Raw genomic sequence first — 53712 nt, 5'->3', positions numbered from 1 at the left:
CGCGTCTTGAAAGCGGTTGCAGGCGTGCTACTCACGCCCGGCCTGCGATGGCCGCAGGGTTTCAGGATGCACCGATGAGTGACAAGATTTCTGCCGAACTGTTTCTGGCCGACGAGAAGAAGGCGTGGTTCAAGCACGACCGGTTCGGCATGTTCATCCATTGGGGCATCTACGCGCTCGCGGCCCGGCACGAGTGGGTGAAGAACCGCGAGGAAATCGACGACGCGGGCTACCAGAAGTACTTCGAGAACTTCGATCCCGACCTCTACGACCCGAAGGAATGGGCGCGCCGGGCCCGTGAGGCAGGGATGAAATATGTGGTGCTGACGGCCAAGCACCATGACGGGTTCTGTCTGTGGGACAGCCAGGCGACCGACTACAAGGCGACCAACACGCCTTACGGCAAGGACCTGCTCAAGCCGTTCGTCGAGGCGTTCCGGGCCGAGGGGTTGAAGATCGGCTTCTACTACTCGCTGCCCGACTGGCACCATCCCGACTTCACCATCGACATGTACCATCCGCTGCGCAACCGCGAGGAATGCGGCCGAGCTGAACGCCGGCCGCGACATGACGCGCTATGCCGCCTATCTGCGCCAGCAGGTCACGGAGCTGCTCACCGGCTACGGCAAGATCGACATCATCTGGTTCGACTTCAGCTATCCGGGCCGCACCTACAAGGGACTGCCCGGCAAGGGCCGCGACGACTGGCAGAGCCTCGAGTTGTTGAAGCTGGTGCGAAAGCTGGCGCCCGACATCATCGTCAACAACCGGCTCGATCTCGAGACCGACGTGCCGGACATGATCACGCCCGAGCAGTACACGCCGCGCACCCCGCCGATGGTCAATGGGCGTGAGGTGACGTGGGAGATGTGCCAGACGTTCTCGGGCTCATGGGGCTACTACCGCGACGAGGAGACGTGGAAGAGCCCGGAGCAGCTGATCCAGATCCTGATCGACGGCGTGGCGCTGGGCGGGAACCTCTTGATGAATGTCGGGCCGACCGGGCGCGGCACGTTCGATCACCGCGCCATCGATGCGCTCGACGCCTATGCCGGCTGGATGAAGCTGCACAGCCGCGCCATCTACGGGGCCGGCCGTTCCAGCTACACGGCGCCAGATGGCTGCCGCTATACCCAGCGCGGCAACCGGCTCTATCTCCACATCTACAACTGGCCGAACCGCTACCTGCATCTCGACGGGCTGGCGGGCCGGGTCAAGTTCGCGCAGCTCCTCAATGATGCGAGCGAAGTGCAGTGGATCGGCGCCCACACCGATCCGCATTTCGTCCCGCCGGTCGGCCAGACCACGCTGACGCTCGACCTGCCGGTGAAGAAGCCCAACGTGGTGGTGCCGGTGGTGGAGCTGGTGCTGAAGGAGGACTGATCCGGGCGGAACTTCAGTTGGCCGCTGCAGTTCCTACAGTCCGGGCGCGACGGATGTGACCCAAGGAGAGCAAGATGAAGCGCACTGCCACTGCCAACTGGACCGGGACGCTCAGGGATGGGGCGGGGACCCTGGACGCGCCGAGCGGCGCGTTCACGAGCCTGCCCTATACCTACAAGGGCCGCTTCGTCGATGAGACGGCGCGGTCCGGCACCAATCCGGAGGAGCTGATTGCGGCGGCGCATGCGGGGTGCTTCGCCATGGAGTTTGCGCAGACGCTCGCCGACAACAACACTCCGGCGGAGAACCTCAAGGTCGAAGCCGCGGTCACGCTCATTCCCGGCACCGGCATCACCGGCAGCGCGCTGACGCTGGAGGGCAAGATCCCCGGGATCGACAACGCGACGTTCCAGGAACTGGCCGAGAAGGCCAAGGCGAACTGCCCGGTGTCGAAGGCGCTCGGCGCCATCAACGTCACGCTCGAGGCGCGGCTGGTCTGAGCCTCAGGCGTGGCGCCAGTCGGGCCACGCAGCGACCGAATGGACACGCCGGGTGGTGCGGCTTTCTTCGCCGAAGGGCGCGACCTCCCACTTCCAGCGCAACCCGCTGCGCGGCACCGGCCGGCCATGCAGCAGGTCGGCGCTGTCCAGCACCACGCCGTGGCGGTTGAACACCCGGTAGTCGAGATCGGTGATCAAGGTGACCGGACAGCGGAGGCCGGCCAGCCGGTCAAGGTGGCCGTCGACGACGGCCCGCTGCCGGCCATCGGCTGCGGCGCGCGCCAGCTGGCTGACGAGGCTGATCGAGATGACCCAGTCGAGATCGTCGATCGCATCGAGAAAGCCGAGCGCCTGGGAGTCCCGTTCGGTGGATAGATCGCGCCAGTCGCAGGTGACGTTCGGGTAGCGATCGGTGCGGGGGCGGATGGTCGAGAGGTGGGCCTGGTCCACCAGGATCACCCGCTCGAAGGTGCGCGCCAGGGATTCGACAGGCACATCGAACAGCGGGCCGGAGCCGAGCACCACCACCGTCCGCCGCCGATCGAGATCGTCGATGGTGGTGTCGATCAGGCCGCGCGAGTTCGCGAGGTGCGGGGCCCAGGCGCGGGTCTGGCGCTGGCCGCGCGCCCACAGCCCGATGGCTTCCCCCAGATGGGGGCGGAACGCCGGAGGCGTCGCGCGGTAGCTCGCAGCATAGACCAAGAGTTCGGCGAGCATCGGGTCAGCGTCCGGCAGCAGAATCGGCGTGATCCTAAGGGGAAGTGGCCACGGTGCAACATTCGTTGTTGCTCTGCGACGTTGTGGAAGAATTTCGCCGCAATTTAGTGCAGTTTGCCTTGTCGTCGGATGGGGCCAAATTTGCTTGCCTGGAACGTGCTCAGAATTGCCGCGGCCGCGGTGCTTATCGCCATGCCGCTGAGCACCCTTGCCATGGGTTGCGACGGGCTGGTCGATGGCCCCAAGGGTATCGTCGCGTCGGTTACCGATGGCGATACCGTGGTGCTCGATACCGGCGTAGTGGTTCGCTTGATCGGCACGCAGGCGCCCAAGCTGCCGCTGGGTCGCGAGGATTTCGAGGCCTGGCCAAAGGCCGACGAGTCCCGCGTGGCGCTGGAAAAGCTGACGCTGGGCAAATCGGTGCGGGTGCGCCATGGCGGTGAGCAGGTCGACCGGCACGGCCGGACGCTGGGCCAGCTGTTCGTGCTCGATACGCCCGAGCTCTGGGTGCAGCAGCGGATGATCGCCGACGGCTGGGCTCGGGTCTACTCGTTCCCCGACAATCGTGCATGTCTGCCACAGTTGCTGGCCGCCGAGGGCTCGGCGCGGCTGATGAAGCTTGGCATCTGGGCCGATCCCTACTATCTCGTGCGGCGGGCGGACCGGCCGGCAGATTTGGCCGGGCGCCTGGGCCACTATGAGCTGGTGGAAGGCCGGGTGCTGCTCGCCGACGAGGCACAGGGGCGCATCTACCTGAATTTCGGCCGATCGTGGAAAGAGGACTTCACCGCCGTGATCGACAGGGCGGCGGTCAAGCTCTTCTCGCGTGCCGGTCTCGACCCACTCAAGCTCGAGGGTGCCCTCGTGCGGATCAGAGGCTGGATGGACGACGTTGATGGCCCGCGGGTCGAAGTCACCCATCCTGAGCAGATAGAGGTTCTCCTCGCTCCATGAGCTCGCGTTCGATCATCAGGGTGTTTGGCGTTCCGCTCGCCGCGGTGTTGCTGGCGGTTGTCGCGGCGTGCTCGAGCCTGCCGGGCGTCACGGTCAGCCGCACCGAGGGACAGAACGCGCCGGTCGTCGCCTCGGATGATCCCGAGGAAGATGCGATCGGGGCGCGCGAGCACCCGCGGATCGTCGCCTCCTATGGCGGCATCTATTCGGACCGGCAGGCCGAGATCATGATCGCGCGGATCGTCGGGCGGCTGCTTGCCGCGGCCGATCAGCCGAACCAGAAGTTCACCGTCACCATCCTCGACACCGCCGAGGTCAACGCCTTCGCGCTGCCGGGCGGCTATGTCTATGTGACGCGCGGCATCCTGGCGCTCGCATCGGACACCTCGGAGATCGCGGCCGTGCTGTCGCACGAGATCGCGCACGTGACGCTGAAGCATGCCCGCGCCCGTACCAACCGGGCGCGCACCAACGAGATCGTCGACAAGGTGGTGACGGGTGTGTTCGGCGCCGACAGCGCCACCGACCAGGCTTCGAACCGCTCGAAGATGTCGCTCGCGGCGTTCAGCCAGCAGCAGGAACTGGCTGCCGACAAGGAGGGCATCCTGACCTCCGGCCGCGCCGGGTACGATCCGCATGCGGCGGCCCGCTTCCTCGGCGCCATGGGCCGGTTCGCGCATTTCTCGGCGGGCGACGCGGATCAGGAAGGCGACTTCCTTTCCTCGCACCCCTCGACCCCCGATCGCATCCAGAAGGCGATCGAGACGGCGCGCGCCTTCTTCGGCGCCCCGGGGCTCGGCGAGACCGATCGCGAGGGCTATATGGCCGGCATCGAAGGCCTCGCCTTTGGCGACAGCCCGGCACAGGGCGCGGTGGTCGGCCGCCGCTACATCAATCCGACACTGAAATTCACCTTCGAAGTGCCCTCGAACTACACGCTGCAGATCTCCAAGGGCGCCGTGGTCGGCGTTGCCGGCGAAGGCGAGGCGGTGCGCTTTGACAGTGCCGAAGTGCCGGCCTCGATGGGGCTCGAGGATTATCTCAAGTCGGGCTGGATCGCCGGGCTGCAGCCGACGACGGTGAAGCGCGAAAGCGCCAACGGCTTCGACATGGCGACCGGCGTCGCCGTCACCCCGCAATGGAACTTCCGTGTTGCGGTGGTGCGCAACGATGGCCGGGTCTATCGCTTCATCTTTGCCGCCAAGTTCGACAGCCCGGCCTTCACCCAGGCCGCTGAAGCGACGCTGAAGAGCTTCCGCTCCGCCACTGCCAAGGATCTCGGGCTGGTCAAGAAGCTGGTGGTCCGCACCATCACGGCCGGCAGCGTCGATACGGCGGACTCGCTGGCGCGAAAGATGAACGGTCTCGGCCGCGGCACCGACCTGTTCTACATCCTCAACAACCTCTATCCGGGCGACACCCTGGTCGCCGGACAGAAGTACAAGGTCGTGACCGTCGAATAGCAGGCCGTCGCCGCGGGCGGCGGCGCTCCCTAGATCAATCCGGCATCCCGTGCCGCGGCGCTGGCTTCGGTGCGGGAGTGGGCGCCGAGCTTGCCCAGCATCGCCGCAACGTGGTGGTCGACGGTCTTGGGCGAGATCGCCAGTTGCGCGGCGATGCGCTTGCTGGAGAGGCCGCGGTCGACCAGCAGCAGCACTTCCATCTCGCGCTGCGTCAGCCCCAGCCGGTTGTCGCGGGTCGACTGGCGCGGGCCCTTGCCGACATTGCTGATGCCGCTGCGCCGCATATGGCGACGGGCTTGCTCGGCAAACGGGTTGGCGCCCAGTTGCTCGAAGATCTGCAGCGCCTGCCGCTGCGCCGCCTCATCGCCGCCAAGCAGCGCCAGGGCGCGATCGAATGGTGCGCCGATCTCTGCCCAATAGTCGGCGGCGGCGGCCCAATCGCCCGAAATTTCGGCGCGGAACGGTGCCGCCAGCCCGGTGAGGTCGCCAAGCCGTGCATCGGGCTCGAGCCGCCAGCGCCACAGCAGCAGTTCGCCATGCACCGTGGGTGCCGAGGTCATGCCCAGCGCCTTGTCGAGCAGCGCCAGTGCCTCGGCGCGGTTGCCTCTGCCGAGCCAAGCGCGCTCGGCGAGAATTGCGGCGAAGGGCGCCAGCCGTTGCAGTTCCATATTGGTGTCGAGGAAGCGTCGTGCCTCCTCGAGCAGCGGATCGAGCGCCGGGTCGCCGCGTCTCATCCGCAGCCGCGCCAGTGCCAGCACAGCGGTGATCCGCATCAGCCCCTGCGCCTGCTCGTCGCCGATCACCGGCAGCGCCGCCTCGGCCGCCTCCTCCCACAGGCCCTGGCGCAGCAGCACCTCGGTGAGCCAGCCGCGCATGTAGTAGTGCCAGGTGTCGAGGTCGCGATCGGCGCAATAGACGATGCCGGCCTCGAGCACGCGGCGGGCATTGTCGTAGGCGAGCAGGTTGACCTCCATGCAGCCGAGGTTGGTGTAGGCCCGGGCGGCATGCTCCTGGTAGTTGTGCGCCAGCGCGATATCGAGGCTCTTTTCGAGGTCGGTGCGGCCGATCGCCGGCTCCTGCCAGATACGGGCGGAGCCCATGTTGTTGAGCGCGTGGGAGATGATGTCGGGCCGCCCCAGCACCTGCCCGAGCGCGATGGCGGCACGCCCGTGGCGCAAGGCGCCGTCCAGTTCGTCCGCCAGCATGGCGAGGTGGGCGAGGTTGGAATAGGCCATCGCCAGCTCGGCACCGGGTGTCTCGGTTTCCAAGAGCGCGATGGCCTCATTGCCATAGGCATCGGCCGCGGTGCGGTTGCCGGCGAGATAGCTCAGCCGCGACAGCCAGCGCAGGCTGTCGCCTTCCATCAGCCGGTCACCGAGCTGCCGATAGATGGCGCCGGCCTGCCGTTGCGCTGCGATAGCCTGCTGGATGCGGCCGATCAGCTGGCACTCGAAGGCGTAGCGCCCGTGAATCGCCGCTTGCTCCTCGAGGCTGAACCCGTCGATCAGCCCCATCATTTCCTCGTAGTGCGCCGCCGCCTCGCGATGCGCACCGCTGCGCGAAGCCTCGTGCGCCGCCTTGGGTGCCAACTGGCGCAAGGCAGCTGCGTCGCGCGCCTGGGCGGCGTGGTGGGTGAGCCGGGCGCCCGGAATGTCGTCCCGGCCGCGCAGCAGCGCCAGCACGGCGGCATTGAGGCTTTCCCGCCGGTGCGTGGGGAGCGCCGCCTCGATGGCACGGCGGGCGATCTCGTGGCGGAAGGCGTAGCCATCGCCGCTGCCGTCGAGCATGCCGCCCTCGACGCATTCGGCCAGCGCCTCGCGTCCGCCCGGGCCGAGCAGGTCGACGAGAATTGCGGTCTCGGCGCGTCGAGGAAATACCGAGACGGCGTCGAGCGCCTCGCGGGCGCCGATGCCCAGCCGCTCGGCGCGGGTGAGGGTGGCATCGCGGAGGCTGAGCGACAGCTCGCCACCGGCGCGCAGCAGCTCCGTGACGAAGAAGGCGTTGCCGACAGTGGCGCGATAGATCGGGCCGGGTTCGAGCCCGGTATGCTCGGCCAGCGTCGCCACGGCGGTCTCGCTCAGCAGCGGCACGTCGATGCGGGTGATGTGGTCGGAAGCGATATCGCCGAGTGCGCGGCGCAGACGCCGCTGCCCTTCCACCGCTTCGTTGCGGGCGGTCAGCAGCATCAGGATCGGGCTGCCGGCGATGCGGCGGCCGACGTAGCGCACGAGGTCGAGCGTTGCGTCGTCGGCCCAGTGCAGGTCCTCGATGACGAGGATGGTCGGCTCCATGCCGAACAGCGCCAGTGCTTCGGAGAACAGCGGGACGCGTTCACCCGGCTCGCCCAGCCGATCGAGCGGCCAGTGTGCATCGCGCGCGAGGTCGTAAAGCGGCGCGAGCGGGGCCGGTACCGTGAGGTCCTCGCAGGCGCCGCGCAAGATGCGCGCCGCGCCGCCCGCCGTTTCGATAAAGGCGTTCACGAGGGCGGTCTTTCCGGCCCCGGCCTCGCCGACTGCGGCAACGACGCGGCCTCGTCCGGCCGCGGCTTCCGCCAATTGCTGCCGCAACGCAGCAAGCTGCGCATCACGTTCGAGCAGGATCATCCCTCTAATCCCTCCGGTCGCGATCTTACCCGAAGGGCAGAGTCGTCATACGTCGTATGAATAACACCGCCCGCGGTCAATTATTCCATCGCGTCGAAACGTGGGTAATTGGCGGCGCCAATCTGGGTAATCAAGCCGATAGAGCGATGCCCCGCATGGGGGCATGGTCCGCCACCGGCCGCCGAAGCGGGGGCCGAAACGTGAAGGACCATGAAATGCCGCGCTATGTCGTTGAACGCAGTTTTCCCGAAGGCCTGATCATCCCGATCGATGAATCAGGCGCCACCGCCATGGGCGGTGTGGTTTCCCGTAACGCCGAACGAGGCGTCACCTGGGTGCAGTCGTTCGTCTCGCCGGACAAGAAGCAGAGCTTCTGTATCTATGACGGCCCGTCGCCCGAGGCGATCCGGATGGTGGCGCAGAAGAACGCGCTGCCGGTCGATCGCATTACCGAAGTGCGGGTACTCGACCCCTATTTCTATCGCTGACTGACGCCGGGCACGGAGTTGCCTCCGTGTCTCCGTGCCGGCGTCGCTCGGCGTGTCCTTGGAGCCGGTCTGGCATTCGCCCCCCGGCACATGACCGGCTCCGAGGAGCCAATCCCAACAGGAGCAAGCCGCCGACCGGCTCGACATGTGATGTCGGCCGCCGCCGCCGGTTTGGCCGCATCAGAAGAGACTCAACCATGAAGACATCAACCCTGCTCAAAGCCCTCGCCGTCACCGCGGCGCTCTCGGTCGGCGGCGCCAGCGCCCATCAGTCGGACGGCGGCGGGCTGCTCATCGGCTCCGCCATGGCGCATGAAGCCGCGGCGCATGCCGACCTGCCCAACCCGCTCGCCGACAAGGTGCGCGCCGCCAACGAGCGGTTCCAGGATGTCGCGGTGGCCAAGGGCGAGGGCTACGCGCCGATCCCCTGCGTCAGCGGTATCGAGGGTGGTGCCATGGGCATCCACTTCGTGTCGGAAGCAGCGCTCAAGGACGACGCCATCGACATCGCCCATCCGGAGGCGGTGATGTACGAGCCGCAGGCCGATGGCTCACTGAAGCTGCTCGCCGTCGAGTACATCACCACCAAGGGGCCGGCCAATCTCGGCGGGGAGGGCTGGCTGAGCCCTCCCCGCCTGCCTCAAGCCGCTCAGCGGTCGATGCGCGCCGCGTTTTCCCCCGAGTAGCGAGCGCCCTTCAGGACGATCCCCGAGGTGGCACTCTCGATATCGGCGAGATCAGCGGCGCTCAGTTCGATCGATGCCGCGCCATTGTTCTCGATAAGCCGGTGGAGCTTGGTCGTCCCCGGGATCGGCGCGATCCACGGCTTCTGCGCCAGCAACCAGGCCAGTGCGATCTGCGCCGGTGTGACCTTCCTCGCCGCGGCAACCCGCACCACGGCATCCACCATGGCCTGGTTTGCGGCGCGGTTCTCGGCGTCGAAGCGGGGCACCGTGTTGCGGAAATCGGTGCTGTCGAACTTGGTGCTGGTGTCGATCGCGCCGGTGAGGAAGCCCTTGCCCAGGGGGCTGAACGGCACAAAGCCGATACCCAGTTCCTCGAGCACCGGGATGATCGCCTCTTCAGGCTCCCGCCACCACAGCGAATATTCGCTTTGCAGCGCTGTCACCGGCTGCACCGCATGGGCACGGCGGATGTTCTTCACCCCCGCCTCCGAGAGGCCGAAGTGTTTCACCTTGCCCTCGGCGATCAAGTCCTTGACCGCACCGGCGACGTCCTCCATCGGCACCTCTGGATCGACGCGGTGCTGGTAGAACAGGTCGATGCGGTCGGTGCGCAGCCGCTTCAATGAGGCCTCAGCGACCTCGCGGATATGCGCCGGCCGGCTGTTGAGGCCGCTGCCGCTGCCCGTGCCGTCGAGATCGAAGCCGAACTTGGTGGCAATCACCACCTGATCGCGGATCGGCTCCAGCGCTTCGCCGACCACCAACTCGTTGGCGCGACGCCCATAGACCTCGGCGGTATCGAAGAAGGTGACGCCCTGATCGAACGCCGCCCGGATCAGCTTGATGGCGTCTGGGGTCGGCAGCGGCTGGCCGTAGGACTGGCTGATGCCCATGCAGCCCAGCCCGATGGCCGAGACTTCGAGACCGGCATTTCCAAGTTTGCGCTTCTGCATTTCGTGCTCCTCGTTGCGGGGTTGGGTCAGACGCGCAGCAGCGTCTTGACGATGCGCCGCTCCTCCATGGCTGGCGGCGCGGCCGTGGGCTACTTCAGCCGATTGCCGCTGCTGCCTCGGCGTCAGCTTCGGCCTCAGCCTTGGTCTTGCGGTGCTGCAGATGCGAGTTGACTGCGACCGTCGCGCCCGCAGCGATTACCAGCGCCATGCCGACGAGGCTCCAACTCTCCGGCACGTGGCCGAAGACCAGCCACCCGAGCCCGCTCGCCCAGACCAGGTGCAGATAGTTGACCGGCGCCAGAATCGAGGCCGGCGCTTGCTTGTAGGCGGCGGTGAACAGGAAGTGACCGAGCGTCATCAGTCCGCCCAGCAACACCATCAGCGCGATATCGAGAGCAGCAGGGCTGAACCCACGAATATCGGGCAGGGCCAGCACGCAGAACACCAGCGCGCCCACCCAGGTGGAATGGAACAACATCGAGATCGTCGTCTCGGTCCGGCTGAGATAGCGCGTGAGGAGGTGGTAGCTGGTCGCGAGGCCGGCATTGACCAGCGCCAACGCCACCCCGATGGGATCGAGGCTGCCGCCGGGCCTGACGATCAGCAGTACGCCGAGAAAGCCGATGGCGGCGCCCATCCAGCCGATTGCGCTGACCCGCTCGCCGAGCAGCGGCACCGCCAACAGCATGACGGCAAACGGCGCCAGGTAGATGATCGCCACCGTTTCGCCGACCGGCATCAGCCGCAACGCCCAGCCCAGTGTCAGGGACGCAGCAGCAAGGCAGAGTCCGCGCAGCACGACCAGCCACAGGCGTTCAGCCTGCCACAGGCGCGTGCGAAGGCGGGGCCAGACGATGAGCGCGAGCAGTACGAGATTGACCAGGTACCGCATGGCCATGACCACTGGCACCGGATAGAGCATCGACAGGTGCTTGGTCACGACGTCGCCCACGCCGAACGCCAGGGTGGCGAGAGCCACGAGGCCAATCCCGACAAGCGGCCGTCCCGCAGTGGTAAGATCCGCCATGTGGCTGCCTCTCCATTCGAGAGCCAACGATATCGCTTGAGCCGATAAGCGAAAAGCAGTCATTATTGGCATGATCCCATGAGTGGAACTCATCAATGCCGCGCGAAGACATCAGCGACCTGATCGCCTTCCTCGCCGTCGCGCGAGAGCTGAACTTCACCAAGGCAGCGGCGAAGCTCGGGGTCTCGCAATCGGCGCTCAGCCACACCATCCGCAAACTCGAGACCCGGCTCGGGCTGCGGCTGTTGATGCGTACCACGCGCAGCGTTTCGCCGACCGAGGCCGGCCAGCGCCTGCTGCTCAACGTCGGACCCCGGTTCGAGGAGATCGAGGGGGAACTCGCGGCCCTTAGCGAACTCAGAGAAAGGCCGGCGGGTACGATCCGCATCACCGCCGGCGAGCACGCCGTCAATTCGGTGCTCTGGCCAAAGCTCGCTGCGTTCTTGCCGGCATATCCCGACATCAATGTCGAGGTCAGCACCGACAACAGCCTGATCGACATCGTCGCCCGCCGCTTCGACGCCGGCGTGCGGCTGGGCGAGTCGCTCGCCAAGGACATGATCGCGGTTCGCATCGGCCCCGACTGGCGCTTCGCCGTCGTGGCCGCGCCATCCTACTTTGCAGGGCGCGCGCAGCCCGAGACGCCACAGGAGCTCACCGGACACCGTTGCATCAACCTCAGGCTCCAGACCTATGGCGGGCTCTATGCCTGGGAGTTCGAACGGGATGGGCACAAACTCAGTGTTCGGGTCGAAGGACAGCTGGTGTTCAACAACACCACCCAGATCCTGCCGGTAGCGCTCGTGGGTCTTGGCCTCGCCTGCATCCCCGAGGACCTCGCCGCACCGCATATTGCCGAGGGCCGGCTGGTGCGCGTGCTCGAAGACTGGTGTCCCCCTTGGGGTGGCTACCACCTCTATTACCCGAGCCGGCGGCAGTCCTCGCCGGCCTTCGCGTTGCTTGTCGAGGCTTTGCGGCATCGCGGCTAGCCAGGCGCGCCGGCCGCTGCCGCCGTGAATGTTGATCACCGGCCGCAGCCAATCGCATCTCGCAAGTCTTGCGGCGGCGCCTGTCGTCGCCTACCTGTTGAGTTACGACATCATGTTGGCTTGCAGTGCGCAGGTCGCCACGCCAACCTGTCGCAGCACACGGGACATCACCATGGATATTGATCCGATTCTGCCGTCGATCGTCGCGGTTCGCGCCACGATCCCTGACGATGCCTTCACCGCCGCCGGGCTGGGCACGCTCAGGGAAGGCAGTGGCGTGGTCATTCGCGAGAATGGGCTGGTGCTTACCATCGGCTACCTGATCACCGAGGCCGAAGAAGTCTGGCTGACCACGCAGGATGGGCGGGTCGTGCCCGCCCACGCGCTCGCCTATGACCAGGTAACCGGCTTCGGCCTGGTGCAGGCGCTGGGGCCGCTCAATCTGCCGGCGCTGGAACTGGGCGAGAGCGCCAAGGTGCATCTGGGTGACGCGGTGGTGTTTGCCGATGGCACCGGGCAGTCGATCCGCGCCAGCATCGTCGCCAAGCAGGAATTCGCGGGCTACTGGGAATATCTGCTGGACGAAGCGATCTTCACCTCGCCGGCGCACCCGTCATGGGGTGGGGCGGCGCTGATCGGGGCCGACGGCAAGCTCCTTGGTATCGGCTCGCTGCGGCTGCAGATGATGCGCAGCGGCGAGGCCGCCGAGATCAACATGATCGTGCCGATCGACCTCTTGCCGCCGATCCTCGACGACCTGCTCGCCCGCGGCCAGGCCGACCGGCCGCCGCGCCCATGGCTCGGCGTGTTCTCCGCCGAGGACGATGGCGACGTGGTGGTGATGAGCGTCGCAGAAGGTGGCCCGGCCGCCGAAGCGGGCATTCGCCGCGGCGACATCATCTCCGATGTGCGCGACAGCGAAGTCGAAGGCCTCGCCGACTTCTACCGCAAGCTGTGGAGCAGCGGCCCGGCCGGCGCGGAACTGCCGATGCGTGTCGTCCGCGACGGCCGAGAGACTTGGGTCCGGGTCAAATCCGCCGACCGCAACCTGTTCCTCAAGAAGCCACAGCTGCAGTAGCCAGCGTCAGACGCCCAGGCGGCCGTGGTGGGAACGAAAAAGGCCGGTCTCGCGACCGGCCTTTCCCATTCGATCTGCAGCTGCTGCTTAGGCGGCGGCTTCCTCGGCGTCGGCGGCGTCCGACTTCGGACCGCGGCGCGGCGACTTGGCGAGGTTCTTTTCGATCAGCTGCACTGCCTCGGTGAGGGTGAGCTTGTTGACGGCCGCCACTTCGCGGCTCATCCGGTCCATCGCCTGCTCGAACAGCTGGCGCTCGGAATAGGACTGCTCGGGCTGGTCGTCGGAGCGGAACAGGTCGCGGACGACTTCCGAGATGGCGATCAGGTCGCCCGAATTGATCTTGGCTTCATATTCCTGGGCGCGGCGCGACCACATGGTGCGCTTGACGCGCGCACGGCCAGTGACGGTGTCCAGAGCCTTCTTGACCTCGTCCTCTTCGGCGAGCTTGCGCATGCCGACGGACTTGATCTTGGCGACGGGAACGCGAAGGGTGAGTTTGTCCTGCTCGAAAGAGATGACGAACAGCTCGAGGGTCATGCCCGCGACTTCCTGTTCCTCGATCGAGGTAATCAGACCGACGCCGTGCGCCGGATAGACGATATACTCGCTCGTCTTGAATCCAAGCCGCTGCTGAGGCTTCTTGGTGACCATAAAGGGATACTCCTATTAACGCCGCCGCCGGACTGCTCTTCGCGGAGAGGCTGTCCTGGTTGTTGCTCGTTCGCCCGTCCGAATAGTAAGCAAAGACCCTTCGCGCACTCTGCCGGTCCGCGCGACCGGTTGACTGCGCCCCCATAATTGCTGGTGTCAAAAAAAAGGGTGCCTAGCGGCACGCATTGGATGACGGGCAAGCTCCATTCGTTTGAGGAGCGTAGCACAAAATTTCAGCAAAATCAAAAGTTGCGAATCAAGGCTGCCGGAACCCGTTCAGGTTCGGCTCATAAGCCATTCATCGGCAGGGCAAACCCGGGGCGAAACGGCGGCCAATCGGCCTCGCCGGGCGGCGTTAGTCGCCCTCGCCGGGCTCTTCCGAGAAGTATTTCTCGAACTTGCCCTCGACCCCGTCCCATTCCTTGGCGTCGGCCGGCGCATCGCGCTTTTCAGTGATGTTGGGCCAGGCGGAGGCGTATTTGCTGTTGATCTCCAGCCACTTGTCGAGGCCACCCTCGGTATCGGGCTTGATCGCCTCAGCTGGGCATTCGGGCTCACAGACGCCGCAGTCAATGCACTCGTCGGGGTGGATGACGAGCATGTTCTCGCCTTCATAGAAGCAGTCGACGGGACAAACCTCGACGCAGTCCATGTACTTGCACTTAATGCAGTTGTCCGTGACGATGTAGGTCATTCTTCGCGAGCGTTCCTGCTCAAGTTTCTAGGGCCGCTGGGTCTTTCAGCCGGGCGCGCGCGGCAGGCGCTACGCCTCGGGCCGTGCTAGCCCTTTTTGTCCGCTGCCGCAAGGGACAGGGCTGTCAGGCTTTTGTCGGATCGAACGCCAAGCCATCCACTTATCCCCTCAACCGACGCCAGTGGCATTCTGCCGCTGGCACGGTGGTGAGCACGGGGCGGTCAATTGTGGCAGATGGACGGAAAAACGGAACGAGCTGAAAATGACGAGGAAGTGAACGATCCGAGGCCGGAACGTTCAACCTGCGCCGTCCTCGTCGTCCAGTAGCCGATCGGTTTCGCGGCGCTCCTTCTTGGTCGGCCGCCCGCTACCGGCGTCACGCTCAGCGTGCATGGCGGGCTTTTCCTCGCGCGGTGTCGGCGCGGGCGAAAGGTCTTCGTAGAGCAGGGCGGCTTCTGGGGCTGGGCCGCGGCGGGTGCCGGGGTCGAGGATGCGCCAGACCAAGAGGCGCGTGTGGACCGTCATGGTCAGCACATCGCCAGCCCCGACCTTATGGTCGGAGCGGTCGGTGCGTTCGGAATTGACCCGGATGGCGCCGGTCTCGATCAGCTTTTGCGCCTGGGTGCGGGATTTCACCGCACGCGAGAAGAACAGCCACTTGTCGAGCCGTTGCTTGTCCAATGGCTATTCGGATTTGGGGTTCCGGAGCGCTGCAAGCGCGGCCCAGGGCGAGTTCGGATCGAGCACGGCGGGCTTACGGTCCTCGCGCGGCCGGTGTTCCTTCCAGTCCTCGCGGGGCTTGTCGAAGCGCTTGCCGCCGCCGCTGGGCTTGCCTTTGTTCTCGAACGGCTTGCCGCCATTGCCCGGACGCTGGCCGTCGCGGCGGCCCTCGAAGCGCGGACGGGCCGGCTTGTTGTCGCTTGGGGTAGCGGCGTCGCCACCCTGCGGACGGTCGGGACGGCGGAAGTTGCGCTGCGGGCGCTCAGCCTTCTCGCCACCTTCGGCCGAGGTTTCGGCACCGTCGGCGCGCTGGCCACGACGCGGGCCCGCATGACGGGCATTGTCGGGGCGGCGGCCGGCGGGGAACCAGATCTCGTCGAACTCGGGTTCGGGAGGCTTGGCGTCTTCGGCAGGAGCCGGGGCGCCGAGGTCGGCGGTTGCCGCCTCGACGGCTGCGACTTCGGCTGCGGGCGTGGCTTCGACCGTGGGGGCGCTGCCTTCCACGGCATCGACTGCGGCGGCATTGACCTCGGCATCCACGGCGTCGGCAGCGGCAGGATCGGCCTGCGCCGCGGTCGTAACGGCCTCGACCGTCTCGGACGTGGTTTCGGTGGTCGTCTCGGTGGTCACCGCCTCAAGGGCAGGGGGCGCAACCTTCGGCGTACGGCGGACGCGATAGCCGAGCGAATTGAGAATCGAAGCGAAATCCTCGCCGGCGGTACCGAGCAGCGAGGTCATCTCGACGGTGACGCGGAAGCCGTTGCCCTCGGCGGCGCCCGGAGGCAGTTCGCCCTGGTGGGTGACCGGGTTCAGCGCGATCAGCGGCCGGATGATATCGGCGAGGCGCTCGAGGATATCGACGCGCACCGCGCGGCGACCGGCGACCTTGAAGCCAGCGAGCTCATAGAGCTTGGTGTTCACTTCGGGGTCGATGAGGAACGAGGTACGGCCCGAAAGCACGATCTGCGGGAGGTCGGCGACGCCCGGCTGGCGCACGCCGCCATGCTTCAGCGCATAGAGGATCAGGGCCAGCTCGCGCGGAGCAGGCTTAAGGCTCTGCGGCACGTAGATGTGGTAGGCGCCGAACTTTACACCGAGCTTGCGCAGCTTGCCGCGCACGTCCTGGTCGAGGCCCTTGACCTCTTCGGCCACGGCGCTGCGCGGCAGGATGCCGAGGTTCTCGTAGAGCCGGTAGGCAACGCCGCGAGCCGCGCCCTCGAGGTCGGCCGGGGCTTCCAGCGACAGCACGCTTTCAAGCTGGGTGTTGATCAGGTGGCGGAGCCACAGGTTCAGCCGGTCCTGCACCCGCTCGAGGTCGGGGCCGGAGAGGCTCTCGTCGGCGAGGATGAGCAGGCGCGGGGCGAACAGGTTCTCGCCCTCGGCGAGGTTGGCGACTACCTGGCCGCGCCAGCGCACATAGCCGTCAGTCGCCAGCACGAACTCTTCGTTCGGGGCGCCGGCGACGCGCTCGGCGCGCTTGGCGATCTCGGGGGCCACGACCTGGGCGGCCGCACCGGCCACGCCCTTGGCGTCGCCGCCTTCGGACCGGGCGAGGGTAAAGCGGAAGCCTTCGATGGAGCCGATCAGGTGACCTTCGAGGCTCACTTCGCCGCGGTCGTTAATTTCAGGCGATACCATATGCTTGTCTCTCAGGTGGCGCATCAGCACCGAAGTGCGACGATCGACAAAACGCTGCGTCAGACGCTCGTGCAGGGCGTCGCTCAAGCGGTCCTCGATGTCCCGGGTCTTTTCGCGCCAATGTGCGGGGTCTTCAAGCCAGTTCTTGCGGTTCGCGACGAAGGTCCACGTGCGGATCTGCTTGATCCGGTTGCTCAGCGTGTCGATGTCGCCTGTCACATTGTCGCAGAACCGCACCTGCTCGGCAATCCAATCGGCGTCGACACGGCCGTGCCGCATCAGGTCGGAATAGATCCGGGTGATGATTTCTCCGTGCTGCGCCGGCGAAATATCGCGGTAATCCGGGATGCCGCAGCACTCCCAGAGCAGCCGCACCGCCGCCTCGCCCTTGGCTGAGGCCCCCGCTTCGTTGCGGGCGACGAACTCCAGCGCGTGCTGGTCGGTGGCGATGGGCACGCGGGTCAGGGCCTTCAGCTTTGGCGTCTGGTCGAGGCTGGCACGCAGGTCCTCGATCGAGCGGAAATCCAGCTCGGCGTTGCGCCATTGCACCACTCGTACCGGCTCGAAATCATGGGTTTCGAGCCGCTTGACCAGTTCTTCGTCGAAATCCGGGGCATTGCCGGTCACCCCGAAGGTGCCGTTGTGCATGTGGCGGCCGGCGCGACCGGCGATCTGGCCGAACTCGGCCGGGGTCAACTGGCGGGTCTGGTGGCCGTCGAATTTGTGGTCGTCGGCGAACGCGACGTGGTGCACGTCGAGGTTGAGCCCCATGCCGATGGCGTCGGTGGCGACGAGGAAATCGACGTCGCCGTTCTGGTACATGTCGACCTGGGCATTGCGGGTGCGGGGGCTCAACGCCCCCATCACCACGGCGGCGCCGCCGCGCTCGCGCCGGATCAGCTCGGCGATGGCGTAGACCTGGGTGGCCGAGAAGGCGACGATGGCCGAGCGCTTGGGCTGGCGCGAGATCTTCTTCGAGCCGGCATAGAGCAGCTCGGAGAAGCGCGGCCGGTGGATGATCTCGGCATCGGGCAGCAGCGCGCGGATCAGCGGCGTCATAGTCGCCGCGCCGAGCAGCAGGGTTTCGCTGATGCCGCGGGCGTGCAGCAGGCGGTTGGTGAAGACGTGGCCGCGGTCGAAGTCGGTCGCCACCTGGATCTCGTCGATCGCGACGCATTCGACCGGCACGTCGAGCGGCATTGCCTCGACCGTGCACACCCAATAGCGCGCCTTGGCAGGCACGATCCGCTCCTCGCCGGTCACCAGCGCTACGTGCTGGGCACCGATCCTGTCGACCACCTTGTGGTAGACCTCGCGGGCCAAGAGCCGCAGCGGCAGGCCGATCATCCCCGAGCGGTGCGCCAGCATCCGCTCGATGGCGAAGAAGGTCTTGCCAGTGTTGGTGGGCCCAAGGATCGCCTTGAGCGAGGAGGCGGAAGCGGGAGTCATTGCGCCCTATTTAGGTGATCGAACGCCAACAAACGAGTGTCTCGTGGCGGAACAATATCTCCATCCGGTCGCCCGGCACGTTAACCACTGGCACGAACAGGGAACAAACCGGAAAGGAATCGGTTGCGACTCGGAAATCCGCGTTTGTTCCCCACAGCATATGGTAGGTGTGGCATGGGCTGAACCGCTAGGCGCGCGGCTTTCGTATGGCAGTGGGCGATATCCCCGGAGATCCCGTTCAGGAAGGTTGCGAAAGCGTTAATTCCGACGGTTTTCGAGGCAGAATCAGCCAAGTGTGAACGGGGCGTAAAGCCCTAGGCCGCAAAGATTTTTTGCGGTTTCACAGGTCGGGGTCCGGAATGCCGGGGTGTGTCGCGCCGATCTTGGCAAAATAGCCGTTGACCGTGCCGGAATGACACGCAGATTTTGGTAACCCCCCGTTAACCATGATTTCCGCAGCCCGGCCGGCGACCCCGCTTGGAGGCGTGCCGGCACGAGGGACCACGGTCTGTTGCCGGTGGTCCGGGGCGCGGAAATAACGAGCCGTTGGAGGGAGAATGTGGCAACGCAATTGAACGCGTGCTGAGGCAAGGGTTTAGCTGCCGTTCATCGCCGGGGAGCGGCTTTTCGCCTACTCGGTGAGTTCGGTGAGAACCACCGACAGGTCGCCGGCTTCGGTGGTTACCAGTGCGCGGTAGGGGATGTAGTAGCCCGCGGTTTTCAGCGGCGCGAACCAGATCAGGATGCGCTCGTTCTTGGCCAGGTACGTGGTGATCTCGTTGTTGGTGTAGTGGCCGGAGATCGGGGTGTAGTGGACGCTGCACAGCACCAGCGGACCTTGGTAGCCGGTGCGCTTGGAGGTCGCGCTGTCGTCCTTCACGTATTTCAGGCTGAGGTTGAACCGCTCGACGCCGGTGAAGATCGGCATCTGGCGATTGCACAGTTGCCCGTCGAGCGCCGCGCCCTTCAGCACGAACGGCGCCAGCATGTCGTTGGCGGTGGTGAGGTGTCTCCGCTCGATCGCCACCCGGTCGATATTGTTGACGATCGGCGGGGCGACAATGAACGAGGCGACGGTGCCGCCGGCATAGGTGATGGCGGAGGTGAAATCCTCGCCGCCGGCGCGGGTCAAAAGGTCGAACTTCTGTGACCGGAGGCCCTTGTCGCCAGAGCTGCCTGTCGAGGTGGCCTTGGCCGAGCCGCTCGCCACCAGCTGCGCCAACCCGGTAATCTTGGCGTCGAGCACCAGCGAATAGGCCGAGCCGTCATCGGTGAGGTTGATACGGACATTGGCGACATGCGTGCCGCCCATCGTCACCATATACTCGGCGCGCGCCTTGATCTCGGCGGCAGCGACGGGCAGGGACAGCAGCCCCAGACCGAGGGCGGCAAATCGCAATGCTTGGCGGAAACCGGCGCTCAACACGGGAACGGACCTCTGACGGCGTCGCCAACTAAAGCGAATCAATATCGCGGCCAAAATGCCGAGGGAACGCCGGACTGGCAAGGCGTTCGGCGTTCACAAGCTTGACGAGAGGGGCCTAGTTCTCTATGGAGGCCCCGCAATCAAGAACAGACTCCAGCCCGTTGCGAGGGGAATAATCCCCCGCCGAGGGCCTTTTGACAGGATAACACTATGGCTCGCCGCTGCGAACTCACCGGTAAGGGCGTGATGACCGGGAACAAGGTGAGCCACGCGCTCAACCGTACCCGTCGCCGCTTCCTCCCCAACCTCCTCAACGTTTCGCTTCTGTCGGATACGCTCGGCCGCGCGGTCAAGCTGCGCATCTCGGCGAACGCGCTGCGCACCGTCGAGCACCGCGGGGGCCTCGATGCCTTCCTGCTGAAGGCCAACGATGCCGAGCTGTCGCCGGTGGCGCTGGCCGTCAAGAAGGAAGTCCGCGCCGCTCTCGCAACGGCGTAAGCCGCTTCCAACAGAATTTCGGCCGCGCGCTCCCCGACGGGAACGCGCGGTTTCGTTTTTCCGCCCCGGTCTGATGCCGGCCAGCGGGTTACATAGAGGTGCAGGATATGCTCGCTCGTTTCGTTGCGGCGATTGCCGCCATGGTCGTGGTCGTCACCGCGTCCAATATTCTCGTGCAATACCCGGTGCAGGCCGATCTCGGCCCGATCCATCTGGGCGACCTGCTCACCTGGGGCGCCTTTACCTACCCCTTCGCTTTCCTCGTCACGGACCTGACCAACCGGCATGACGGCCCTAACCGGGCCCGCATGGTGGTGGTGGTCGGCTTCGTCGTGGCGCTGGTGCTGTCGGTGTTCCTCGCGACGCCGCGTATCGCCATTGCTTCGGCCTCGGCGTTCCTCATCGGGCAGCTGCTCGATATCTCGGTGTTCTCGCGTTTGCGGGCCAGCCGCGCCTGGTTCCTGCCGCCGCTCGCCGCTTCGCTGTTCGGCTCGCTGCTCGATACGGCGATCTTCTTCACCATCGCCTTCGCGCCGGCGCTCGGCTTTGTCGACGGTCTGTTCGGCATGAAGGACGGCTCGCTCGGCTTCGGCGCACCATGGCTGGGCATCGGTTCCGAAGTGCCGCTATGGTTCTCGCTGGCGACCGGCGACTTCCTGGTGAAGTTCCTTGCGGCGCTGCTGCTCCTGGCGCCCTATCGGATGCTGATGGGCAAGCTGATGCCGCTGCCGCCGCTGAAAGCAGCGGCCTAGGCCGGCCAGCGGCTCAAGTGTTCGTGGACGATCCACCAGCGGTCGCCCACGCGCCGCAGCACCGTGGTGCCGCGGCCTGAGCCCGAGTCTTGCTTGCCGTCGACCGTGATCTCCCAGTTGAAGCGGTAGATGCAGGCAGCGGCGCTGTCGCCCTCGGCGATCCACTCGAGCTCGTCGAGCCAGTAGTGTTCGTTGGGTCCCATCACCTGCCACGTCGCCTCGAACGCCGCGCGGATGGCGGCGATGCCGCTATGGGTGCCGTTCGAGAACCAGAACGTGGCGTCGGGCGCAATGAGGTCGATCAGGAGATCGAAATCCTGGCGGTTGATGCGGTCTTCGTAAGCCTTGAGCACGTCCCTGGCCGACATCGCATCCTCCTCAGTCCGGCAGGCTGAACTCGAGGAGCAGGTTGCGCTCCCAATCATTGAAGTTGTTGTCTGAGACCAAGGTGATGCGGGTCGAGCCGTCCGGCGCGGCGTGGACGGCAAGCGCTTCCATGTTGTCGATGTCGCCGCCGGCGGCGTGCAGCAGTACTTCGCCCTTCATGTGGGCGCCGGCCTTCACCTCTGCCGCGGGAATGCGGACGAGCCGCATCTGGAAGGCGAGGAGGGCAACGCCGCGCTCGAGTACCAGCAGATCGCCGTTGGGCATGAAGGCGCAGTCGGTCGGGTTGGTGCCGTCGCCGGAGATATAGCTCAGCGGGCCCTTGTCGTTCTGACCCAGCAGGTAGGCCGAGTGCTGGCCGTCATCGTCGATGATGCCTTCGGTCAAGAGCAGGGTCGAACCGGCGATCGGCGAGGTGTCCGGGGCGATGCAGACCGCCTCCAGCGTCTCGTTGGTGCGGGTATCGCTCAGCCACTTGGGGATGGTCACTTCGCGGGCGGCGCCCTGCGGGATGCCGTCGACCAGGGTGAAATCGGCGACGCGTGTGAGATTTTCGAAGCCGACGCGCACCGCGCTCGGCTTGCCCTCGCGGTTGATCACCGCCAGCGCCTCGGCGTCGCGCGTATAGGCGCGGGGCAGTTCAGTGCCCTTGGAGTTCTGGATCGGCTCGACCTTGACGCCAATCAGCCCCATCGGCCGCGCCGCCTCGTCATAGAGCAGTTGGCCGGAAACGAAGTTGCCGCGGTCGGACACCATCACCAGCCGCCCGTCGGGGCCGGTGACGCCAAGACCGGAAAGACCGCCGAAGGTGTCGGTCTGGCTCTGCATCTCGATGCCGCCGCGCCAGATAAGGCCCTGCACGCGCTGGCCGATGCCGGCCCCCATAAAGGTCGAGAGCGGCACCGAGGTGACGGTCTCCTCGTCGGCCCGGGCGCCCAGCCCGGCGGCTGCCAGCAGTGCGGCGCCTGCGCTTGCGATCAGCAGTGCCGCTCCGGCGAGACGCGAGGCACGCCGTGAGCTGGTCATCCGTATCGGCTCTTGCGGAAGGCTCCGGGAGGCTCTTCGTCGAACAGCGAGGCGAGCTCGTCGGTCAGGGCTCCTGCCAGCTCCTCGGCGTCAAGCAGCGTGACGGCGCGGCGATAGTAGCGAGTGACATCGTGGCCGATACCGACCGCCACCAACTGCACGGCGGAGCGGGTCTCGATGTCTTCGATCACCTGGCGCAAGTGGGCCTCGAGATAGTTGCCGGCGTTGACGCTCTGGGTCGAATCATCGACCGGCGCGCCATCCGAGATCACCATCAGGATGCGGCGATTTTCGGTCCGCCCGAGCAGGCGCTTATGCGCCCACTGCAGCGCTTCGCCGTCGATGTTCTCCTTCAGGAGCCCCTCGCGCATCATCAGGCCGAGATTGCGCCGCGCGTGCCGCCAGGGCTCGTCGGCCGCCTTGTAGATGATGTGGCGGATGTCGTTGACGCGGCCGGGATTGGGCGGGCGCCCGGCCTCGAGCCAGGCCTCACGCGACTTGCCGCCCTTCCAGGCGCGGGTGGTGAAGCCGAGGATCTCGACCTTCACGCCGCAACGCTCGAGCGTGCGGGCGAGGATGTCGCCGCAGATCGCCGCGATGGTGATCGGGCGGCCGCGCATCGAGCCGGAATTGTCGAGCAGGAGCGTCACCACGGTGTCGCGGAAATCGGTGTCGCGCTCGACCTTGAAGCTCAGCGCCTGCAGCGGGTCGGTGACCACGCGGGTGAGGCGCGCCGTATCGAGCAGGCCTTCCTCGAGGTCGAACTCCCAGCTGCGGTTCTGTTGCGCCATCAGCCGCCGCTGCAGCTTGTTGGCAAGCCGCGCCACGGCGCCGGCGAGGTTCTCGAGCTGCTTGTCGAGCAGGGCACGCAGCTGATCCAGCTCCTCCGGCGGGCAGAGGTCCTGGGCCCGGACGATCTCGTCGAACTTCTGGGTGAAGATCTTGTAGTTGAAGACGTTCTGGAACTCTTTGGCGTTGGCGCCGGGCGGCGGCGGATTGGGCTGATCCTCGCCCGATTCCGAGCTGTCGTCCTCGTCGGTCTCGGAGAAATCCATCTCCGCGCCTTCGACTTCGCCTTCCTGCTCCGACTGCCCGGGGGTCTGGTCCTCGTCGGCCTCGGCGTCCTCGCTCTCCCCCTCGCCCTGCTCGGGGTTCTTCTCGTCGTCCTGGCCGCGCTCGGGCTCCTGGTCGTCGCCCTGTTCCGAATCGTCACTCTCGCCGTCGTCGAGATCGCTGTCGGGCACGAGGCTCAAATCGCGCAGCAGCTGCCGGGTGGCGCGACTGAACAGGTCCTGGTCCTCGAAGCGGGTGAGGAGCGTGGTCAGCGAGTTGCCGGCGCGCTCCTCGATTTCCTTCTTCCACAACTGGACGATGGCGTTGCCCGAGGGCGGAACCGTCACGCCGGCGACGCGCTCGCGCAGGATCAGCCCCAGCGCCTCGGCGAGCGGGGCGTCGGCCTTGTCGCTGACTTCGGCGAAGTTCTGCCGGAACAGCCGGTCTTCCAGCATCTCGTGGATATTGCCGGTCATGCCGGGCATGCGGATGCAGCCCAGCGCCTCGACGCGCGCCTGCTCCAGCGCGTCATAGGCAGCGCGTGCCTCGGGCTCAGCCGGAGCACGCTTGCGATGGGTCTCGGGGTCGTGGCTGGCGAGCCGCATGGCCATGGCGTCGCCTTGCCCGCGGGCGATGGCGATGTCGCGCTGCGTCGGCAGGCGGGGGAGATTCGCGAGCCGCGCCTTGTCGGCGGTCAGGATCGGGCGGTCGGCCGAGAAGCTCACCTCGAGATCACGCTTGCCGCCAATGGCGCGCACCGCGGCGCCCATCGCCGATTTGAACGGGGCGGTGGTGTCGGGCTTGTTCGGCTTTGAGCGCGGCGGAGGGGCCATGAGACGGGTCCGGATACGGGGCTAGGCGTTGGTAGGGGCGAGGCTGGTCGCGATCAGCAGGAACATTGGCTGATAGCGTTCTTCGGCCCATTCGGGGTGCGCGGCAATATCTGCATCGGTCGCACTCCACTCGTCGATATGGTCGAGCTTGAGGCCGTTGCGCTGCAGGGTGTTGATCGTGGTCGAGATCAGGCGGTGGTATTTGACCACGCCATCGGCGATCCAGTTGGTGAGGCGCTCGCCTTCGCGCAGATAGTCGTCGACGATGCCGAGCAGGTGCCCGTCGGCGTCCTTCATGAAGTCGGGATTGGCACGGGCGGCGAACACCGGGTGCTCCATCGAGAAGACGAAGTGCCCGCCGGGCTTCAGAGCTGACCTCACGCGCGATGCGAACGCGTCGAAATCGGCGAGGTAGTGCACGGCGAGCGAACTGAACACCAGGTCGAACGCGGCACGCGGCGGCTCGTAGCTTTCGAGGTCGGCGCGCTGGTAGCGGATCGGCAGGCCGGGGCCGCGACGCTGCGCGTCCTCAAGCATCTTTTCGGAGAGGTCGACGCCCAGCACACCGGCGGCGCCCTGTTCCACCGCATAGCGGCAGAAGGCCCCGAAACCGCAGCCGAGATCCAGCACCTGCGCGCCCTTGACGGGCGGCAGCATCGCCTTCAGCGACGGCCATTCTCCGGCGCCAGCCAGACCCTCGCGAGAGCGGGGAAACTTGCTGTAGCCTTCGAAGAACGCCGGATCATCATAGATGTTCTGGGCCAAACCGTCCGTCCCGGACCTTAAGCGGTCACCGCCAGGTTGGCTGCCGATTCCGGCAGGTCTTCGCCGAACACGCGCTGGTAGAACTCGGCCACCACGGGGCGTTCGAGCTCGTCGCACTTGTTGAGGAAGGTCAGCCGGAAGGCGAAACCGAGGTCGCCGAAAATCTCGGCATTCTCGGCCCAGGTGATCACCGTACGCGGGCTCATCACCGTCGACAGGTCGCCGTTGATGAAGGCCTGGCGGGTGAGATCGGCAAGCCGGACCATGTTGGACACGACCTTCTTGCCCTTGTCGCCGGTATAGGCCTTGGCCTTGGCGAGCACGATCCCGACTTCCTTGTCGTGCGGCAGGTAGTTCAGCGTGGTGACGATCGACCAGCGGTCCATCTGGCCCTGGTTGATCTGCTGGGTGCCGTGATAGAGGCCCGACGTATCACCCAGACCGATGGTGTTGGTGGTCGAGAACAGCCGGAAGGCCGGGTGCGGGGTGATGACGCGGTTCTGGTCAAGCAGCGTCAGCCGGCCCTGCGTTTCCAAGACGCGCTGGATCACGAACATCACGTCCGGGCGGCCGGCGTCGTATTCGTCGAACACGAGCGCGATGTTGTTCTGCACCGCCCACGGCAGGATGCCGTCGCGGAACTCGGTGATCTGCTTGCCGTCCTTGACCACGATCGCGTCCTTGCCGACGAGATCGATGCGCGAGACGTGCGCGTCGAGATTGACGCGGACCAGCGGCCAGTTCAGCCGCGCCGCGACCTGCTCGATATGAGTCGATTTGCCGGTGCCGTGGTAGCCCTGCACCATGACGCGGCGGTTGAAGGCAAATCCCGCAAGGATCGCCAGCGTGGTGTTGCGGTCGAACAGGTAGTCCGGATCCAGCGGCGGCACATGCGGATCGGTTTCCGCATAGCCCATGACCTTCATGTCGCTGTCGATGCCAAAGGTCTCGCGGACGGAATATTGCTTGTTCGGCAGATTGTTGAATTCAGGCATTTCACGAGGCTCGCGGAAGGAAATAGGTCAAGACGGCTGCCTTGGCGGTTGCCGGCTCTATAGCAGCATCGGGTGCGGCGCGGTAGGGCCGCGCGACAATCTGGCGACGGGCGGCAAGGCGACTGCTGACGCTGATTTGCCCCAAAGCGGCGGGACTTGCCGGTCGCCATTGGCGCGGCAAATACCACCATAACAAACATTCATCCCTCGAAGGGCGTCAGCGCCCGACGAAGCCCTTGGATTTGAGGTGCGAATAGGCGGCGATGATGGCGCGCAGCCGGTCCTCGGAGCTCTTGTCGCCGCCGTTGGCGTCGGGGTGGTGGACCTTCACCAGCGCCTTGTAGGCCGCCTTGATCGCGTCGGCCTTGGCGTAGCCCTTGAAGCCGAGCGTCTCGAGCGAGCGGCGGTCCTGCTCATGCAGCGGTTTCACCCGCTCTTCGGCGGGGGCGCGCTGCTGGTGGCGGGCGTAGCGGGCGAACACGCCAAAGGGGTCGTTTACCCGCTTGGCCGTCGGATCGCGCGGGGCGCCGCGCGGCATGCGCGGGCCGGTGTTGGCGCCGGCCTTGGCGCCGAAGCCCCAGCTCGGACGTCCGTCGGTCTCCTTTTCGCGCGTTACCTGCGCTTCCATTTCCTCGGGCTTCATGCCGGCGAAGAAGTTGAACACCTGGTTGTAGTGGCGCACGTGCTCGAGGCAGAAGTGGTGATACTGCCCCACGGCGCGGTTGCCCTTGGGCGCCTTGTAGAGGCCGGGCTGGTCACACCCCTCCCATCCGCAGGCCGGCACTTCGGCGCGCGCTTCGGGTTCCGGGTGCCGTGATCGGATCCGGATGCGGTCAAAATACTTGGAATCCAGCTTCATCAATCCTAGTTACGGGGCTACGGCCACGCCTCAAACTGAACCGGTATCCATATGTCCGTTCGCGACGCGATTGCAGAAAAACTTTCGGTCAAATTCACGCCGACCCATCTTGAAGTGATCGACGAGAGCGAGAAACATAGGGGTCACGGTGGTTATCGCGAGGGCGGAGAGACGCATTTCCGCGTCCGCATCGCCTCTCCCGAGTTCGCCGGCAAGTCACGCCTCGCACAGCATCGTGCCGTGATGGAGGCGCTCGACGCCGAACTCAAGTCCGGCGTCCATGCGCTGGCCGTCGAGGTAGTCAGCTCCCCGTCCGGCCATCAGTGATCATTTGGATGACGCTGATATGGGTTGCGCGATTGCCGTCTGCAACTCCGGCGATCTGATGGCATCGGCTTAGCCCCCACGCTGCAATCGAAAAGTTCGGCGATTGGAACTTGGCCGGCCGCTTTGCGGCCAAAGCCGGGCGGCGCCGTGGCGAGCCGCCGCTTTGTCTTCGAAATATCGCCCAAGGTCTTGCCTAGCACTCGTTCTCGCAGACAGACTTGGAGGGCGACATGTCCACTCTAAAGACGGCGGCCCTGGTGGCCGCCTTGACGCTATGCGCGGTGCCCGCGTTGGCGGCAGAGAGTAATCTACAACTGATCATCGGCGGCGAGGCCTACGACGGCCCCCCGAAGTTCGAGGTCACGTTCAACGGCAAGGTGCTGGGCGAGGGCGCGGTGAACGCGGCAATCGACACCGCGACGGCCGGGCGCTTCGCCGACGCGGCGGACAAGACCCCGTACGTGCAGAGCTTTGCCTTCGATATCCCCGAGGACGTGTTCAAGCCGGGTGGCGAAGTGCGGGTCCGGCTGGTGAACGAGGCTTATGGCGGCGACGGCTCGAACCGCGACCGCAATCTCTATCTGGCCGCCGTGGCGGTGAATGGCCGTGCCGTGACGGTGTCGGGGCTTTCGACCCAGGGCACGTCGGCCGATACCAAAAACGAGCTGCTGGGTGAGTTCCTGGTGCTGCGCGACGGCAATGTCGAGGGCGTATCACGCGCACCGACCGGTGGCTGGCCGCTGCCCAACGCGACGATCGCAGCCGTGCAGCCGACGCCGGAAGCAGTAACGACTGAGGTTGCCGCAGTAGCCGAAGTCGCCGAGGAACCGGCGCAGACCGCAACGAAGCCGCCGGCTGCCGTGACGGCGCTGCGGCTGCCGGAATCGGCGGCCGAGGACAAGGTGATCGACGAGAAGCCGGTCGAAACGGCGAGCCTTGCCGCGACCGCGGCTCCGACGGCGAACGCCGCCTGCAATCGCGACGAACTCTACAACGTCGTCGGCTTCAACGAGAATTCGAACGACCTGACGCCCAGGCTGATGGAGCGGCTCGACCAGATCATCGCCGATATCGGCGAGCAGGAGTGCAAGGTGTTGGTCACCGGCTATTCCAGCCGGCAGGGCAACCACGCGACCAATGCGCTTTTCGCCATCGAGCGGGCTCAGAACGTCCTGGCCTATCTGAAGCAGGCCGGGCTCAAGTTCGAGAAGGTCTCAGCCGCCGGCGCCGGCGCCACCGAGCAGTTCGGGGATACGTTCTATGCCAATCGCCGGGTGGTCATCTCGGTCGCGCCGTAAGGGGGAGGGGCGGGCCGTGGCGGCGGCCCGCTTCACTATTTCGCGGCGAGCTGCGTCAGCCGATCGGCGAGGCCGTTGAGTTCCCAATCCCGGGCGAGCTTTGCCGCCTCGCCCCAGGTCGGGGTGACGTCGGGGATCGGCGGCAATGGCGCGGTGGTCACCATGGTCGCGATGCGCTTGTAGAGCCGCAGATCGTCGGACTGAGCCGGGAAGCGGTTGTCGGCGATCATCGCCTCGAGGTCCGGGTAGCGTTTCAAGAGGCTTGCCGCGGTCGCTTCGCCGACGCCTTTGGCGCCGGGGATCTTGTCCGATGGGTCGCCGCGCAGCGCGATGAAATCGGGCACCTGGCTTGGCTCCACCTTGTAGCGCTCGCGGACGCCTGCGGGATCGATGCGGGCCATCTCACCGCCCTTGGCCGGCTGGAGGATCGTCGTCCGCTCGGAAGCCAGCTGGTAGGCGTCGCGATCGCTGGTCGCGACCAGCGTGGTGCCGCCATCCCGTTCTTCCATCGCAACGGCGGTCGCGAGGAAGTCGTCGGCCTCGAAGCGTCCCTCCTTGCCGATGACGAAGCCGCAGGCTGTCACGAACTCCGGCAGCACGTCGAGCTGGTCGACGATCTCGTCCTCGAAGATGCGGCCACCCTGGTAGGTCGGGAACTCGAGAGCGCGCCAGTTGGGCACCGCGAGCGTATCCCAGCCCACCACCACCGCGCGCGGCTTCTCGGCCTCATAGAGCCGCAGCAGGTAGTTCGCGAAGCCGACGATGGCGCCGCCGCCGCGGTTGCCGGCACGCCGGATGGTCTTGGGCAGGCCGTGATAGGCGCGATGGGCGAACGAGTCGCCATCGATGACGAGCAGCGGGCGGCGGTCGGACATCAGTTTCCCCTCGTGTCGCCCGTTCCGGCGGATGTTCAGGCGGTCCGCATGTCCTCAAGGTAGGCGCGGACCGTGGCTGGGTCGACGTTCTTTTCGATGAAGGCCTGGCCGATGCCGCGGGTGAGGATGAAGGTCAGCGCCCCGCGCACCACCTTCTTGTCCTGCGCAATGGCGTTCATCAGGTAGTCGGTGTCGGGCAGGTCGCCCGGAATATCGGCGAGGCGGGTCGGCAGGCCCGCAGCAGTCAGGTGCTGGGCGATGCGGCCGGTATCCTGGCTGGGCGAGAGGCCGAGTTTCGCCGAGAAGCCGTGCGCCAGCACCATGCCGATGGCAACACCCTCACCATGCAGCAGCCGGTCGGAATAGCCGGTGGCCGATTCGAGCGCGTGGCCGAAGGTATGGCCGAGATTGAGCAGGGCGCGGACGCCGGTTTCCTTCTCGTCGGCGAGAACGAAGCGGGTCTTCGACGCGCAGCAGCGCGCTACCATCTCGCCGCGCAGCGCCGCGTTGCCGGCGAAGATCTCGCGGCGATTGTCCTCGAGCCAGAAATAGAACGGCTCGTCGTCGATCAGCCCGTACTTCACCACCTCGGCATAGCCGGCGGCGAACTGGCGTGGCGGCAGGGTGTCGAGCGCGTCGAGATCGGCCAGCACCAGTTTTGGCTGGTGAAACGCACCGATGAGGTTCTTGCCGTGCGGCGAGTTGATGCCGGTCTTGCCGCCGACGGACGAATCCACCTGCGCCAGCAGCGAGGTCGGGATCTGGACGAAATCCATGCCGCGCCGGGCTATCGCCGCGGCGAAGCCGGCGAGATCGCCGATCACCCCGCCGCCGAGCGCCAGGATCAGGTCGCCGCGTTCCAGCCGGGCCGCGAGAATGCCTTCGACCACTTCGCCCAGCCGTGCGAACGACTTGGTGGCTTCGCCATTCGGCAGCACGATCGTCGCATAGCTAACGCCAGCCGCGTCGAGTGAGGCGGTGAGTCGCGGCAACTGTGCCATGGCGACTTCGGTGTCGGTGACGATGCCGAAGCGACGGCCGGGGAACTTGGCCTTCAGCACCACGCCGGCGCTGTCGATCAAGCCGCTGCCGATCAGGATGTCGTAGGCACGCTCGCCCAGCGGCACGTGCACGGTGGTCGGCTCAGCCATCGGACTTCTCATTGCTCAAATGGTCCAGCAGGGCGTCGATAACTTCGCTTGCCACCTGGTCCTGCGGCACGTCGCGCGAGACGATGGTGACATCGGCCTCGGCGTAGATGGGGTAGCGCGCCTCGATCAGCTTCTGCAGCGTTTCGCGCGGGTTGGCGGTCTTCAGCAGCGGCCGGTTGGAGCGCCGCGAGACGCGCTGGAACAACAGCTCGAAATCCGCCTTGATCCACACCGAAATCGCCGAAGCCTTCACCAGGCTGCGGGTCTCGGCATTGACGAAGGCGCCGCCGCCGGTGCCGAGCACGATATTCTCGTCCTTCAGCAGCCGGGCGATCACCTTGACCTCGCCGGCGCGGAAATCGGCTTCGCCATGGGCGCGGAAAATGTCCTCGATGGTCATGCCGGCGGCCTTCTCCACCTCTTCGTCGCTGTCGACGAAGTGGCGGCCGAGGCGTGCGGCAAGGCGGCGGCCGACCGTGGTCTTGCCGGCGCCCATCATGCCGATGAGGACGATCGGGCGGTGCCCGAGGAGCCGCAGCAGATCCTCGCGCCGGTCGTCGCGTGTGGTCGTGCCGTCGCGTGACATCGCATTTCCTCGCTCGGCGGGTTTGAACCGTTAGGGCGGCATAAAGTCAATGCCCGCTATGGTTCGCCCGCCATGGTTAGCGCACCCTTGATCGCGTCCAGCAAACAAGGGAGACTGGCCTTTGCGTGACAAAAGCGGATTGCCATGCCGACTCTCATTCGTCTGATCGTTATCCTGCTGGTCCTGGTCGGGCTTGGCTACGGGGCCATGTTCGCGCTCGTCGCGATCGTGCAGCCACGCGACAAGGACGTGACCATCCGGATTCCCGCGCGCGACCTGATGCCCTCGGCGCAGCGCGACCCGCTGGTACGCCGCGAGATCAATACCACCCGCACGCCCGAAGCGCCCGCCGCCGAGCCGGCGCCGGCCGTGGAGACGCCGGCCGCAGTGCCGGCAGCCGAAGCTCCCGCCGGTGATGGCGAAGTGGTGACGCGGCAACAGGGCGTCGAATGAGCGGCGCTCATCTGGTCGAAGCGTTCCTCGAGATGATGAGCGCCGAGCGCGGCGCTGCCAAGAACACCATAGATGCCTATCGTCGCGACCTCGGTGACTATTGCGGCTTCCTCGGCCGCCGCGGCACCGGCCCCACCGCCGCCGGCCGCGAGCAGGTGACGCAATACCTCGCCTTTCTTGAAGCCGAGGGCATCGCCGCCTCATCGAGCGCGCGAAAACTCTCAGCCATCCGCCAATTCCACAAGTTCCTCGCCGCAGATGCAGTGCGAACTGACGATCCTACCCGAATCATTGCGTCGCCCAAGGCACGGCGCGGTCTGCCCAAGGTGCTCTCGATCGCCGAGATCGATCGGTTGCTGACCGTCGCTGAGGCGGATGTCGAAGCTCCCGAGGCCAGCGACGCGGCGCGCGCCATGTCCGCGCGGCTCTATCTGCTGCTCGAACTGCTCTATGCCACCGGCATGCGCGTGTCGGAACTGGTCGAACTGAAGCGTGCTGCGGTGATGCGCGATGCGAGCTTCCTCACCGTGCGGGGCAAGGGCGGCAAGGAGCGGATCGTGCCGCTGACCGACCGCGCGCGTGACGCGGTGAAGGCCTATCTTGCGCGGCTCGAGCCCGGCATCTGGCTGTTTCCGGCCGGGGGCGAGAGCGGCCATCTGAGCCGGCAGGTGTTCGCCCGCGAGCTCAAGGGCCTCGCCGCTCGTGCCGGCATCGCGGTGGCGCGGGTATCACCGCACGTGCTGCGCCATGCCTTTGCCAGCCACTTGCTGGCGGGCGGCGCTGATCTGAGGGTGGTGCAGACGCTGCTCGGGCACTCCGACATCTCGACCACGCAGATCTACACCCACGTGCTCGACGAGAAGCTGAAATCGCTGGTCGAAGCCCATCACCCGCTGGCCGAGCAAGGCTAGCCGCGCTTCTCTCCGGTCATTCCGTCCAGCCGGAGCAGCAGGTCATCGAGGGCGCGCAGTACATCGCTCATCAGCATCGGTGGTTTTGGCGCGGGCGCCGGTGGCGGGTCCTGCCAGAGCGACCTGACCTCGGCCAGCCGCTCCTTGCGCCGGCGGCGCGCCGCCTTGGCTTCGGCGAGGGTGCGGCGCGTGGCCTGGTCGGCGGCATCGAGGGTGAACAGTTGTTCGCAGCTGGGACACCAGGCCGATCCGCCTGGGCGTACGAGCTTGGCGTTCTCGAGGAAGTGGCCGCTGCAACGGGGGCAACCGACGCTCACCAAGGCATAGGTGGTCATGGTCGAATAAGGTATCCGGTCGTTCGCCCTAGCGTTGTCATGAAAGCGTCATGCATTGGTTAATGCGGCGTGACGAAGCGGTGGAACGAGGGGCCCGCGCTTCACCAAGTCCGGGCTCCGCGCTTGACTCAGCGGGCCGGCATCGCCACTTTCCGGCCACTTTGGGGCGCGAGTTGACGCCCTTTCCCCTCCTTGAGCATTTGCCGTTTCGACGAAACGGCAAATGCTTCGGGTACTTACTTTGGTCGCGCTTTCGAGCCGGAAAAGTCTACAGCTTTTCCTGAAAGCGCTTAGCTGGCGGGTTGGATGCAGTCCTATCTCGATTTCGAAAAGCCGGTGGCCGATCTTGAAGGCAAGATCGCCGAGCTCAAGTCCCTCGCCACGGCCGACCAGGCGGTGTCCATCGACGAAGAGGTGACCCGGCTTTCCGCCAGGGCCGACGAGGCGCTGGTCGATATCTACAAGAAGCTGACCCCGTGGCAGAAGACGCAGGTGGCGCGCCATCCGCAGCGCCCGCACTTCTCGGACTACGTCAAGACGCTGATCAGCGAGTGGACGCCGCTCGCCGGCGACCGCAAGTTCGCCGAGGACCCGGCGCTGCAGGCCGGCTTCGGGCGCTTCAACGGCCAGCCGGTCGCCATTCTCGGGCAGGAGAAGGGCTCCAACACCGAGGGCCGGCTGAAGCACAATTTCGGCATGGCGCGGCCCGAGGGCTACCGCAAGGCCGTCCGCATCATGGACATGGCCGATCGCTTCGATATCCCGGTGATCTCGTTCGTCGACACCGCCGGGGCCTATCCCGGCATCGGCGCCGAGGAACGCGGCCAGGCCGAGGCGATTGCCCGCTCCACCGAGCGCTGCCTCGAACTGGGCGTGCCCAACCTCGCGATCATCATTGGTGAAGGCGGTTCGGGCGGTGCCATCGCGATTGCCACCGCCAACCGGGTGCTGATGCTCGAAAACGCCATCTACTCGGTGATCTCGCCCGAGCCGGGCGCGGCGATCCTGTTCCGCGATGCGGCGCGGGCTCCCGACATGGCGGCGGCGCAGAAGATCACGGCTCCCGATCTCCTGTCACTCGGCGTGATCGACGGCATCATCACCGAGCCGGCCGGCGGCGCGCACCGCCATCACGCAGAGGTGATGGCCTCGACCGCACGCGCCATCGGCACGTTCCTCACCGACTTCCCGGGTAACCGGGGCAGGCTGGAGGTGCGGGAACACAGGCGTGACAAATTCCTCGCCATCGGCACCAATTTGAGTTGATCGACGCCCCAACCAAGGGCATGAAGCCAATAGTAAACGGGCTGTTAACCATGCCGGCTTACCACATGGTAACCGTCCGCTCGTAACCCGTTCCTTCGGGCAGACAAGCATTTCGGGTAGCTGACTTTGGGCAGAACGCTCCGTTCCATCCTCTTTCTTGGCGCAGCACTCGGCGTGGCGGCGTTGCTTGCCGGCTGCGGCGGGCTGAAGCCGGGCAACGCCAAGGCGATGGCGCCGCTGAAGCAGGAAACCGTCAGCCGGCTCGCGGGGCTCGGGTCCTCGCCGGCCGCGCCGATGATGATCCGCATCTTCAAGCAAACCTCGGAGCTCGAGGTCTGGAAGCAGACCGGCAGCGGCGCGTTCAAGCTGTTCAAGACCTACCAGATCTGTGCCTGGTCGGGCGATCTCGGCCCCAAGGTCAAGGAAGGCGACCGTCAGTCGCCCGAGGGCTTCTATACGATCACGCCGGGCCTGATGAACCCGAACTCCAACTACTACCTGGCGTTCAACACCGGCTTTCCCAACAAGTTCGACCGCGCCTATGGGCGCACCGGCTCGGACCTGATGGTGCATGGCGATTGCTCGTCGCGCGGCTGCTACTCGATGACCGATGAGTCGATCGCCGAGATCTATGCCCTGGCGCGCGAGACCTTCAAAGGCGGCAACGCCTCGTTCCAGCTGCAGATCTTCCCGTTCCGGATGACGGCGACCAATCTCGCCAAGCATGCCGACAGCCCGAACATGAGCTTCTGGAAAGACATCAAGGAAGGCTACGACCGGTTCGAGATTTCGAAATCGCCGGTATCCTGGGACGTCTGCAACAAGGAATACGTGTTCGACGTGCCCGGTGGCGCATCGCTCGACGCGCTCGCGGCGTGTCCCGTGACCGTCGCGCAGAACGTTCCGGACTCGGTCAAGTCCAAGATGGCGGCCGACGACGCTGCGATGCAGCAGGAAGTCGCCTCGCTTGCCGACAAGGCCGCCAAGACGGCTGCCGATGCACAGAAGGCCGCCGAGGCCGAAGCTGCGGCAAAGGCGCGCGGCGAGGCGATCGGCGGCTTCATCGGCGGGTTGTTCGGCGGCGGCGATGTCGCCGGCGTTATCGACCCCAGCAAGGTGCCGCCGATTCCACTGCCGCGCCTGCACCGCGCCTAGCAGCATCTTGCGATGCGGCCCCGGCGCCCCCATCTCGGCATGGTCGTTGCGATCGGGGTGTTCCTCGTGGCGGCCATCCTCGTGGGGCGTTTCGTCCTCAGCGAACGAACGGGAGTTCGAGACATCGTCACCGAGCGCGTCTACGACCGCACCCAGTTCCTCGCCGAACTCAAGACCGCCGGGTTCGCGCTCGGCGACGCAGCGCATGTCCGCATCTACAAGCGCGAGCACAAGCTCGAACTCTGGATGAAAGCCGCCAACGGACGCTTCTCGCTGTTCCGCGACTACGACATCTGCAAGTTCTCCGGTGATCTCGGCCCCAAGCTCATGGAAGGCGACAAGCAGTCGCCCGAGGGCTTCTATCGCGTGGCCAAGAGCCAGCTGAACCCCAATTCGCGGCATCACCTCAGCTTCAATCTCGGCTTTCCCAACGCCTTCGATCGCCAGCTTGGCCGCACCGGCTCGGCGCTGATGGTGCATGGCGGCTGCTCGTCGGTCGGCTGCTACGCCATCACCGATGCCAGCGTCGATGAGGTCTACGCCGTGGTCGAGGCAGCCTTGGCCAAGGGCCAGGAGGCTGTCGACGTGCATGTCTTCCCGTTCCGGATGACCGCCACGGCGCTCGCTGCCGAAGGCGGCAATACCTGGGCGCCGTTCTGGCGTAACCTCAAGGCCGGCTACGATCTGTTCGAAGCGTCGAACCTGCCGCCCAAGGTTGGCGCCTGCCGGGGCGAATACCGCTTCGGCGAAGACGCGGAGGGGCCGGAATGCGCCGTTATCGCCGCCTGGTCCTGATCGACCGGCTGATCCCGTTCCTCGCCGCCATTGTCGGGCTGGTGGCGCTCGCCGGCGCCGTCGCCGTGCAGCTCAATACCGATGCCAAGACCAAGGCGATCGGCGACGCCGTGGCAGAGCTGCGGACGTCGGTGGACGCGCTCGGCCAGCGCGCCGAAGCCGCGGCCACACCCGCAGACGACGGCACTGCCGCGGCGCTGCTGGCGCTGCAGGACCGGATGGTGAAGCTCGAGGGCGAGTGGTCCACCCAGCAGGCGGCCGTGACTGCCGCCGCCCAGGCCGCTCCCGCCTCGCTGGCTCCGGGCGCAACCGTGCCGACGGAGACGGCGGCGGCCGATCCCAACCTTCCCACCACCGACTGCATTCCGCTCGGCACTCGCTTCATGGTGACGCCCGGCGAGACCTATCCGATCTGCCAGTCGAAGGCGGTCATCCGAACGGGCCTGATCACCGCCGACACCGTCTCGATCGACGGCATCGGACAGATCGTCGAGACCGGCTTCGGCGCCATCGCCGGCACGAGCTGTACCGTCATGGTGTTCTCCGCCGACGAAGCCGGCTTCGCCGAGATGCGGGTCACCTGCACCTGAGTTTCAGCAAGATTGCAGATGCGCCCCTGCTGACGACCGGCTAGAGCTAGCGGCGGGCGTCCGCCCGAGCCCCCCGCCACGAGCCGATCTTGTCCTCACCCGCCGCCGCCCGCGTCCCGCAATCCGCCTCGCTCAAGGGCATGGCTCTCGGGCTCGCCGCGTACTCCCTGTTTGCCGTGCACGATACGCTGGTCAAGGGCGTCATCCACGACCTGCCGGTGACCCAGATCCTGTTCGTGCGCAGCGTCATCATCACGATCATCTGCCTCATCGTCGGCCGCCGGCAGCTGGTCATCGGGCTGATCAGATCGCCGAACAAGCCGATGCTGCTGTTGCGCGCCGTGCTCACTTTGGCGGCGTGGTGCATGTACTATCCCGCCGGGCGCCAGCTGCAACTGGCCGAGATGACGACGCTCTACTACGTCGCGCCGGTGATCACGGTCGTCCTTGCGGTGATCTTCCTCAAGGAGCAACTGACCCTTGCGAGGGTCGGCGCATCGGCGATCGGGTTTTTCGGCGTCGTCATCGCCGCCAACCCGGCAGGGCTCAGCATTGGCGTGCCGGCGCTGATGGCGCTGGGCGCGGCGTTCCTCTGGGCCGTGGCGATGATCCTGATGCGCACCATCTCGAAATCCGAGAGCTCGCTGGTCCTCGTGTTCTCGATCAACGTGTTCTACGTGGTGGTTCTCGGGGTTATTTCGCTGCCGTTCTGGGTGGCCATGGATGCCAGCGAGATCGCCGTGGTCGTGGCGACTGGCTTTATCGGCGCCGCCGCCCAGTATGCGCTGATCGATGCGGCCCGCGCGGTGCCGGCCAGTGTCCTCGGCACCGTCGAGTACAGCGCGCTCTGCTGGAGCTTCATCTTCGGCTTCCTGTTCTATCAGGAGCAGCCGGCGCCGGTGGTGTTCGTGGGCGCCGGGCTGGTCATTGCCGCGGGACTGGTGCTCGCCTGGAGCGAGCGTCGCCCCAGGCGTCGGGTGGTGGATGCGCCTTAGACGGCCGGCGCCGCAAGTTCGAGGCTCTGGGTCATGCCGGTATCGATGAACTGCTTGAGGCTTCCCTTGATCAGCGAAGTCCAGGCGTCCGAGCAGGTGTCGTAGCACTCGACGGCCGGCTTCAGGCCGACATGGGTGAAGATCACCTCCGTCTTGTCGCCCTTGCTGGCGATGTCGAAGATGATGGTGGTGCCGACCCACTCGGTCTTGTCTTCGACGAAGCTGAGCGTGCCTTCCACCACCTGCCAGGCGACTCGCTTATTCGGCACCATCTCGGTCACGACCTGCTTGGAGTAGTGAAAGTCCTTGTATCGATAGCTGAAAACGTCGCCGATGTTGCTGGTGCCGCCCTCGAACTCGCCGCTCCACCAGGCGCGCGGGTCGTTGATGGCGGCGAAGGCCGCTTCGGGGCTCTGGTCGACGGTGAATGAGGTGGTGAAGCTTGGTTCGGACATGGCGTGGTCTCCTTGGTTGGGAAGCTTGGGCTCTTCGGCGGTGAGCTCAGCGCCGACATTGGGCTGGCCGGTGCCAGAGGTGATGAGGTTCTTGAGGCTGCCGCGGATGTAGGTGCCCCAGGCGTCGTGGCAGACGTCGTAGCACTCGTGGTCGGGCAGGAGGCCGATGTGGGTGAAAGTCAGCCGAGCGCCTTCGCCGACCGCCTCGATGTCGAAGTCGATGGTGGTATCGACCCACTCGGTCTTGTCGGCGATGAAGCTGAAGTGGTTGTCCAGCACCCGCCAGGCGACGTGCCTGCCCGGCACCGACTCGATCACCTTGAGGGTGCAGCGGTGGAGATCGCGGGCGTGGTAGTACCAGACGTCGCCGAGGGCGGTGGTCTTGCCCTCCACATCGTCAGACCACCAGCCGCGCACGTTGTTGATGGCGGCAAAGACAGCCTCGGGGCTCTCTTTGACGGTGATCGAGGTGGTGTAGTTCTTGTCGGTCATTTTCGTTCTCCTTGGGATTGGGTGAGGGGGCTGGGTCAGCTGGCGTTGCGTTGGCGGACCCTGGCCCACAGCCGGCGGGCATCGCCGTCGAGGGCGTCCTCGACATCGCTACGCTCGAGGCCGATATCGGTGAGCTGGACCGCATCGAGGCTGGCGAGCTTGAGGATGGTCCGGCGGCGGGCCTGCCACGTGGCGAGGCGAACCGTCAGTTTCATCAGGCTGCCGATGACGCTCGATTGGCGGGACTTGTCGGCTGCGATTTCATAGAGTTCGAGGGTGGTCATGGCTGATCTCCGTCGGTTCCATTTCGGTGAGGGGAACCTAGGCGGCGGCCAGTCACGGGTGAGAGTGACAAGTGTGACGGGATTTGAATGGACTCGCTGATCACCGCGGCAGCGCGGGCGCTGGGGGCCGGCGATCCACTCGCGGCGCTGAAGCGCGTGGCGCTGCGCGACGATGCCCCGGCACTGGCGCTGCGTGGCATCGCCATGGCGCAACTGGGTGATCTCGAGCGGGCCAAGGCGCTGCTCAAGGCGGCTGGCAAGGCGTTCCATGCACGCGAGGCGGTGGCGCGGGCGCGCTGCGTGGTGGCCGAGGCGGAGATCGCCCTGGTGTCGCGCGACCTGTCCTGGCAGCCAAGGGCACTGGAGACCGCCCGCGCGGCGCTCGAGGCCCAGGGCGACAGGGTGAACGCGGCCCACGCCGCCAACCTCGCGGCACGCCGGTCGTTGTTGATCGGGCAGGTGGACGATGCGGAGCGGACGCTGGCGCAGCTCGATCTCGACCGGCTGCCGCCGGCGACTGTCGCGGTGCATCAGCTGGTGAGCGCGGGCATCGCGATGCGGCGGGTGCAGACCGGGCCGGCGCGGGTGGCGTTCGACCGGGCGCTGGCGGCGGCGCAGCAGGCCGGCATTCACTCGCTGGTCGCTGAGATAGAGGTCGACGCACGGGTGCTCGACGGGCCGGCGGCGCGGCTGGTTGCGGGTGGCGGCGAGCGATCGCTGACGCTGGCCGGCGTCGAACAGGTGCTGTCCTCCGGTGCACTGGTGGTCGATGCGACGCGCAACGTGGTCCGGCAGACGGGGACGATCATCCACCTGGCGACGCGTCCGATCCTGTTTGCGCTACTGCGCACCCTGGCCGAGACCTGGCCGACGGATGTGTCGCGAGCCCGGCTGGTCGCCGAGGCGTTTCGCGGCAAGGAGGCCGATGAGTCGCATCGTGCGCGGTTGCGGGTCGAAATGGGGCGGTTACGCGCCGAGCTCACGGACATCGCCGAGATCAACGCCACCATGGGCGGCTTCGCGCTGGTGCCGCTCGCGGCAAGTGAAGTCGTGGTGTTGGCGCCGCCGGTGGAGGATCAGCACGCGGGCGTGCTGGCCCTGCTGGCCGACGGCGAGGCGTGGGCCAGCTCCGCTCTTGCTATCGCGCTCGGCACCAGCCCGCGCACCGTGCAACGGGCGCTCGAGCAACTGGCGGAGGCGGGCAAGGTGCAGTCGTTCGGTCGCGGCCGGGCGCTGCGCTGGATCACCCCGCCGGTGCCGGGTTTCCCGACGGCATTGTTACTCCCGGGCCCGCTGCCGGGCGACTAGATGGTTGCGTCGGAAGCAATTCAACGAGAGGCTAGTCCGATGAAGCATGCGCATGCCGAGATTGTTCGCGAGTACGGTCCGTTCCCCGGTGTCGACTCGGTGGCCGGGGTCACCTTCGACGGCACCAATGTGTGGTTCGCCTCGGGCGACCGGATCAACGCCTTCGATCCTGAGAGCGGCGAGCCGGTGCGGACGATCGAGGTTGCGGCGCATGCCGGCACGACCTTCGATGGTGAGCACCTCTACCAACTCGCCGAGGACGTAATCCAGAAGATCGACCCGCGCAGCGGACGCGTCGTCAAGACCATTCCCTCGCCGGGTGGTGGCTCGGGCCTCGCCTGGGCGGAGGGTTCGCTGTGGGTCGGGCAGTATCGCAGCAAGCAGATCCTGCAGGTCGATCCCGAGACCGGCGCAGTGCTCAGGACCATCAATTCCAATCGCTTCGTCACCGGCGTGACCTGGGCGGACGGCGACCTCTGGCACGCCACGCTCGAGGATGGCCAAAGCGAGCTGCGGCGCGTCGATCCGCACTCGGGCGAAGTGCTGGAACAGCTCGACATGCCGCCCGGGGCTGGTGTCTCTGGCCTCGAATCCGACGGCGGCGACCGGTTCTTCTGTGGCGGCAACAATATCGGCAAGGTGCGGGCGGTCCGCCGTCCGAAGCGCGAACCCGCTACCGCCTGACGTTTCCCGCGAAAGGAAATCGGCCGGTCCCGCGAGGAACCGGCCGATTGATTATTCAGTCCTGCGACAGCGTCAGAACGCGCCGTGGCAGTGCTTGAACTTCTTGCCCGAGCCGCAGGGGCAGGGGGCATTGCGCGACACGCCGACCAGCAGCTTGGGGTCGATCGGCTTCAGTGCCGGGTCGGCCTCGATCACATCGGCGCCGGCAGCGGCGCCAGCCGCGGCGAAGGCGGCAAGGCTGGGTGCCGGCCCGAGGGCGCGGGGCATGGTGCCGGTGAAGTCGCTCTCGGCATCGTTCTCGCCGGTGGTCGGGTCGATATGGATCTCATCGAGACCGTCGAAATTCGGCAGCGGCGGCGTCGGCTGACGCATCTGGATTTCGACGTGGCTGAGCTGCGTCGTTACCAGTTCGCGGAGGCTGGTGAGCAGCTGCTCGAACAGTTCGAACGCCTCGCGCTTGTATTCGTTCAGCGGGTCGCGCTGGGCGAGGCCGCGCCAGCCGACAACCTTGCTGAGGTGATCGAGTGTAACGAGGTGCTCGCGCCACAGCCCGTCGATCGACTGCAGGAGGATCGACTTTTCCACCTGGCGCATGATGTCGGGCGAATAGCGGGCGACCTTGGCAGCGGCGAATTCGTCGGCGGCCTTGATGATGCGCTCGCGCACGTCCTCGACGTCGATGCCTTCCTCATGCGTCCAGCTCTCAACCGGCAGGTCGACGTTGAGGTAGGTCTTGCCGGCAGCTTCGAGCTGCTCGATTTTCCACTGCTCGGGGTACGAGCGGTCGGGGATGGCCTTGGCGATGATGTCGTCCACCACCTGGTGGCGCATCTCGGCGACCGTCTCGGCGACGTCCTCGCTGTCCATCAGCTCGAGACGTTCGGTGAAGATCGCCTTGCGCTGATCGTTCATCACGTCGTCGTACTTCAGGATGTTTTTGCGGATGTCGAAGTTGCGGGCTTCGACGCGGGCTTGGGCGCGCTCGATGGCCTTGGTGACCCACGGGTGGGTGATCGACTCACCCTGCTCGAGACCGAGCTTGCCCAGCATCGAATCCATCGACTCGACCGGGAAGATGCGCATCAGGTCGTCCTGCAGGCTCAGGAAGAACTTCGAATGGCCCGGGTCGCCCTGGCGGCCGGCACGGCCGCGCAGCTGGTTGTCGATGCGGCGGCTTTCGTGCCGCTCGGTGCCGACGATGTAGAGGCCGCCGGCGGCCAGCACCTTGGCCTTGTCCACGGCGATGGTGCGCTTGATCTCTTCGATCGCCGCTTCGCGCTCGGCGCCTTCGAGGCCCTGGGTCTCGCGCTCGATGCGCATCTCGAGGTTGCCGCCGAGCTGGATGTCGGTACCGCGGCCGGCCATGTTGGTGGCGATGGTCACCGCACCTGAAATACCGGCGTCCGCGACGATCTGGGCTTCCTGCTCGTGGTGACGGGCATTCAGCACCGCGATGTCCTTGATCCCCTTCTGGCGCAGCAGTTCGGCCAGCATCTCAGATTTCTCGATAGAGGTGGTGCCCACGAGGATCGGCTGGCCACGCGTGCGGGCATCGACGATCAGGTTGGCGATCTCGTCGAACTTCTCGGCGGCGGTACGGAAGATCGCGTCGTCTTCGTCCTCGCGCCGGACCGGCACGTTGGTCGGAATCGAGGTCACGGTCAGGCCGTAGATGTCGCCGAATTCCTCGGCCTCGGTCGCCGCCGTACCGGTCATGCCGGCCAGCTTCTTGTAGAGGCGGAAGTAGTTCTGGAAGGTGATCGAGGCGAGCGTCTGGTTCTCGGCCTGGATCTTGACGTGCTCCTTGGCCTCCAGCGCCTGGTGCAGGCCTTCCGAATAGCGGCGGCCCGGCATCATGCGGCCGGTGAACTCGTCGATGATCACCACTTCGTCGTTGCGGACGATGTAGTCCTTCTCGCGCTGGAACATCTTGTGAGCGCGCAACGCCGAGTTGAGGTGGTGCACAAGCGCCACGTTCTCGATGTCGTAGAGGTTCTCACCCTTGAGCTGGCCGTTCTCGATCAGGGCCGCCTCGAGCTTTTCGATGCCCTGGTCGGTGAAGGTGGCGGAGCGTTGCTTCTCGTCGATCTCGTAGTCGCCCTCGCCGAGGACCGGAATCAAGAGGTCCGCCATCTCGTAGAGCGAGGAGCGGTCGGCGGAAGGGCCGGAAATAATCAGCGGGGTGCGCGCTTCGTCGATGAGGATCGAGTCCACTTCGTCGACGATGGCGTATTCGTGGCCGCGCTGCACCATCTGGTCGCGGCTGTATTTCATGTTGTCGCGCAGGTAGTCGAAGCCGAACTCGTTATTGGTGCCGTAGGTGATATCGGCAGCGTAGGAGGCCTTGCGCTCGGCGTCGTCGAGGCCGTGGACGATGATGCCCGTGGTGAGCCCGAGGAAGCGATAGATCTGACCCATCCAGGCCAGATCGCGGCGCACCAGGTAGTCGTTGACGGTGACGAGGTGCACGCCCTTGCCGGGCAGGGCATTGAGATAAACCGCCAGCGTCGCCACCAGGGTCTTGCCTTCACCGGTCTTCATCTCGGCGATGGAGCGGTTGTTCAGCACCATGCCGCCGATCAGCTGCACATCGAAGTGGCGCATGCCGAGCACGCGTTTCGATGCCTCGCGTACCGTGGCGAAGGCCGGCTCCAGGATATCGTCGAGGGTCTTACCCTCGGCCAGAAGGGCCCGGAATTCAACGGTCTTGGCCTTCAGCTCGTCGTCAGTGAGCTTTTCGAACTCAGGCTCCAGCGCGTTGATCGCGGCGACCCGGGGCAGGTACTTCTTCACCTGCCGATCATTGGCCGAACCGAAGATCGCCTTGGCGAGCGCAGCGAGCACCATTCTATGTCCTTTGATTTCTTGTCCGGGGCGGCCTTTGGCCGAACCATGTTCCCGGCAGGGCGGCGGGTCCTCACCCGTCAACACTCTTTGAAGTGGTGCGACATGTAAGAGCGGGTGTTTTGCTTGTCAACGGAACGCAAATGGGCGAAACCTCCCCCGCCGCGGGCCGGGGGCTCTGCGCCATACGAGGAGAATTCCCAATGAACGACCACGCCCCGCGGGGTTTCCATAAAGTTCTGAAGACCCTGGCCGGCACTTTGTTGCTGGGAACGGCTCTCAGTCTTGCCCCCGTCGCCGCATTCGCGCAGGACGCCGCAGCCCCCGCCGCCGCCGCTCCGGCCGCCCCCGCGGCCACCCCGGAAACCGTCGTCGCCACCGTTGGCGACCTGACGATTACCGAGGCGGACCTTACCTTTGCCGCCGAGGATCTGCAGCAGGAGCTGCAGCAGGTGCCGCCCGAAGAGCGCCGCGCCTTCCTCGTCACCGTGCTGATTGACATGAAAGTGATGGCCAAGGCGGCAAAAGAAGCCGGCATGGCCGATACCGACCTGTTCAAGCGCCGCATGGCCTACCTCGAGGATCGCTCGCTGCGCCGCGACTATTTCACCCAGAAGGTCGCCGCTTCGGTCACCGAGGACTCGATCAAGGCGGCCTACGACCTGTTCGTGAAGGACTTCAAGCCGGTCGAGGAAGTGCACGCGCGCCATATCCTCGTTGCCACCGAGGAAGAGGCAAAGGCCATCAAGGCCGAACTCGACGGCGGCAAGCCGTTCGAAGTGCTGGCCATGGAAAAGACCACCGACCCGTCGGGCAAGCAGAACGGCGGCGACCTGGGCTTCTTTTCCAAGGGCATGATGGTCCCCGAGTTCGAGGCTGTGGCGTTCACGCTCGAGCCGGGCAAGATTTCCGACCCGGTGCAGAGCCAGTTCGGCTGGCACATCATCAAGGTCGAGGAAAAGCGCATGAGCTCGCCGCCGCCGATCGAGCAGGTGCAGCAGCAGCTCGGCCAGCAGGTGATGTTCAAGGCATTCGACGAGTCCGTCGCAGCGCTTAAGAAGGACCTGAAGATCGACATTCCGGATGCAGCGCTCGCCGAAGGCGTCAAGAAGCAGTCGGCGCCTCAGGCCGAAGGCGAAGCCGGCACCGCGCCGTAAGGCCTCCCGGCACCGCAACGTCATTGAGAACCCCGGCCCTGGCCGGGGTTTTCTTATGCGACGAGGCCGCGGACCAGGATGGAGGTTACCTTGTCGATGATGTCGGACTGGTTCGCGAGCCGGTCGGTCAGCAGCAGCTTCCAGGCATAGGCCGACATCAGGTCGGAAGCCGCCAGGCTGTCGGCATCGGCGCGCATCTCGCCGCGCGCCTTGGCACGCTCGAATATCGAGGCGGTGTGTAGGGTTCGCTCGACCGAATAGGCCTGCAGCGCCTCGGCCGCCTTCGCGTCCGCCTGGGCTTCGGCAATCAGCGAGCGGTATACCCCGCCGGTGTTGCCGGACCAGAAGCGCACCAGTTCGGTCAGGAAGGTGCGGATATCGCCTTCGAGCGTCCCCGTGTCCGGGTCTGGCATGCGTGAGCTTTTGAGCCGGGTGTAGACGTCGAGCAGCAAGTGCGCCTTCGATGGCCACCAGCGATAGATCGTGGGCTTGCCGGCACGGGCCCGGCGCGCCACTGCCTCGATCGAGAAGCCAGCGTAGCCGGACTCGCAGAAAATCTCTTCGGCCGCCGCAAGGATCGCCTCGTGGCTATCCGGGTTGCGGGCGGCGCCGATGGACTTTCTTGGCTGGCTGTCGGTGGTGGACATGTCTCTCACTGGTGCCCTGTGGGCGATGCATGGCTGGGATACACCAAATAGCGACGTGCATCCACTTGAACGTTACGTACCGTTTCGTTATGTAACGAGCCGTACCGTTTATATGGGATATCGAAATGACCGTTCAATCCGCCGCCGCCAGCGCAGTCGCTTCCACCAAGCCCGCGGGTCCGACGCTCGCCATGCGGACCCGGCTGGCACTGCTCACGCTCGTCGCCGTCTATCCGGTGATCACCGGGCTCATCTACCTCGTCGCACCGTTCACCGAAGGCTGGCCGGTGTGGGAGCGCAACTTCATCGTCGCGCCACTGATGGTGATCGCGATGGTCTACTTCATCATTCCGACGATCCAGGCGCGTTTCGGCCGCTTTATTGCGACCGGCAAGCGCTGAACCGATCGAACTGATTGCGACTTGCTTCAGATCGAGGCTTGAGGCAAACGGATGGGCCTATTGACGCCGTATAGGACGCAACATGGCCCATCCCGTCTCTCCCCTCGCGCCCAAGACTTACCCGGAACTGCCGGATGTCGCCGGAGTTCGGTTCGCGACGGCCGAAGCCGGGATCAAATACAAGAATCGTACAGACGTTCTGCTCGTCGCCATGGACGAAGGAACTGTTGTTGCCGGTGTCCTCACCCGTTCGAAGTGCCCCTCGGCCGCCGTCGACTGGTGCCGGCAGAACCTCGGGGGCGGCAAAGCCCGCGCGCTGCTGGTCAATTCGGGCAACGCCAACGCCTTCACCGGCCAGAAGGGCCGCGCTTCGGTAGCGCTGTCGGCTGAGATCGTCTCCAACGCGCTGGGCGTCGCCCCGGCTGAAATCTTCCTCGCCTCCACCGGGGTGATCGGCGAGCCGCTCGATGCGCAGAAGTTCGCCGGCGTCACATCCGAGATGGCGATGCGCCTCGCGGCGGGACCGTGGATGGATGCCGCCAAGGCAATCATGACCACTGACACCTTTGCCAAGGTGGCCACCGCCACCGTCGAGTTCGACGGCGTGCCAGTTGTGATTTCCGGAATCGCCAAGGGCTCGGGCATGATCGCCCCCGACATGGCGACCATGCTGAGCTTCGTGTTCACTGACGCACCGATCGCTGCCGACGTGCTGCAGGGCCTGCTGCAGCCGGCGATCGACACCAGCTTCAACTCAGTGACGGTCGACAGCGACACCTCCACTTCCGATACCTGCCTGGTCTTCGCCACGGGCAAGGCCGACATCGCGCCGATCTCTTCCGCCACCGATCCCCGTGCGGAGGTGTTCGCCGAGGCGCTGGCCGACGTACTGCACGAACTCGCGATTCACGTGGTGCGCGACGGCGAGGGCGCTACCAAGATGGTCACCGTCACCGTCGAGGGTGCTAGCAGCGACAAGAGCGCGTTCCGCATCGCCCAGTCGATCGCCAACTCGCCGCTGGTCAAGACCGCAATTGCCGGCGAGGACGCCAACTGGGGCCGCATCGTCATGGCGGTGGGCAAGGCCGGCGAGCCGGCAGATCGCGACAAACTCGAGATCAGCTTCGGCGATATCCGCGTCGCCACCCAGGGCGAGCGCGACCCCGCCTACAATGAAGCCGCGACCAGCGCCTACATGAAGAACGAGGATATCGAGGTGCGCGTCGGCCTCGGCCTCGGCGCTGGAACGGCGACCGTTTACACCTGCGACCTGACGCACGGCTACATCACTATCAACGGCGATTACAGGTCCTGATGGTCCCGCTCAGCGTCAGTCAGATCGAGGGCGCGACCCTCACGGCATGGCCGGCCCTCAAGCAGGCGCAGGATGGGCTGTGGCAGTGGCGCTATGCACGCGGCTATACCAAGCGCGCCAACTCCATCCATTGCCTCGATCTGAGCGATGGCGGCTATGCGGAACTGCGGCTGATGCGGCTCGCCGAGCTGTCGAAGCGCCACCGCATCCCGCCGGTGTTTCGCGTAACCCCGCTTACCGCGCCCGAGATCGTCGAGGTCCTGGATGGGCTGCTGTGGGAGGAGTTCGAGCCGAGCCTCGTGATGGCGATGGAGATGCCGGACGAGGATTTCCCGCTCGATTTCCATGCCCGCTATTTCGAGCCGACCGATCCTGAATGGATCAAGGCTCAGTCGCATATGTCCGGCTACGACCAGTCAACCATGGACGCGCTGACCGCCATTCTTGGCGGCATCGCCTGCGAGGCCAAGGGCGTCCTCGTCTATCACAAGGCGGGCTTGCCGGTGGCGGCGGCATTGTCAGCGGTTGCCAGCGGCATCGGCATCTATCTCAACGTCGTCACCCATCCGAGCGCCCGCGGCATGGGCTATGGCCGGGCGGTGATGGGCGCGGCGCTCAATTGGGTGCGCTCGATGGGGGCCACCCACTCGGCCATCCAGGTGCTGGCCAACAATGCGCCGGCGCTGAACCTCTACGGCTCGCTCGGCTTCGGCGAAGTCTACCAGTACATCTACCGGCGTGCGCCCGATTGGGGTCGCGGGTGAGGATCCAGCTGGTCGTCGCCTGCGCGCTGATCGATGCCGATCGGCGGGTGCTGATCGCGCAGAGACCACAAGGCAAGCAATTGGCGGGCCTGTGGGAATTCCCCGGCGGCAAGCTCGAGGAAGGCGAAAGTCCTGAAGCGGCGCTGATCCGGGAACTGGAAGAAGAACTCGGTATTTCCACCCAGAGCGCGTGCCTTGCTCCGTTAAGCTTTGCATCCCACTCTTACGAAAACTTTCATCTTCTGATGCCACTTTACGTCTGCCGGAAGTGGCAGGGCGTCCCTGAAGCTCGCGAGCATGCCGCCCTGAAATGGGTGCGCCCGCAGGCTCTGCGTGACTTTCCCATGCCGCCGGCCGATGAACCGCTGATCGCGCCGCTCTGCGATCTGCTCTGAGGGTGGTGATGACGGGTCTTTGTGCACAGGTCAGGTGCTTTGTCAGTGACGAGAGCGGGGCCACCGCTATCGAATACGGACTGATCGCCGGCCTCGTCGCCGTGGGTATGCTGATCGCGTTGACACTGACGGGCGGCAGCGTGAGCACGCTGTTCGACTATGTCTCCAGCCGCTCGGGTGAGCAACTCGACAACATCGAAGGTCTCTAGCTCTTTCCCAACACGTCCTTGAGTCGCACCGTGGCGCTGCCCGGGCGCAGCGGCTTCTGCTGGCTTTCGTGCGGGGCCCAGCCGCTCAGCCAGATGATCTCCAGCGTCGCCCGCACCCGGCCATCGGGATCCCCCGCAAGTTCTGCATAAGCTGCCGAGGCCGCGGCCAGCAACGACTTCGTCGCCATTCGCCCGGGCCGATCGGCCAACGGGTTCTGCGCGCCCATCCCCTTCAGCTCCCGCATCAATCGCAGCGCATCGGCATATCGCACCGGGTAGGTCTCGAGATCAGTCACCGGCAGCGCATAGCCCGAACGCTGCAGCAGCCCGCCGGCATCGGCCAGCGGGATGAACGGCGCGACCCGGGCAAAAGCGCCACCCGAAGCCTCAGCATCGGCGCGCAGGAATGCCTGCCGCAGCTCGGTCAGGCTGTCGCCCCCGAGCGCGGCGGCGATCATCAGCCCGTCGGGCCGCAAATGCGCGCGGATGCGGGCGAGGAAGCCCGGTACGTCGTTCGTCACCTGCAGGTCGAACAGCGAGACGATCAGGTCGTAGTCCTCGCGCGGCAGCAGCAGAGCCTCGGGGTCGACCAGCGGTGCGTCGTCAGAGCCAAGCACCGTCGAGACCCGCTCGAAGGCGAACGCGCCGCTGGCCGAGCGTCCCATCAGCGGCAACCGCGAGCCATCCGGCGCCATGATCAGCGCCTGCTCGAAATCGCGCGATACCGTAATCAGCCGCGACGCCAGGTCGTCGAGCGCCAGCTGGGTGACGAAATCATCGGGCTCGGCCGGACGCCGCCCCAGGTGTTCGGCGATCAGCGTGCGGTCGAAAACCTTCGGGGGCAGGGCCATAGTCAATGCGCGCTCGGTCTCATAAGCTCGTGGGCGTTATGGAATTGGGGCTGGGCAAAGTCAAAGCGGGATCGGCTGCTATGGTGCGGCTGGGAGGCGCTTTGCTCGATCTGGTCTATCCGCCGACCTGCCTCGATTGCGGTGCGCCGACCGCCGTGCATTCCGCCCTCTGTCCCCGGTGCTTTGCAAAGCTTCGGCCGATTTCAGCCCCCTATTGCCCGGTATTAGGCCTGCCATTCGAGGTCTCGCTTGGCCCCGACGCGCGTTCCGCCGAAGCCATCGCCGACCCGCCGCCCTTCGACCGGGCCCGCTCGGCGGTGCTCTACAACGAGGTCGCCCGCGCCATCGTCAGCCGCCTCAAATACGGCGACCGGCCGGAACTCGCCGGGTTCTGCGCCCGGCTGATGGCGCCGGCAGGCTCCGAATTCTGGGCTGAACAGCCGGTGCTCGTGCCGGTGCCGCTCCATCGCTGGCGGCAGTTCGAGCGGCGCTACAACCAGTCCACCGAGCTGGCCCGCGCCCTCGGCCGGCTCACCGGATTGCCCGTCGATACCGGCCTCGTCGCCCGCACCCGCCGCACCCGCCAGCAGGTCGGGCTCTCCGCCGATGCGCGTCAGCGCAATGTCGCCGGCGCCTTCACCGCGCACCCGGAGGCGTTGCGCCGGCTCAAGGGGCGCGGCGTGGTGCTGGTCGACGACGTCATCACCACTGGCTCAACGGTCAAGGCGATCACCCGCGTGCTCAAGCGGGCCGGGTTGATCAAAATCGATGTGATCTCGTTCGCACGCGTTGTGACAGGCGCCGAACTCCCCATATAGAACTCAACAAATCCCAGCGCTTCTGTAGGTGAGATGAAAAAGGTAGAAATTTATACGACCCAATGGTGCCCCTATTGCCACGCCGCCAAGTCGCTGCTGGACGAAAAGGGCGTCGAATATGAGGAGGTCGATGCCGACGATCCCGACACCCGCATGGCGATGGTGCAGCGGGCGCACGGCCGGCGTACCGTGCCACAGATCTTCGTGGGCGAGACGCATGTCGGCGGCTATGATGACATGGCGGCGCTCGATCGTGGCGGCCAGCTCGATCCGCTGCTCGCCAGCTAGGACGTGAAGATGCGCGCCGCCGCCCTGCAGATGACTTCGGGCACCCAGCCGGGTCCCAATCTCGATCAGCTCGAGCAGCTGGCTGCCGAGGCTGCCGGGCAGGGCGCGACCTATCTGCTATCGCCGGAGGTAACGGTAGTGTTCGCCGAGAATCGGGATGGGCTGAAGTCCGTCGCCGGTCTGTGGGAGAACAACCCGGCCATCGCCCGCGCCAGCGGTATCGCGAAGAAGCTCGGGGTGAGTCTGCACCTCGGCTCGCTCGCCGTGGCGCTGCCAGACGGGCGCTTCGCCAATCGGTCGGTGCTGTTCCGGCCTGATGGTTCGATCGCTGCGACCTATGACAAAATCCACCTGTTCGACGCGACGCTTCCCGGCCTGAAGCAGTACCGCGAGAGCGAGACCTATGCCGGTGGCGATGCCGCCGTCGTCACCGATGGGCCGGGCTTCAACCTTGGCATGACCATCTGCTACGACGTGCGCTTCCCGGCGCTGCATCGCGCCTTGGCGGAAGCCGGGGCGCAGGTGATCTCTGTGCCCGCCGCCTTCACCGTCCCCACCGGCGAAGCGCACTGGGAAGTGCTGCTTCGCGCCCGCGCCATCGAAACCGGCTCGTGGGTGATCGCCGCCGCGCAGGCCGGCAAGCACGAAAATGGCCGCTCCACCTGGGGCCACTCGATGATCATCGACCCCTGGGGCAAGATCGTCGCCGAGCTCGGTGGCGATGGTCCGGGCATCGCGATTGCCGACATCGATCTATCAGCAGTGGATGAAGCGCGCGGGCGCGTCCCGGCGCTTGCCAATGCCCGTCCGTTTTCGCTAACCCTCGGCGCTTCGGGCCCGACGGTATTCGCCCGAGAGGACGTATCCGCGTGATCAGTTATTCGCTCGTCTGTGACAGATCCCACAAGTTCGACGCCTGGTTCAAAAGCGCCGAAGCCTACGATGAGCAGGCCGGGCGCGGCATTGTCACCTGTCCGATCTGCAATTCCGTGCGGGTTGAAAAGGCGCTGATGGCGCCGGCGGTGTCGCGGATGAACTCCGACAAGGTGTCGCTGTCGAGCGGCCATCCGCAGCAGGCCGAGATTCGCGAGATGCTGCGCGTGATGCGCAAGAAGGTCACTAGCGAGGCCGACTATGTCGGCGACAAGTTCGCCGAGGAAGCCCGCAAGATCCACTTCAAGGAAGCCGACCCGCGCGGCATCTACGGCGAAGCGACGCGCGACGAGGTGGCCGAACTGATCGACGACGGCGTCGATTTCCTGCCGCTGCCACATGTGCCGGACGAGGCGAACTAGCGGGCCAGGTACTCGCGCGCCAGCGAGCGGGCGCGGTGGAGCCGCGCCTTGACCGTCTCGCGCGTCGCATCCAGACGGGCGCCGATCTCGTCGATGGTCAGTTCCTCCAGGTCGCGCAGGATGAGAACCTCCCGATAGTGCGCCGGCAGCGACTGGATGGCTGCAGCCAGGTCGAGCCGCAGTTCGTGATCCGGCCGCACGGCGAAGTCGACATGGTTCTCGATGACCTCCAACGGCGCGCTGCGGCCGAAGCCACGCCGGGCAAGCCTGATGCATTCATGCCGCACCACTGCAAACAGCCAGCCCGAGAAGGCCGAGATGACACGCAGGCTGCCGATGCGGCGGTGCAGCAGACAAAGCGCATCCTGGACGGCGTCGTCGACATCAGCGGTTTGGCAGGCGGCGCGGGCGTAGCGGCGGATGTCCGGCTGGGCCGCCGCGAGCAGCGACGTGATCGCGGCGGCGTCGCCGTTCCTGGCGGAAGCGATGAGGTCCCTTGGCGGCATCAGGTCTTGTCGACGGGCTTTCGGCCGATCATGGCGCAGGCCGGGCAATAGCCGAACATGCCTGTCAGCGCCAGATAGAGACCCGTAGCGGCGACGGCATATCCCGACCAACCGGTCAGATAGAGCAGCCCGCCTCCGATCATCACCGTCCCGGCAATCAGACGGACGAGTTGCTCCCAGGCCCAGACATTCTTGCGATAGAACATGCGTCACTCCTTGCTGCATCGCAGAACAAGAGGGCCGGCAATGGCAGAACGGTGCGCGTGATCGCAGGTTTATTTCGCTGAACGGCGCCTGACTCGCGCCGTTCAGTCACGGTTCAAGGCCTCGGACGCAGATTTGCCTCCAGAGACGGCGCCCAAGGCGCTGCCGAAGGAGGATAGAATGCACCATTCGACCCTGACCCCGGCGACCACCACAACCGGCGGCGCTATCCGCGCCGTGATGAGTGACGCCGCGTCGGCCGCCCTCAAGGCACTGAAGCCGTTCGACTTCGCGGTGGAAGACGCATTGGACCGCACCTATGGCGCCGGCCGCTGGTTCCTCTACTGGGACGAAGACCTGTCGGGTCATCCGATCCGCGGCACCATCACGCTGGCCTACGGTCGCGACACTCTGGTGGTCGGCTGATCAACCGTGATCAGGCTGCAGGCTTTGCCGCCAGCACCATGTAGTTGACCCCGAGGTCGCGGCTCTGTCGCCACTCGTCGGCCAGCGGATGGAACACCACGCCGGTCTTGTCGATGACCTTCAGGCCATTGCGGGCGCAGAGCGCTGAGATCTCGTCCGGCGTCAGGAACTTCCGGAAATCGTGGGTGCCCTTGGGCAGCCAGCCCAGAACCCGCTCCGCCCCGATGATCGCAAGCGCATAGGCGCGCGGCGTCCGGTTGATGGTGGCGGTGAACAGCAGGCCGCCCGGCTTCACCAGGCTGGCACAGCTCTTCATGTAGAGCGGCACGTTGTCCACGTGCTCCACCACTTCCATGTTCAGCACCACATCGAACCGCTCCCCCGAAGCGTCCAGCGCTTCGGCCGTGGTAGCGCGATAGTCGATATCGAGCCCAGACTGCTTGGCATGCAGTTCGGCGATGCGGATGTTCTTCTCGCCGGCATCGACGCCGACCATTGTCGCGCCCAGCCGGGCCAGCGGCTCACTCAGCAGCCCGCCACCACAGCCGATATCGAGGATGCGTACGCCCTCGAGCGGTCGGCGCACCGTGCTGTCCTTGCCGAACTGCGCGATCACCTTGTCGCGCACATAACCCAGCCGCACCGGGTTGAACTTGTGCAGCGGTTTGAACTTGCCCTTCGGATCCCACCACTCATCCGCCATGGCGGCGAACTTGGCGATCTCGTCGGGATTGATGGTGGTGTCGGTCATGGGGAGGTTATCGGTCCGCGCCGTTGTGGAAACAAGAGGTGCGGGCGTCGCAGTAGCTGCGGAGCCACAATGCCGAGGCGGCACAAGGCGTTGCGAGAATCTTGCGCCGATCTATCCCCCCACTCCCCACCTATGCGATTCTCCCGCTCATCCGCTGCACCGAAGCGAGATCATGACGAGTGGTTGGTGCGGGGGAGACCGGGTGGGCTGCGGGTCGCTGCAGTTCAGGCGGAAACCATCACGGCAAGGACCGGTTCGCCGGTCAAGCCGCTATCACGCGAGGGTCGCTCGATGCGG

Annotated in this window: 58 protein-coding genes and 1 pseudogene; 32 read left to right on the top strand and 27 right to left on the bottom strand. The window is 65.9% G+C overall.

Features of this window, described 5'->3' with window-relative positions; genetic code table 11:
* The first annotated feature begins 74 nt into the window (after nucleotides 1-74).
* A pseudogene (locus tag AC1DV8_RS20670) lies at nucleotides 75-1383 on the top strand (alpha-L-fucosidase).
* A 74-nt stretch (nucleotides 1384-1457) separates the two neighbouring features.
* The gene (locus AC1DV8_RS20665; RefSeq protein WP_477158732.1) at nucleotides 1458-1883 is read left to right on the top strand and encodes an OsmC family peroxiredoxin; all 426 of its coding nucleotides are present in this window, start codon (nucleotides 1458-1460) and stop codon (nucleotides 1881-1883) included.
* 3 nt (nucleotides 1884-1886) lie between these two features.
* Here the strand turns inward: AC1DV8_RS20665 and AC1DV8_RS20660 are convergent, their stop codons facing one another.
* Entirely contained in the window at nucleotides 1887-2600 is a 714-nt protein-coding gene (locus tag AC1DV8_RS20660; protein WP_477158731.1) for a hypothetical protein, read from the bottom strand.
* Nucleotides 2601-2741: 141 nt separating this feature from the next.
* On the opposite strand from AC1DV8_RS20660, the gene AC1DV8_RS20655 reads away from it, so the two are divergent.
* Nucleotides 2742-3554 carry a thermonuclease family protein gene (locus AC1DV8_RS20655; protein ID WP_477158730.1) on the top strand — a complete coding sequence of 271 codons (813 nt, stop codon included), beginning with the start codon at nucleotides 2742-2744 and terminating at the stop codon, nucleotides 3552-3554.
* Nucleotides 3551-5017, top strand: a complete 1467-nt coding sequence (locus AC1DV8_RS20650; protein WP_477158729.1) for a M48 family metalloprotease — start codon at nucleotides 3551-3553, stop codon at nucleotides 5015-5017. Before AC1DV8_RS20655 ends, AC1DV8_RS20650 begins: the two co-directional genes overlap by 4 nt.
* Nucleotides 5018-5046: 29 nt before the next feature.
* Here AC1DV8_RS20650 and AC1DV8_RS20645 read toward each other — a convergent pair whose 3' ends face one another.
* Complete coding sequence (locus AC1DV8_RS20645; RefSeq protein WP_477158728.1) at nucleotides 5047-7620, bottom strand: helix-turn-helix transcriptional regulator; 2574 nt, start codon at nucleotides 7618-7620, stop codon at nucleotides 5047-5049.
* 200 nt (nucleotides 7621-7820) lie between these two features.
* On the opposite strand from AC1DV8_RS20645, the gene AC1DV8_RS20640 reads away from it, so the two are divergent.
* Nucleotides 7821-8108: a DUF4242 domain-containing protein gene (locus AC1DV8_RS20640; RefSeq protein ID WP_477158727.1), complete on the top strand. Its 288-nt coding sequence runs from the start codon at nucleotides 7821-7823 to the stop codon at nucleotides 8106-8108.
* A 305-nt stretch (nucleotides 8109-8413) separates the two neighbouring features.
* Nucleotides 8414-8794: a hypothetical protein gene (locus AC1DV8_RS20635; RefSeq protein ID WP_477158786.1), complete on the top strand. Its 381-nt coding sequence runs from the start codon at nucleotides 8414-8416 to the stop codon at nucleotides 8792-8794.
* Here the strand turns inward: AC1DV8_RS20635 and AC1DV8_RS20630 are convergent.
* Together AC1DV8_RS20630 and AC1DV8_RS20625 are read right to left on the bottom strand one after the other, a co-directional pair.
* Nucleotides 8758-9747 carry an aldo/keto reductase gene (locus AC1DV8_RS20630; RefSeq protein WP_477158726.1) on the bottom strand — a complete coding sequence of 330 codons (990 nt, stop codon included), beginning with the start codon at nucleotides 9745-9747 and terminating at the stop codon, nucleotides 8758-8760. The genes AC1DV8_RS20635 and AC1DV8_RS20630 overlap by 37 nt on opposite strands.
* 94 nt (nucleotides 9748-9841) lie before the next feature.
* Complete coding sequence (locus tag AC1DV8_RS20625) at nucleotides 9842-10774, bottom strand: DMT family transporter (protein ID WP_477158725.1); 933 nt, start codon at nucleotides 10772-10774, stop codon at nucleotides 9842-9844.
* A 95-nt stretch (nucleotides 10775-10869) separates the two neighbouring features.
* Between AC1DV8_RS20625 and AC1DV8_RS20620 the strand changes: the two genes are divergently transcribed.
* A complete protein-coding gene (locus tag AC1DV8_RS20620; protein WP_477158724.1) occupies nucleotides 10870-11763 on the top strand; it encodes a LysR family transcriptional regulator in 894 nt (297 codons plus the stop codon).
* Between the two features lie 172 nt (nucleotides 11764-11935).
* Entirely contained in the window at nucleotides 11936-12841 is a 906-nt protein-coding gene (locus AC1DV8_RS20615) for a S1C family serine protease (protein WP_477147944.1), read from the top strand.
* An 87-nt stretch (nucleotides 12842-12928) separates the two neighbouring features.
* Here AC1DV8_RS20615 and AC1DV8_RS20610 read toward each other — a convergent pair whose 3' ends face one another.
* The 5 genes from AC1DV8_RS20610 to AC1DV8_RS20590 all read right to left on the bottom strand — a co-directional run bounded on the left by AC1DV8_RS20610 (nucleotide 12929) and on the right by AC1DV8_RS20590 (nucleotide 19392).
* Nucleotides 12929-13492 (bottom strand): CarD family transcriptional regulator, encoded by a 564-nt coding sequence (locus tag AC1DV8_RS20610; protein WP_477147943.1) that lies wholly within the window; start codon nucleotides 13490-13492, stop codon nucleotides 12929-12931.
* Between the two features lie 355 nt (nucleotides 13493-13847).
* The gene (gene fdxA / locus AC1DV8_RS20605; protein ID WP_477147942.1) at nucleotides 13848-14186 is read right to left on the bottom strand and encodes a ferredoxin FdxA; all 339 of its coding nucleotides are present in this window, start codon (nucleotides 14184-14186) and stop codon (nucleotides 13848-13850) included.
* A 297-nt stretch (nucleotides 14187-14483) separates the two neighbouring features.
* Nucleotides 14484-14867, bottom strand: coding sequence for an RNA-binding S4 domain-containing protein (locus tag AC1DV8_RS20600; protein WP_477158723.1), 384 nt, complete (start codon nucleotides 14865-14867; stop codon nucleotides 14484-14486).
* A 3-nt stretch (nucleotides 14868-14870) separates the two neighbouring features.
* On the bottom strand, nucleotides 14871-17993 hold the full coding sequence (locus AC1DV8_RS20595) for a helicase-related protein (RefSeq protein WP_477158722.1): 3123 nt from the start codon (nucleotides 17991-17993) through the stop codon (nucleotides 14871-14873).
* A 631-nt stretch (nucleotides 17994-18624) separates the two neighbouring features.
* The gene (locus tag AC1DV8_RS20590; RefSeq protein ID WP_477158721.1) at nucleotides 18625-19392 is read right to left on the bottom strand and encodes a DUF3108 domain-containing protein; all 768 of its coding nucleotides are present in this window, start codon (nucleotides 19390-19392) and stop codon (nucleotides 18625-18627) included.
* A 237-nt stretch (nucleotides 19393-19629) separates the two neighbouring features.
* Here AC1DV8_RS20590 and rpmB point away from each other — a divergent pair, with 237 nt between their 5' ends.
* On the top strand, nucleotides 19630-19917 hold the full coding sequence (gene rpmB / locus AC1DV8_RS20585; RefSeq protein WP_477147938.1) for a 50S ribosomal protein L28: 288 nt from the start codon (nucleotides 19630-19632) through the stop codon (nucleotides 19915-19917).
* A gap of 107 nt (nucleotides 19918-20024) precedes the next feature.
* Nucleotides 20025-20669, top strand: a complete 645-nt coding sequence (locus AC1DV8_RS20580; RefSeq protein ID WP_477158720.1) for a queuosine precursor transporter — start codon at nucleotides 20025-20027, stop codon at nucleotides 20667-20669.
* Here AC1DV8_RS20580 and AC1DV8_RS20575 read toward each other — a convergent pair.
* The 6 genes from AC1DV8_RS20575 to AC1DV8_RS20550 all read right to left on the bottom strand — a co-directional run bounded on the left by AC1DV8_RS20575 (nucleotide 20666) and on the right by AC1DV8_RS20550 (nucleotide 26584).
* Nucleotides 20666-21037, bottom strand: a complete 372-nt coding sequence (locus tag AC1DV8_RS20575) for a YybH family protein (RefSeq protein ID WP_477147936.1) — start codon at nucleotides 21035-21037, stop codon at nucleotides 20666-20668. The genes AC1DV8_RS20580 and AC1DV8_RS20575 overlap by 4 nt on opposite strands.
* Nucleotides 21038-21047: 10 nt before the next feature.
* Nucleotides 21048-22079 (bottom strand): esterase-like activity of phytase family protein, encoded by a 1032-nt coding sequence (locus AC1DV8_RS20570; RefSeq protein WP_477158719.1) that lies wholly within the window; start codon nucleotides 22077-22079, stop codon nucleotides 21048-21050.
* Complete coding sequence (gene cobT / locus AC1DV8_RS20565; RefSeq protein WP_477147934.1) at nucleotides 22076-23965, bottom strand: cobaltochelatase subunit CobT; 1890 nt, start codon at nucleotides 23963-23965, stop codon at nucleotides 22076-22078. The genes AC1DV8_RS20570 and cobT overlap by 4 nt, the downstream gene beginning before the upstream one ends.
* A gap of 21 nt (nucleotides 23966-23986) precedes the next feature.
* Nucleotides 23987-24730: a class I SAM-dependent methyltransferase gene (locus AC1DV8_RS20560; protein WP_477158718.1), complete on the bottom strand. Its 744-nt coding sequence runs from the start codon at nucleotides 24728-24730 to the stop codon at nucleotides 23987-23989.
* Nucleotides 24731-24747: 17 nt separating this feature from the next.
* Entirely contained in the window at nucleotides 24748-25725 is a 978-nt protein-coding gene (cobS, locus tag AC1DV8_RS20555; RefSeq protein ID WP_477147932.1) for a cobaltochelatase subunit CobS, read from the bottom strand.
* Between the two features lie 217 nt (nucleotides 25726-25942).
* The gene (locus AC1DV8_RS20550; protein ID WP_477147931.1) at nucleotides 25943-26584 is read right to left on the bottom strand and encodes a J domain-containing protein; all 642 of its coding nucleotides are present in this window, start codon (nucleotides 26582-26584) and stop codon (nucleotides 25943-25945) included.
* A gap of 51 nt (nucleotides 26585-26635) precedes the next feature.
* On the opposite strand from AC1DV8_RS20550, the gene AC1DV8_RS20545 reads away from it, so the two are divergent.
* Both AC1DV8_RS20545 and AC1DV8_RS20540 read left to right on the top strand, forming a co-directional pair.
* Complete coding sequence (locus tag AC1DV8_RS20545) at nucleotides 26636-26911, top strand: BolA family protein (protein ID WP_477147930.1); 276 nt, start codon at nucleotides 26636-26638, stop codon at nucleotides 26909-26911.
* Between the two features lie 230 nt (nucleotides 26912-27141).
* Nucleotides 27142-28209, top strand: coding sequence for an OmpA family protein (locus tag AC1DV8_RS20540; RefSeq protein WP_477147929.1), 1068 nt, complete (start codon nucleotides 27142-27144; stop codon nucleotides 28207-28209).
* 35 nt (nucleotides 28210-28244) lie between these two features.
* Here AC1DV8_RS20540 and AC1DV8_RS20535 read toward each other — a convergent pair whose 3' ends face one another.
* Genes AC1DV8_RS20535 through AC1DV8_RS20525 form a run of 3 tightly spaced genes read right to left on the bottom strand, consistent with a single transcriptional unit; the run spans nucleotide 28245 to nucleotide 30821 of the window.
* Nucleotides 28245-29084 carry a 5'-3' exonuclease gene (locus AC1DV8_RS20535; protein WP_477158717.1) on the bottom strand — a complete coding sequence of 280 codons (840 nt, stop codon included), beginning with the start codon at nucleotides 29082-29084 and terminating at the stop codon, nucleotides 28245-28247.
* Between the two features lie 35 nt (nucleotides 29085-29119).
* Nucleotides 29120-30235, bottom strand: coding sequence for a 3-dehydroquinate synthase (gene aroB / locus AC1DV8_RS20530; RefSeq protein ID WP_477147927.1), 1116 nt, complete (start codon nucleotides 30233-30235; stop codon nucleotides 29120-29122).
* Nucleotides 30228-30821 (bottom strand): shikimate kinase, encoded by a 594-nt coding sequence (locus tag AC1DV8_RS20525; RefSeq protein WP_477147926.1) that lies wholly within the window; start codon nucleotides 30819-30821, stop codon nucleotides 30228-30230. Before AC1DV8_RS20525 ends, aroB begins: the two co-directional genes overlap by 8 nt.
* 144 nt (nucleotides 30822-30965) lie before the next feature.
* Here AC1DV8_RS20525 and AC1DV8_RS20520 point away from each other — a divergent pair, with 144 nt between their 5' ends.
* Together AC1DV8_RS20520 and AC1DV8_RS20515 are read left to right on the top strand one after the other, a co-directional pair.
* A complete protein-coding gene (locus AC1DV8_RS20520; RefSeq protein ID WP_477147925.1) occupies nucleotides 30966-31274 on the top strand; it encodes a hypothetical protein in 309 nt (102 codons plus the stop codon).
* Complete coding sequence (locus AC1DV8_RS20515; protein ID WP_477147924.1) at nucleotides 31271-32185, top strand: site-specific tyrosine recombinase XerD; 915 nt, start codon at nucleotides 31271-31273, stop codon at nucleotides 32183-32185. Before AC1DV8_RS20520 ends, AC1DV8_RS20515 begins: the two co-directional genes overlap by 4 nt.
* Here the strand turns inward: AC1DV8_RS20515 and AC1DV8_RS20510 are convergent.
* On the bottom strand, nucleotides 32182-32520 hold the full coding sequence (locus AC1DV8_RS20510) for a hypothetical protein (RefSeq protein WP_477147923.1): 339 nt from the start codon (nucleotides 32518-32520) through the stop codon (nucleotides 32182-32184). The genes AC1DV8_RS20515 and AC1DV8_RS20510 overlap by 4 nt on opposite strands.
* A 306-nt stretch (nucleotides 32521-32826) precedes the next feature.
* On the opposite strand from AC1DV8_RS20510, the gene AC1DV8_RS20505 reads away from it, so the two are divergent.
* The 5 genes from AC1DV8_RS20505 (at nucleotide 32827) to AC1DV8_RS20485 (ending at nucleotide 37321) form a co-directional block, all read left to right on the top strand.
* Entirely contained in the window at nucleotides 32827-33786 is a 960-nt protein-coding gene (locus AC1DV8_RS20505; RefSeq protein WP_477147922.1) for an acetyl-CoA carboxylase carboxyltransferase subunit alpha, read from the top strand.
* A gap of 126 nt (nucleotides 33787-33912) precedes the next feature.
* Complete coding sequence (locus AC1DV8_RS20500) at nucleotides 33913-34941, top strand: L,D-transpeptidase family protein (protein WP_477147921.1); 1029 nt, start codon at nucleotides 33913-33915, stop codon at nucleotides 34939-34941.
* A 12-nt stretch (nucleotides 34942-34953) separates the two neighbouring features.
* Nucleotides 34954-35736, top strand: coding sequence for a L,D-transpeptidase family protein (locus tag AC1DV8_RS20495; RefSeq protein WP_477158716.1), 783 nt, complete (start codon nucleotides 34954-34956; stop codon nucleotides 35734-35736).
* Nucleotides 35709-36326: a hypothetical protein gene (locus AC1DV8_RS20490; RefSeq protein WP_477158715.1), complete on the top strand. Its 618-nt coding sequence runs from the start codon at nucleotides 35709-35711 to the stop codon at nucleotides 36324-36326. The genes AC1DV8_RS20495 and AC1DV8_RS20490 overlap by 28 nt, the downstream gene beginning before the upstream one ends.
* 89 nt (nucleotides 36327-36415) lie before the next feature.
* Complete coding sequence (locus AC1DV8_RS20485) at nucleotides 36416-37321, top strand: DMT family transporter (RefSeq protein WP_477158714.1); 906 nt, start codon at nucleotides 36416-36418, stop codon at nucleotides 37319-37321.
* Here the strand turns inward: AC1DV8_RS20485 and AC1DV8_RS20480 are convergent.
* Complete coding sequence (locus AC1DV8_RS20480; protein WP_477158713.1) at nucleotides 37318-38268, bottom strand: SRPBCC family protein; 951 nt, start codon at nucleotides 38266-38268, stop codon at nucleotides 37318-37320. The genes AC1DV8_RS20485 and AC1DV8_RS20480 overlap by 4 nt on opposite strands.
* 35 nt (nucleotides 38269-38303) lie before the next feature.
* Nucleotides 38304-38552 (bottom strand): DUF1127 domain-containing protein, encoded by a 249-nt coding sequence (locus AC1DV8_RS20475; protein WP_477158712.1) that lies wholly within the window; start codon nucleotides 38550-38552, stop codon nucleotides 38304-38306.
* An 87-nt stretch (nucleotides 38553-38639) separates the two neighbouring features.
* Here AC1DV8_RS20475 and AC1DV8_RS20470 point away from each other — a divergent pair, with 87 nt between their 5' ends.
* Nucleotides 38640-39860, top strand: coding sequence for a helix-turn-helix domain-containing protein (locus AC1DV8_RS20470; RefSeq protein WP_477158711.1), 1221 nt, complete (start codon nucleotides 38640-38642; stop codon nucleotides 39858-39860).
* Between the two features lie 39 nt (nucleotides 39861-39899).
* Nucleotides 39900-40544, top strand: coding sequence for a Vgb family protein (locus AC1DV8_RS20465; protein ID WP_477158710.1), 645 nt, complete (start codon nucleotides 39900-39902; stop codon nucleotides 40542-40544).
* 72 nt (nucleotides 40545-40616) lie between these two features.
* Here AC1DV8_RS20465 and secA read toward each other — a convergent pair whose 3' ends face one another.
* Nucleotides 40617-43391 carry a preprotein translocase subunit SecA gene (gene secA / locus AC1DV8_RS20460; RefSeq protein ID WP_477158709.1) on the bottom strand — a complete coding sequence of 925 codons (2775 nt, stop codon included), beginning with the start codon at nucleotides 43389-43391 and terminating at the stop codon, nucleotides 40617-40619.
* Between the two features lie 200 nt (nucleotides 43392-43591).
* On the opposite strand from secA, the gene AC1DV8_RS20455 reads away from it, so the two are divergent.
* Nucleotides 43592-44545, top strand: coding sequence for a peptidylprolyl isomerase (locus tag AC1DV8_RS20455; protein WP_477147912.1), 954 nt, complete (start codon nucleotides 43592-43594; stop codon nucleotides 44543-44545).
* A gap of 53 nt (nucleotides 44546-44598) precedes the next feature.
* Here AC1DV8_RS20455 and AC1DV8_RS20450 read toward each other — a convergent pair whose 3' ends face one another.
* Entirely contained in the window at nucleotides 44599-45192 is a 594-nt protein-coding gene (locus tag AC1DV8_RS20450) for a TetR/AcrR family transcriptional regulator (protein ID WP_477147911.1), read from the bottom strand.
* A gap of 125 nt (nucleotides 45193-45317) precedes the next feature.
* Between AC1DV8_RS20450 and AC1DV8_RS20445 the strand changes: the two genes are divergently transcribed.
* The 5 genes from AC1DV8_RS20445 to AC1DV8_RS20425 all read left to right on the top strand — a co-directional run bounded on the left by AC1DV8_RS20445 (nucleotide 45318) and on the right by AC1DV8_RS20425 (nucleotide 48276).
* A complete protein-coding gene (locus AC1DV8_RS20445; RefSeq protein WP_477158708.1) occupies nucleotides 45318-45593 on the top strand; it encodes a hypothetical protein in 276 nt (91 codons plus the stop codon).
* Between the two features lie 82 nt (nucleotides 45594-45675).
* Nucleotides 45676-46908, top strand: coding sequence for a bifunctional glutamate N-acetyltransferase/amino-acid acetyltransferase ArgJ (gene argJ / locus AC1DV8_RS20440; protein ID WP_477158707.1), 1233 nt, complete (start codon nucleotides 45676-45678; stop codon nucleotides 46906-46908).
* Entirely contained in the window at nucleotides 46908-47672 is a 765-nt protein-coding gene (locus AC1DV8_RS20435; RefSeq protein ID WP_477147908.1) for a GNAT family N-acetyltransferase, read from the top strand. Before argJ ends, AC1DV8_RS20435 begins: the two co-directional genes overlap by 1 nt.
* Entirely contained in the window at nucleotides 47669-48067 is a 399-nt protein-coding gene (locus tag AC1DV8_RS20430) for a (deoxy)nucleoside triphosphate pyrophosphohydrolase (protein ID WP_477147907.1), read from the top strand. The genes AC1DV8_RS20435 and AC1DV8_RS20430 overlap by 4 nt, the downstream gene beginning before the upstream one ends.
* 8 nt (nucleotides 48068-48075) lie before the next feature.
* A complete protein-coding gene (locus tag AC1DV8_RS20425; RefSeq protein WP_477147906.1) occupies nucleotides 48076-48276 on the top strand; it encodes a Flp family type IVb pilin in 201 nt (66 codons plus the stop codon).
* On the opposite strand, the gene AC1DV8_RS20420 is transcribed toward AC1DV8_RS20425, so the two are convergent.
* Nucleotides 48273-49127 carry a malonyl-ACP O-methyltransferase BioC gene (locus AC1DV8_RS20420; protein ID WP_477147905.1) on the bottom strand — a complete coding sequence of 285 codons (855 nt, stop codon included), beginning with the start codon at nucleotides 49125-49127 and terminating at the stop codon, nucleotides 48273-48275. The two genes, AC1DV8_RS20425 and AC1DV8_RS20420, sit on opposite strands and share 4 nt — an antisense overlap.
* Nucleotides 49128-49207: 80 nt before the next feature.
* Here AC1DV8_RS20420 and AC1DV8_RS20415 point away from each other — a divergent pair, with 80 nt between their 5' ends.
* The 4 genes from AC1DV8_RS20415 to AC1DV8_RS20400 are packed head-to-tail and all read left to right on the top strand — an operon-like array spanning nucleotide 49208 to nucleotide 51528.
* Nucleotides 49208-49945, top strand: coding sequence for a ComF family protein (locus AC1DV8_RS20415; RefSeq protein WP_477147904.1), 738 nt, complete (start codon nucleotides 49208-49210; stop codon nucleotides 49943-49945).
* A 33-nt stretch (nucleotides 49946-49978) separates the two neighbouring features.
* On the top strand, nucleotides 49979-50233 hold the full coding sequence (gene grxC, locus AC1DV8_RS20410; RefSeq protein ID WP_477147903.1) for a glutaredoxin 3: 255 nt from the start codon (nucleotides 49979-49981) through the stop codon (nucleotides 50231-50233).
* A 9-nt stretch (nucleotides 50234-50242) separates the two neighbouring features.
* Nucleotides 50243-51106 (top strand): carbon-nitrogen hydrolase family protein, encoded by an 864-nt coding sequence (locus AC1DV8_RS20405; protein ID WP_477147902.1) that lies wholly within the window; start codon nucleotides 50243-50245, stop codon nucleotides 51104-51106.
* Nucleotides 51103-51528 carry a DUF1178 family protein gene (locus AC1DV8_RS20400; RefSeq protein ID WP_477147901.1) on the top strand — a complete coding sequence of 142 codons (426 nt, stop codon included), beginning with the start codon at nucleotides 51103-51105 and terminating at the stop codon, nucleotides 51526-51528. Before AC1DV8_RS20405 ends, AC1DV8_RS20400 begins: the two co-directional genes overlap by 4 nt.
* On the opposite strand, the gene AC1DV8_RS20395 is transcribed toward AC1DV8_RS20400, so the two are convergent.
* Complete coding sequence (locus AC1DV8_RS20395) at nucleotides 51525-52034, bottom strand: RNA polymerase sigma factor (protein ID WP_477147900.1); 510 nt, start codon at nucleotides 52032-52034, stop codon at nucleotides 51525-51527. The two genes, AC1DV8_RS20400 and AC1DV8_RS20395, sit on opposite strands and share 4 nt — an antisense overlap.
* Nucleotides 52034-52240, bottom strand: a complete 207-nt coding sequence (locus AC1DV8_RS20390; RefSeq protein ID WP_477147899.1) for a YgaP family membrane protein — start codon at nucleotides 52238-52240, stop codon at nucleotides 52034-52036. Before AC1DV8_RS20390 ends, AC1DV8_RS20395 begins: the two co-directional genes overlap by 1 nt.
* 178 nt (nucleotides 52241-52418) lie before the next feature.
* On the opposite strand from AC1DV8_RS20390, the gene AC1DV8_RS20385 reads away from it, so the two are divergent.
* On the top strand, nucleotides 52419-52664 hold the full coding sequence (locus AC1DV8_RS20385; protein WP_477147898.1) for a hypothetical protein: 246 nt from the start codon (nucleotides 52419-52421) through the stop codon (nucleotides 52662-52664).
* Nucleotides 52665-52674: 10 nt separating this feature from the next.
* Here AC1DV8_RS20385 and ubiG read toward each other — a convergent pair whose 3' ends face one another.
* Nucleotides 52675-53415, bottom strand: coding sequence for a bifunctional 2-polyprenyl-6-hydroxyphenol methylase/3-demethylubiquinol 3-O-methyltransferase UbiG (gene ubiG / locus AC1DV8_RS20380; protein WP_477147897.1), 741 nt, complete (start codon nucleotides 53413-53415; stop codon nucleotides 52675-52677).
* Nucleotides 53416-53712 lie beyond the last annotated feature (297 nt).

Source organism: Devosia sp. P3_B2, from assembly GCF_056402875.1.
This window is presented reverse-complemented; position numbering and strand designations above follow the sequence as displayed.

Coding starts and splice junctions, on each gene's coding strand:
- ubiG (WP_477147897.1), bottom strand. CDS start 53,415: ATGACCGACACCACCATCAATCCCGACGAGATCGCCAAGTTCGCCGCC.
- AC1DV8_RS20630 (WP_477158726.1), bottom strand. CDS start 9,747: ATGCAGAAGCGCAAACTTGGAAATGCCGGTCTCGAAGTCTCGGCCATC.
- AC1DV8_RS20520 (WP_477147925.1), top strand. CDS start 30,966: ATGCCGACTCTCATTCGTCTGATCGTTATCCTGCTGGTCCTGGTCGGG.
- AC1DV8_RS20395 (WP_477147900.1), bottom strand. CDS start 52,034: ATGCCGCCAAGGGACCTCATCGCTTCCGCCAGGAACGGCGACGCCGCC.
- cobS (WP_477147932.1), bottom strand. CDS start 25,725: ATGCCTGAATTCAACAATCTGCCGAACAAGCAATATTCCGTCCGCGAG.
- argJ (WP_477158707.1), top strand. CDS start 45,676: ATGGCCCATCCCGTCTCTCCCCTCGCGCCCAAGACTTACCCGGAACTG.
- AC1DV8_RS20515 (WP_477147924.1), top strand. CDS start 31,271: ATGAGCGGCGCTCATCTGGTCGAAGCGTTCCTCGAGATGATGAGCGCC.
- AC1DV8_RS20665 (WP_477158732.1), top strand. CDS start 1,458: ATGAAGCGCACTGCCACTGCCAACTGGACCGGGACGCTCAGGGATGGG.
- AC1DV8_RS20580 (WP_477158720.1), top strand. CDS start 20,025: ATGCTCGCTCGTTTCGTTGCGGCGATTGCCGCCATGGTCGTGGTCGTC.
- secA (WP_477158709.1), bottom strand. CDS start 43,391: ATGGTGCTCGCTGCGCTCGCCAAGGCGATCTTCGGTTCGGCCAATGAT.
- AC1DV8_RS20455 (WP_477147912.1), top strand. CDS start 43,592: ATGAACGACCACGCCCCGCGGGGTTTCCATAAAGTTCTGAAGACCCTG.
- AC1DV8_RS20615 (WP_477147944.1), top strand. CDS start 11,936: ATGGATATTGATCCGATTCTGCCGTCGATCGTCGCGGTTCGCGCCACG.
- rpmB (WP_477147938.1), top strand. CDS start 19,630: ATGGCTCGCCGCTGCGAACTCACCGGTAAGGGCGTGATGACCGGGAAC.
- AC1DV8_RS20490 (WP_477158715.1), top strand. CDS start 35,709: ATGCGCCGTTATCGCCGCCTGGTCCTGATCGACCGGCTGATCCCGTTC.
- AC1DV8_RS20610 (WP_477147943.1), bottom strand. CDS start 13,492: ATGGTCACCAAGAAGCCTCAGCAGCGGCTTGGATTCAAGACGAGCGAG.
- AC1DV8_RS20525 (WP_477147926.1), bottom strand. CDS start 30,821: ATGTCACGCGACGGCACGACCACACGCGACGACCGGCGCGAGGATCTG.
- AC1DV8_RS20435 (WP_477147908.1), top strand. CDS start 46,908: ATGGTCCCGCTCAGCGTCAGTCAGATCGAGGGCGCGACCCTCACGGCA.
- AC1DV8_RS20450 (WP_477147911.1), bottom strand. CDS start 45,192: ATGTCCACCACCGACAGCCAGCCAAGAAAGTCCATCGGCGCCGCCCGC.
- AC1DV8_RS20405 (WP_477147902.1), top strand. CDS start 50,243: ATGCGCGCCGCCGCCCTGCAGATGACTTCGGGCACCCAGCCGGGTCCC.
- AC1DV8_RS20385 (WP_477147898.1), top strand. CDS start 52,419: ATGCACCATTCGACCCTGACCCCGGCGACCACCACAACCGGCGGCGCT.
- AC1DV8_RS20510 (WP_477147923.1), bottom strand. CDS start 32,520: ATGACCACCTATGCCTTGGTGAGCGTCGGTTGCCCCCGTTGCAGCGGC.
- AC1DV8_RS20465 (WP_477158710.1), top strand. CDS start 39,900: ATGAAGCATGCGCATGCCGAGATTGTTCGCGAGTACGGTCCGTTCCCC.
- AC1DV8_RS20545 (WP_477147930.1), top strand. CDS start 26,636: ATGTCCGTTCGCGACGCGATTGCAGAAAAACTTTCGGTCAAATTCACG.
- AC1DV8_RS20535 (WP_477158717.1), bottom strand. CDS start 29,084: ATGTCCGACCGCCGCCCGCTGCTCGTCATCGATGGCGACTCGTTCGCC.
- fdxA (WP_477147942.1), bottom strand. CDS start 14,186: ATGACCTACATCGTCACGGACAACTGCATTAAGTGCAAGTACATGGAC.
- AC1DV8_RS20645 (WP_477158728.1), bottom strand. CDS start 7,620: ATGATCCTGCTCGAACGTGATGCGCAGCTTGCTGCGTTGCGGCAGCAA.
- AC1DV8_RS20570 (WP_477158719.1), bottom strand. CDS start 22,079: ATGACCAGCTCACGGCGTGCCTCGCGTCTCGCCGGAGCGGCACTGCTG.
- AC1DV8_RS20550 (WP_477147931.1), bottom strand. CDS start 26,584: ATGAAGCTGGATTCCAAGTATTTTGACCGCATCCGGATCCGATCACGG.
- AC1DV8_RS20650 (WP_477158729.1), top strand. CDS start 3,551: ATGAGCTCGCGTTCGATCATCAGGGTGTTTGGCGTTCCGCTCGCCGCG.
- AC1DV8_RS20625 (WP_477158725.1), bottom strand. CDS start 10,774: ATGGCGGATCTTACCACTGCGGGACGGCCGCTTGTCGGGATTGGCCTC.
- AC1DV8_RS20390 (WP_477147899.1), bottom strand. CDS start 52,240: ATGTTCTATCGCAAGAATGTCTGGGCCTGGGAGCAACTCGTCCGTCTG.
- AC1DV8_RS20470 (WP_477158711.1), top strand. CDS start 38,640: ATGGACTCGCTGATCACCGCGGCAGCGCGGGCGCTGGGGGCCGGCGAT.
- AC1DV8_RS20540 (WP_477147929.1), top strand. CDS start 27,142: ATGTCCACTCTAAAGACGGCGGCCCTGGTGGCCGCCTTGACGCTATGC.
- AC1DV8_RS20595 (WP_477158722.1), bottom strand. CDS start 17,993: ATGACTCCCGCTTCCGCCTCCTCGCTCAAGGCGATCCTTGGGCCCACC.
- AC1DV8_RS20505 (WP_477147922.1), top strand. CDS start 32,827: ATGCAGTCCTATCTCGATTTCGAAAAGCCGGTGGCCGATCTTGAAGGC.
- AC1DV8_RS20445 (WP_477158708.1), top strand. CDS start 45,318: ATGACCGTTCAATCCGCCGCCGCCAGCGCAGTCGCTTCCACCAAGCCC.
- AC1DV8_RS20575 (WP_477147936.1), bottom strand. CDS start 21,037: ATGTCGGCCAGGGACGTGCTCAAGGCTTACGAAGACCGCATCAACCGC.
- AC1DV8_RS20425 (WP_477147906.1), top strand. CDS start 48,076: ATGACGGGTCTTTGTGCACAGGTCAGGTGCTTTGTCAGTGACGAGAGC.
- cobT (WP_477147934.1), bottom strand. CDS start 23,965: ATGGCCCCTCCGCCGCGCTCAAAGCCGAACAAGCCCGACACCACCGCC.
- AC1DV8_RS20635 (WP_477158786.1), top strand. CDS start 8,414: ATGGCGCATGAAGCCGCGGCGCATGCCGACCTGCCCAACCCGCTCGCC.
- aroB (WP_477147927.1), bottom strand. CDS start 30,235: ATGGCTGAGCCGACCACCGTGCACGTGCCGCTGGGCGAGCGTGCCTAC.
- AC1DV8_RS20620 (WP_477158724.1), top strand. CDS start 10,870: ATGCCGCGCGAAGACATCAGCGACCTGATCGCCTTCCTCGCCGTCGCG.
- AC1DV8_RS20420 (WP_477147905.1), bottom strand. CDS start 49,127: ATGGCCCTGCCCCCGAAGGTTTTCGACCGCACGCTGATCGCCGAACAC.
- grxC (WP_477147903.1), top strand. CDS start 49,979: ATGAAAAAGGTAGAAATTTATACGACCCAATGGTGCCCCTATTGCCAC.
- AC1DV8_RS20480 (WP_477158713.1), bottom strand. CDS start 38,268: ATGACCGACAAGAACTACACCACCTCGATCACCGTCAAAGAGAGCCCC.
- AC1DV8_RS20495 (WP_477158716.1), top strand. CDS start 34,954: ATGCGGCCCCGGCGCCCCCATCTCGGCATGGTCGTTGCGATCGGGGTG.
- AC1DV8_RS20475 (WP_477158712.1), bottom strand. CDS start 38,552: ATGACCACCCTCGAACTCTATGAAATCGCAGCCGACAAGTCCCGCCAA.
- AC1DV8_RS20415 (WP_477147904.1), top strand. CDS start 49,208: ATGGTGCGGCTGGGAGGCGCTTTGCTCGATCTGGTCTATCCGCCGACC.
- AC1DV8_RS20660 (WP_477158731.1), bottom strand. CDS start 2,600: ATGCTCGCCGAACTCTTGGTCTATGCTGCGAGCTACCGCGCGACGCCT.